This is a genomic window from Pseudoalteromonas rhizosphaerae (genome assembly GCF_028885455.1).
Taxonomy (GTDB): Bacteria; Pseudomonadota; Gammaproteobacteria; order Enterobacterales; family Alteromonadaceae; genus Pseudoalteromonas; species Pseudoalteromonas rhizosphaerae.
In genome coordinates this window covers 230,273-287,943 of the sequence record NZ_CP118496.1, presented here as the reverse complement: position 1 = coordinate 287,943, position 57,671 = coordinate 230,273, and the positions used below count along the sequence as shown (strand labels likewise).

At 41.7% G+C, this 57,671-nt stretch carries 54 protein-coding genes (2 of these 54 running past the window's edge); 31 read left to right on the top strand and 23 right to left on the bottom strand.

Features of this window, described 5'->3' with window-relative positions:
* The 7 genes from PVK79_RS01355 to dnaA form a co-directional block, all read right to left on the bottom strand.
* A protein-coding gene (locus PVK79_RS01355) for an early set domain-containing protein (RefSeq protein WP_182735381.1) crosses the window boundary here: on the bottom strand, positions 1-407 show its 5' portion. 43 nt of this gene lie to the left of the window's left edge; only the first 407 of its 450 coding nucleotides appear in the window; it begins with the start codon at positions 405-407; the stop codon falls past the left edge of the window.
* Between the two features lie 61 nt (positions 408-468).
* The gene (gene glyS / locus PVK79_RS01350; RefSeq protein ID WP_182731927.1) at positions 469-2,538 is read right to left on the bottom strand and encodes a glycine--tRNA ligase subunit beta; all 2,070 of its coding nucleotides are present in this window, start codon (positions 2,536-2,538) and stop codon (positions 469-471) included.
* Between the two features lie 2 nt (positions 2,539-2,540).
* The gene (gene glyQ / locus PVK79_RS01345; protein ID WP_145241722.1) at positions 2,541-3,443 is read right to left on the bottom strand and encodes a glycine--tRNA ligase subunit alpha; all 903 of its coding nucleotides are present in this window, start codon (positions 3,441-3,443) and stop codon (positions 2,541-2,543) included.
* Between the two features lie 143 nt (positions 3,444-3,586).
* Positions 3,587-6,013 carry a DNA topoisomerase (ATP-hydrolyzing) subunit B gene (gene gyrB / locus PVK79_RS01340; protein WP_145241719.1) on the bottom strand — a complete coding sequence of 809 codons (2,427 nt, stop codon included), beginning with the start codon at positions 6,011-6,013 and terminating at the stop codon, positions 3,587-3,589.
* A 12-nt stretch (positions 6,014-6,025) separates the two neighbouring features.
* Positions 6,026-7,120, bottom strand: coding sequence for a DNA replication/repair protein RecF (gene recF, locus PVK79_RS01335; protein ID WP_145241717.1), 1,095 nt, complete (start codon positions 7,118-7,120; stop codon positions 6,026-6,028).
* 6 nt (positions 7,121-7,126) lie between these two features.
* Complete coding sequence (gene dnaN, locus PVK79_RS01330) at positions 7,127-8,230, bottom strand: DNA polymerase III subunit beta (RefSeq protein WP_257325168.1); 1,104 nt, start codon at positions 8,228-8,230, stop codon at positions 7,127-7,129.
* A 13-nt stretch (positions 8,231-8,243) separates the two neighbouring features.
* The gene (gene dnaA / locus PVK79_RS01325; RefSeq protein WP_145241713.1) at positions 8,244-9,635 is read right to left on the bottom strand and encodes a chromosomal replication initiator protein DnaA; all 1,392 of its coding nucleotides are present in this window, start codon (positions 9,633-9,635) and stop codon (positions 8,244-8,246) included.
* A gap of 507 nt (positions 9,636-10,142) precedes the next feature.
* On the opposite strand from dnaA, the gene rpmH reads away from it, so the two are divergent.
* The 6 genes from rpmH (at position 10,143) to PVK79_RS01295 (ending at position 15,667) form a co-directional block, all read left to right on the top strand.
* Complete coding sequence (gene rpmH, locus PVK79_RS01320) at positions 10,143-10,277, top strand: 50S ribosomal protein L34 (protein WP_004335215.1); 135 nt, start codon at positions 10,143-10,145, stop codon at positions 10,275-10,277.
* Positions 10,278-10,284: 7 nt separating this feature from the next.
* Complete coding sequence (gene rnpA, locus PVK79_RS01315; RefSeq protein WP_257325167.1) at positions 10,285-10,710, top strand: ribonuclease P protein component; 426 nt, start codon at positions 10,285-10,287, stop codon at positions 10,708-10,710.
* Between the two features lie 126 nt (positions 10,711-10,836).
* Positions 10,837-11,112, top strand: a complete 276-nt coding sequence (gene yidD, locus PVK79_RS01310) for a membrane protein insertion efficiency factor YidD (protein WP_064668255.1) — start codon at positions 10,837-10,839, stop codon at positions 11,110-11,112.
* Between the two features lie 8 nt (positions 11,113-11,120).
* Positions 11,121-12,755: a membrane protein insertase YidC gene (gene yidC / locus PVK79_RS01305; protein WP_182718514.1), complete on the top strand. Its 1,635-nt coding sequence runs from the start codon at positions 11,121-11,123 to the stop codon at positions 12,753-12,755.
* Positions 12,756-12,881: 126 nt separating this feature from the next.
* A complete protein-coding gene (mnmE, locus tag PVK79_RS01300; RefSeq protein ID WP_145241707.1) occupies positions 12,882-14,246 on the top strand; it encodes a tRNA uridine-5-carboxymethylaminomethyl(34) synthesis GTPase MnmE in 1,365 nt (454 codons plus the stop codon).
* Between the two features lie 203 nt (positions 14,247-14,449).
* Positions 14,450-15,667, top strand: coding sequence for a site-specific integrase (locus PVK79_RS01295; RefSeq protein WP_257325166.1), 1,218 nt, complete (start codon positions 14,450-14,452; stop codon positions 15,665-15,667).
* Here the strand turns inward: PVK79_RS01295 and PVK79_RS01290 are convergent.
* The 9 genes from PVK79_RS01290 to PVK79_RS01250 all read right to left on the bottom strand — a co-directional run bounded on the left by PVK79_RS01290 (position 15,664) and on the right by PVK79_RS01250 (position 24,134).
* Entirely contained in the window at positions 15,664-16,032 is a 369-nt protein-coding gene (locus PVK79_RS01290; protein ID WP_046821265.1) for a helix-turn-helix domain-containing protein, read from the bottom strand. The genes PVK79_RS01295 and PVK79_RS01290 overlap by 4 nt on opposite strands.
* Before the next feature lie 357 nt (positions 16,033-16,389).
* Positions 16,390-17,343 (bottom strand): replication protein RepA, encoded by a 954-nt coding sequence (locus PVK79_RS01285; protein WP_046821264.1) that lies wholly within the window; start codon positions 17,341-17,343, stop codon positions 16,390-16,392.
* Positions 17,330-17,557, bottom strand: a complete 228-nt coding sequence (locus PVK79_RS01280; protein WP_237584756.1) for a helix-turn-helix transcriptional regulator — start codon at positions 17,555-17,557, stop codon at positions 17,330-17,332. Before PVK79_RS01280 ends, PVK79_RS01285 begins: the two co-directional genes overlap by 14 nt.
* A gap of 147 nt (positions 17,558-17,704) precedes the next feature.
* Positions 17,705-20,464: a conjugal transfer mating pair stabilization protein TraN gene (gene traN / locus PVK79_RS01275; RefSeq protein WP_257325165.1), complete on the bottom strand. Its 2,760-nt coding sequence runs from the start codon at positions 20,462-20,464 to the stop codon at positions 17,705-17,707.
* Positions 20,465-20,560: 96 nt separating this feature from the next.
* Complete coding sequence (locus tag PVK79_RS01270) at positions 20,561-21,094, bottom strand: FlhC family transcriptional regulator (RefSeq protein ID WP_001287663.1); 534 nt, start codon at positions 21,092-21,094, stop codon at positions 20,561-20,563.
* Between the two features lie 2 nt (positions 21,095-21,096).
* Positions 21,097-21,708 (bottom strand): hypothetical protein, encoded by a 612-nt coding sequence (locus PVK79_RS01265; RefSeq protein ID WP_257325164.1) that lies wholly within the window; start codon positions 21,706-21,708, stop codon positions 21,097-21,099.
* Positions 21,708-21,917: a hypothetical protein gene (locus tag PVK79_RS01260; protein WP_046821261.1), complete on the bottom strand. Its 210-nt coding sequence runs from the start codon at positions 21,915-21,917 to the stop codon at positions 21,708-21,710. Before PVK79_RS01260 ends, PVK79_RS01265 begins: the two co-directional genes overlap by 1 nt.
* A 496-nt stretch (positions 21,918-22,413) precedes the next feature.
* Positions 22,414-22,668 (bottom strand): hypothetical protein, encoded by a 255-nt coding sequence (locus tag PVK79_RS01255; protein ID WP_000091004.1) that lies wholly within the window; start codon positions 22,666-22,668, stop codon positions 22,414-22,416.
* On the bottom strand, positions 22,668-24,134 hold the full coding sequence (locus tag PVK79_RS01250) for a hypothetical protein (RefSeq protein ID WP_274804017.1): 1,467 nt from the start codon (positions 24,132-24,134) through the stop codon (positions 22,668-22,670). Before PVK79_RS01250 ends, PVK79_RS01255 begins: the two co-directional genes overlap by 1 nt.
* A gap of 65 nt (positions 24,135-24,199) precedes the next feature.
* On the opposite strand from PVK79_RS01250, the gene tnpA reads away from it, so the two are divergent.
* The 3 genes from tnpA to tnpC all read left to right on the top strand — a co-directional run bounded on the left by tnpA (position 24,200) and on the right by tnpC (position 26,480).
* Positions 24,200-24,496, top strand: coding sequence for an IS66 family insertion sequence element accessory protein TnpA (gene tnpA / locus PVK79_RS01245; RefSeq protein ID WP_257324133.1), 297 nt, complete (start codon positions 24,200-24,202; stop codon positions 24,494-24,496).
* Entirely contained in the window at positions 24,496-24,843 is a 348-nt protein-coding gene (gene tnpB, locus PVK79_RS01240) for an IS66 family insertion sequence element accessory protein TnpB (protein ID WP_257324134.1), read from the top strand. Before tnpA ends, tnpB begins: the two co-directional genes overlap by 1 nt.
* 95 nt (positions 24,844-24,938) lie before the next feature.
* A complete protein-coding gene (gene tnpC, locus PVK79_RS01235) occupies positions 24,939-26,480 on the top strand; it encodes an IS66 family transposase (RefSeq protein WP_257324135.1) in 1,542 nt (513 codons plus the stop codon).
* 8 nt (positions 26,481-26,488) lie between these two features.
* Here the strand turns inward: tnpC and PVK79_RS01230 are convergent, their stop codons facing one another.
* Entirely contained in the window at positions 26,489-28,453 is a 1,965-nt protein-coding gene (locus tag PVK79_RS01230) for a conjugal transfer protein TraG N-terminal domain-containing protein (RefSeq protein WP_274804015.1), read from the bottom strand.
* Between the two features lie 3 nt (positions 28,454-28,456).
* Positions 28,457-29,881 (bottom strand): conjugal transfer protein TraH, encoded by a 1,425-nt coding sequence (locus PVK79_RS01225; RefSeq protein ID WP_257325162.1) that lies wholly within the window; start codon positions 29,879-29,881, stop codon positions 28,457-28,459.
* A 243-nt stretch (positions 29,882-30,124) separates the two neighbouring features.
* On the opposite strand from PVK79_RS01225, the gene PVK79_RS01220 reads away from it, so the two are divergent.
* Together PVK79_RS01220 and PVK79_RS01215 are read left to right on the top strand one after the other, a co-directional pair.
* On the top strand, positions 30,125-30,982 hold the full coding sequence (locus tag PVK79_RS01220) for a hypothetical protein (RefSeq protein WP_010836075.1): 858 nt from the start codon (positions 30,125-30,127) through the stop codon (positions 30,980-30,982).
* Entirely contained in the window at positions 30,979-31,374 is a 396-nt protein-coding gene (locus tag PVK79_RS01215) for a hypothetical protein (protein ID WP_257325161.1), read from the top strand. Before PVK79_RS01220 ends, PVK79_RS01215 begins: the two co-directional genes overlap by 4 nt.
* 414 nt (positions 31,375-31,788) lie before the next feature.
* Here PVK79_RS01215 and PVK79_RS01210 read toward each other — a convergent pair whose 3' ends face one another.
* Entirely contained in the window at positions 31,789-32,058 is a 270-nt protein-coding gene (locus PVK79_RS01210; protein WP_011791300.1) for a hypothetical protein, read from the bottom strand.
* A 1,148-nt stretch (positions 32,059-33,206) separates the two neighbouring features.
* The gene (locus PVK79_RS01205) at positions 33,207-34,079 is read right to left on the bottom strand and encodes an integrase domain-containing protein (protein WP_274804014.1); all 873 of its coding nucleotides are present in this window, start codon (positions 34,077-34,079) and stop codon (positions 33,207-33,209) included.
* A 1,056-nt stretch (positions 34,080-35,135) separates the two neighbouring features.
* On the opposite strand from PVK79_RS01205, the gene PVK79_RS01200 reads away from it, so the two are divergent.
* Complete coding sequence (locus tag PVK79_RS01200) at positions 35,136-35,780, top strand: hypothetical protein (RefSeq protein WP_173248478.1); 645 nt, start codon at positions 35,136-35,138, stop codon at positions 35,778-35,780.
* A 63-nt stretch (positions 35,781-35,843) separates the two neighbouring features.
* Here the strand turns inward: PVK79_RS01200 and PVK79_RS01195 are convergent, their stop codons facing one another.
* The 3 genes from PVK79_RS01195 to PVK79_RS01185 are packed head-to-tail and all read right to left on the bottom strand — an operon-like array spanning position 35,844 to position 39,293.
* Complete coding sequence (locus PVK79_RS01195; RefSeq protein WP_002015199.1) at positions 35,844-36,920, bottom strand: BsuBI/PstI family type II restriction endonuclease; 1,077 nt, start codon at positions 36,918-36,920, stop codon at positions 35,844-35,846.
* Positions 36,880-38,709, bottom strand: coding sequence for an HsdM family class I SAM-dependent methyltransferase (locus PVK79_RS01190; protein WP_257325159.1), 1,830 nt, complete (start codon positions 38,707-38,709; stop codon positions 36,880-36,882). The genes PVK79_RS01195 and PVK79_RS01190 overlap by 41 nt, the downstream gene beginning before the upstream one ends.
* Positions 38,706-39,293 (bottom strand): recombinase family protein, encoded by a 588-nt coding sequence (locus PVK79_RS01185; RefSeq protein ID WP_011791296.1) that lies wholly within the window; start codon positions 39,291-39,293, stop codon positions 38,706-38,708. The genes PVK79_RS01190 and PVK79_RS01185 overlap by 4 nt, the downstream gene beginning before the upstream one ends.
* A gap of 206 nt (positions 39,294-39,499) precedes the next feature.
* Between PVK79_RS01185 and PVK79_RS01180 the strand changes: the two genes are divergently transcribed.
* The 19 genes from PVK79_RS01180 to atpD all read left to right on the top strand — a co-directional run.
* Complete coding sequence (locus tag PVK79_RS01180; protein WP_257325158.1) at positions 39,500-40,129, top strand: hypothetical protein; 630 nt, start codon at positions 39,500-39,502, stop codon at positions 40,127-40,129.
* 762 nt (positions 40,130-40,891) lie between these two features.
* The gene (locus tag PVK79_RS23510; protein WP_425607873.1) at positions 40,892-41,089 is read left to right on the top strand and encodes a helix-turn-helix domain-containing protein; all 198 of its coding nucleotides are present in this window, start codon (positions 40,892-40,894) and stop codon (positions 41,087-41,089) included.
* 334 nt (positions 41,090-41,423) lie between these two features.
* Positions 41,424-42,557: a DUF262 domain-containing protein gene (locus PVK79_RS01175; RefSeq protein ID WP_257325157.1), complete on the top strand. Its 1,134-nt coding sequence runs from the start codon at positions 41,424-41,426 to the stop codon at positions 42,555-42,557.
* On the top strand, positions 42,551-43,735 hold the full coding sequence (locus PVK79_RS01170) for an AAA family ATPase (RefSeq protein ID WP_257325156.1): 1,185 nt from the start codon (positions 42,551-42,553) through the stop codon (positions 43,733-43,735). Before PVK79_RS01175 ends, PVK79_RS01170 begins: the two co-directional genes overlap by 7 nt.
* A complete protein-coding gene (locus tag PVK79_RS01165) occupies positions 43,725-44,570 on the top strand; it encodes a hypothetical protein (RefSeq protein WP_257325155.1) in 846 nt (281 codons plus the stop codon). The genes PVK79_RS01170 and PVK79_RS01165 overlap by 11 nt, the downstream gene beginning before the upstream one ends.
* Before the next feature lie 1,003 nt (positions 44,571-45,573).
* Positions 45,574-46,362: an isocitrate lyase/PEP mutase family protein gene (locus PVK79_RS01160; RefSeq protein ID WP_182784639.1), complete on the top strand. Its 789-nt coding sequence runs from the start codon at positions 45,574-45,576 to the stop codon at positions 46,360-46,362.
* Positions 46,363-46,999: 637 nt separating this feature from the next.
* Complete coding sequence (locus tag PVK79_RS01155) at positions 47,000-47,449, top strand: flavodoxin domain-containing protein (protein WP_145241703.1); 450 nt, start codon at positions 47,000-47,002, stop codon at positions 47,447-47,449.
* 428 nt (positions 47,450-47,877) lie between these two features.
* Positions 47,878-49,767 (top strand): tRNA uridine-5-carboxymethylaminomethyl(34) synthesis enzyme MnmG, encoded by a 1,890-nt coding sequence (mnmG, locus tag PVK79_RS01150; protein ID WP_145241701.1) that lies wholly within the window; start codon positions 47,878-47,880, stop codon positions 49,765-49,767.
* 15 nt (positions 49,768-49,782) lie between these two features.
* Positions 49,783-50,403: a 16S rRNA (guanine(527)-N(7))-methyltransferase RsmG gene (rsmG, locus tag PVK79_RS01145; RefSeq protein WP_149983167.1), complete on the top strand. Its 621-nt coding sequence runs from the start codon at positions 49,783-49,785 to the stop codon at positions 50,401-50,403.
* A gap of 14 nt (positions 50,404-50,417) precedes the next feature.
* Positions 50,418-51,203, top strand: coding sequence for a ParA family protein (locus PVK79_RS01140; RefSeq protein WP_145241697.1), 786 nt, complete (start codon positions 50,418-50,420; stop codon positions 51,201-51,203).
* A gap of 17 nt (positions 51,204-51,220) precedes the next feature.
* The gene (locus PVK79_RS01135) at positions 51,221-52,138 is read left to right on the top strand and encodes a ParB/RepB/Spo0J family partition protein (protein ID WP_145241695.1); all 918 of its coding nucleotides are present in this window, start codon (positions 51,221-51,223) and stop codon (positions 52,136-52,138) included.
* A 142-nt stretch (positions 52,139-52,280) separates the two neighbouring features.
* Positions 52,281-52,661 carry an ATP synthase subunit I gene (locus PVK79_RS01130; RefSeq protein ID WP_145241693.1) on the top strand — a complete coding sequence of 127 codons (381 nt, stop codon included), beginning with the start codon at positions 52,281-52,283 and terminating at the stop codon, positions 52,659-52,661.
* Positions 52,662-52,676: 15 nt separating this feature from the next.
* Positions 52,677-53,519 (top strand): F0F1 ATP synthase subunit A, encoded by an 843-nt coding sequence (atpB, locus tag PVK79_RS01125; RefSeq protein ID WP_145241691.1) that lies wholly within the window; start codon positions 52,677-52,679, stop codon positions 53,517-53,519.
* Positions 53,520-53,587: 68 nt separating this feature from the next.
* Positions 53,588-53,821 carry a F0F1 ATP synthase subunit C gene (gene atpE, locus PVK79_RS01120; RefSeq protein ID WP_009838908.1) on the top strand — a complete coding sequence of 78 codons (234 nt, stop codon included), beginning with the start codon at positions 53,588-53,590 and terminating at the stop codon, positions 53,819-53,821.
* Positions 53,822-53,873: 52 nt separating this feature from the next.
* Positions 53,874-54,344 (top strand): F0F1 ATP synthase subunit B, encoded by a 471-nt coding sequence (atpF, locus tag PVK79_RS01115; protein ID WP_145241689.1) that lies wholly within the window; start codon positions 53,874-53,876, stop codon positions 54,342-54,344.
* Positions 54,345-54,359: 15 nt separating this feature from the next.
* The gene (gene atpH / locus PVK79_RS01110) at positions 54,360-54,893 is read left to right on the top strand and encodes a F0F1 ATP synthase subunit delta (RefSeq protein ID WP_145241687.1); all 534 of its coding nucleotides are present in this window, start codon (positions 54,360-54,362) and stop codon (positions 54,891-54,893) included.
* Positions 54,894-54,907: 14 nt separating this feature from the next.
* On the top strand, positions 54,908-56,449 hold the full coding sequence (atpA, locus tag PVK79_RS01105; protein ID WP_145241685.1) for a F0F1 ATP synthase subunit alpha: 1,542 nt from the start codon (positions 54,908-54,910) through the stop codon (positions 56,447-56,449).
* A 60-nt stretch (positions 56,450-56,509) separates the two neighbouring features.
* Positions 56,510-57,370, top strand: coding sequence for a F0F1 ATP synthase subunit gamma (gene atpG / locus PVK79_RS01100; protein ID WP_145241683.1), 861 nt, complete (start codon positions 56,510-56,512; stop codon positions 57,368-57,370).
* A gap of 33 nt (positions 57,371-57,403) precedes the next feature.
* Positions 57,404-57,671 carry the beginning of a F0F1 ATP synthase subunit beta gene (atpD, locus tag PVK79_RS01095; RefSeq protein WP_145241681.1) on the top strand. Its footprint extends 1,118 nt past the window's final position, so only the first 268 of its 1,386 coding nucleotides appear in the window; its start codon is at positions 57,404-57,406; its stop codon lies off the right edge, out of view.

Genomic DNA, 57,671 nt, shown 5'->3' with positions numbered 1-57,671 from the left:
TAATCGATGCTAACGATGTAGCTGCCTTTAATTGCAGGAGTGAAGCTAAAATAATTATAAGTAGTGTCACAATCGGCAACAACGCTTTGCCCTAACGTCAGAGATTGACCGGTTGGATCTTGTTCACTGAACCCACAGTTATAACCTGCGCTCCACTCCATATCAGCGATTTTAAACTCATACACTTTACCCGGTGTTGAAAACTTTACTTGTGCTTGATAAAGCGCAGGCGCGACTTGAGTAAATTCATATTGCGTTTCTGCATCCCATAAATTGAAGTCGCCGCGTAGGTACATTGTACGGTCAAGTTCTTGGCCTGGCAGTACATCGCTAAGATCTGGCATTTGTATTTGGCTCGAACAAGCACTCAGTAAAGCAACTAGAGCCACTGTTAATATACGTTTCATAGGTATTCCCTCTAATACTAAAAAGCCAGCATAGCTGCTGGCTTTTTAAGCGAAGCTGAATTTATTTCTGTAATACAGAAATATCAGCAATATCTAAAAATAGACCACTCAGTTGACTTAGTAATGCTAAACGGTTTTGCTTAACGGCTTCATCGTCTGCCATTACCATCACGTTGTCGAAGAAGTTATCAACACTTTCACGAATACCCGCAAGTTGGGCAAGCGCTTCTTGATAGTCGCCAGCCGCGTATAACGGCGCTAATTCAGTGGCAAACTTAGCAACTTGTGCCGCTAATGCCTTTTCGGCATCATCGCTTAATAAGCTCTCATCAACAGTGCCTTGCGTTGTAATGTCATTTTTAGCCAGAATATTACTTACCCGTTTATTAGCTGCTGCAAGCGCTTCTGCGGCGTCTAATGTACGGAAGTGACTTACCGCTTTAACACGACGGTCAAAATCAACAGGCTTAGTTGGGCGACGTACTAGTACAGCTTGAATAACGTCTACTTCAATACCTTCATCTTGATACCATGCACGAAAACGCCCTAGCATAAATTCAAACACATCGGCTGATACATTTAAGTTAGTTAGCTTGTCGCCAAACAGGGTTTGTGATTTTGCGACTAGATCTAAAATATCAAGTGGTAGTTCTTTTTCTACCATGATACGCAGCGCACCAATGGCTGCACGACGAAGCGCAAACGGATCTTTATCACCTTTTGGTGCTTGGCCAATACCAAAAATACCTACCAGTGTATCGAACTTATCGGCAATCGCTACCGCGCAGCTAATTAAGTTTGTAGGTAAATTATCACCGGCAAAACGCGGCATGTATTGCTCGTTTTGGGCAATGGCAACATCTTCGGCTTCACCGTCATGGCGTGCATAGTGCATCCCCATCACACCTTGTACGTCAGTAAACTCCATCACCATTTCGGTCATTAGATCGGTTTTACTTAATAAACCAGCACGCTTAGCAAGTGTTTTATCGGCACCTAATTGCTCAGCAATGTAACCAGCAAGTTCACTAATACGCTCTGACTTATCTTTAAGCGTACCCAATTGCTGTTGGAACAATACGCTATTAAGTGATTCTAAACGGCTTTCAAGAGTTTTCTTTTTATCTGTTTCAAAGAAGAACTGCGCATCAGCTAAACGCGGGCGCACTACTTTCTCGTTACCAGCAATAACTACGCTTGGGTTTTTACTTTCGATGTTTGAAACAAACAAAAACTTATTAAGTAGCTTGCCGTCTTGATCAAGTAATGGGAAGTATTTTTGATCGTCTTTCATGGTGTAGATCAGCGCTTCGGCTGGTACATCTAAAAACGCTTCTTCAAATGTTGCAGTAAGAGTTACTGGCCATTCAACCAATGAAGTTACTTCTTCAAGTAAATCTTCATCCATAGCTACTACTGCATTAACGGCTGTTGCTGCAGCTTCGATTTGGCTTCGAATTTGTGCTTTACGCTGCTGGTAATCAGCAACAACATGTGCAGACTTAAGCACCTCAAAAACATCATCAGCGTGTTTGATTGTGATTTTTTCTGGATGATGAAAACGATGGCCTTGCAGTTGGTTACCCACTGCTTTACCAAGGACTTCGCCTTCAATTAGCTGATCGCCAAACAAAATAGTTGCGGTATGAACAGGACGAATAAATTGTGTTTTATTCGCCCCCCAACGCATTGGTTTAGGAATAGGAAGTTTAGCTAACGCTTTATTTACCGCATCAGCCATCAAGGCTGTGGTTTCTTTGCCTGCTACTTTAGCAATGTGTAACAACCATGCACCTTTATCGGTCTCGAGTGTTTGCGCTTCACTTACTTCAATACCACAACCACGAGCCCAACCCATTGCAGCTTTGGTCGGCTTGCCATCGGCATCAAATGCAGCCTTCGTTGCTGGACCACGTTTTTCTACTTCTTTGTCTTGTTGCTGAGCTTCAAGTGCTGTTACTTGTAAACCTAAGCGACGAGGAGATGCATACCAGCTTACGCCTTGGTGATTAAGCTCTAGACTCTCAAGCTCTGCAGTCAGATTTGCAGCAAATGCTTCGGCAAGTTTACGCAATGATTTTGGTGGCAACTCTTCGGTGCCAATTTCTACTAATAAATTTTGTGCTGACATGCTTACTTATCCTTACACAACGGGAAACCAAGCGCTTCGCGTTTGTCATAATAACTTTGTGCACACGCTTTAGATAATGCACGAACGCGCAAGATATAACGCTGGCGCTCTGTCACCGAAATAGCGTGACGTGCATCCAATAAGTTAAATGCGTGTGATGCTTTCATTACTTGCTCATAAGCAGGTAATGGTAAGCTTGCTTCAATTAGCTTTTGGCTCTCAGCTTCGCATTTATCAAACTGGGCAAATAAATCGTCAACATTTGCATGCTCAAAGTTATAAGTTGATTGCTCAACTTCGTTCTGATGGAATACATCACCGTAAGTAACACGGCCCATTGGGCCATCAGCCCATACTAGATCGTAGATGCTATCTACGCCTTGAATGTACATAGCTAAACGCTCAAGACCATAAGTGATCTCACCAGTAACAGGAGAGCACTCTAAGCCCCCTACTTGTTGGAAGTAGGTAAACTGGGTTACTTCCATACCGTTTAACCAGATCTCCCAACCAAGACCCCATGCGCCTAGCGTAGGTGATTCCCAGTTGTCTTCAACGAAGCGTACTTCGTCAGTAAGGGTATCAATGCCAACAGCCGCTAATGAGCCTAAATATAGCTCCTGGATGTTATCTGGTGATGGTTTTAATACGACTTGGAACTGGTAGTAATGTTGCAGGCGATTTGGATTCTCACCATAACGGCCATCGGTAGGACGACGACATGGTTGCACATACGCGCTCGACATTGGTTCAGGACCAATAGACTTTAAAAATGTTTGCGGATGAAATGTGCCTGCACCAACTTCCATATCAAGTGGCTGAATAATGACACAGCCTTGCTGTGCCCAGTAATCCTGTAAAGCCAGGATCAAACCTTGAAAGGTTTTAACGTCATATTTTTGCATATTTGGCTTTTAGTATCTGCTGTGATGTAGCGTGAAAATTACCTTCAGTATACCTTGTGCGTAGTCATGTTTTAAGCAGTTTGTGCAATTGAGAAAATAAAAAAGGAGCCTAAGGCTCCTTTTTTGTAATTACTATAATTTAATTATACGTCTAAGTTAACTACACGTAGTGCATTCGTTTCTATGAACTCACGACGCGGCTCAACTTGGTCACCCATCAAGGTTGCGAATAATTGGTCTGCACCAACAGCATCTTCAATGGTTACTTGTAACATGCGACGCGCTGAAGGATCCATGGTAGTTTCCCACAGCTGACTTGGATTCATCTCACCTAGTCCTTTATAGCGCTGGATATATAGCCCACGCTTAGATTCTGCGATCAACCATTCCAATGCATCCACAAAGTTATCAACAGCTAGTGTTTTCTCTCCACGTTGAATATAAGCACCTTCACTTAAGATATTGGCAATGTTAGTACCAGTTACTGCGATGCGTTTATAATCACGTGAAGAGATAAAATCATGGCTCAGTACGTGTGCCTTATCAACACCGTGTTGGCGAATATTGATAACTGGGTAATATAAGTTACGCTCAGTATCATGCTCTGTTGCAGCAGCGAAGATAGTTGCATCTTCATCACGTGCGACTAAGTCATCGACTAACGTTTTGGTCCACTCGATTACTTTAGCTTCATCGGCTAAATCAGTTTCGTTTAGCTCTGTTTGATAGATCAAACGTTCCATAACCGTATTCGGGTATTTACGTTTTAAGCGCTCAATAACTTTAACGGTGTTTTGATAATCATGAACGATAGCCTCTAAAGCTTCACCTTCAAGTGCAGATGCATCAGCACCGGTATAAAGTGCGGCACCATTTAATGCTAATGAAGTTAGGTATTCGACAAGTGCTGGATCATCTTTAATATAGCGCTCTTGTTTACCTTTTTTCACTTTATAAAGTGGTGGTTGAGCAATATAGATATAACCACGTTCAACGATTTCTGGCATTTGACGGTAGAAAAAGGTCAACAGTAACGTACGAATGTGCGAACCATCGACGTCAGCATCGGTCATGATAATGATGCGGTGATAGCGTAATTTTTCAGGGTTATACTCATCGCGGCCAATACCACAACCAAGGGCTGTAATTAACGTGGCAACTTCTTGTGAAGATAACATCTTATCAAAACGCGCTTTCTCTACGTTTAGTATTTTACCTTTAAGCGGAAGAATCGCTTGATTCTTACGGTTACGACCCTGCTTGGCTGATCCGCCAGCAGAGTCCCCTTCCACTATATATAGTTCAGACAGGGCTGGATCTTTTTCTTGGCAATCCGCTAACTTACCAGGTAAACCTGCTAAGTCCATTGCGCCTTTACGACGAGTCATTTCACGGGCTTTACGCGCCGCTTCACGAGCACGAGAAGCATCAATGATTTTACCAACAACTATTTTTGCGTCTACTGGATTTTCTAATAAGAATTCAGTGAATTTCTCAGCCATTGCCTGTTCTACAGCTGATTTAACTTCGCTTGAAACTAGCTTATCTTTGGTTTGTGATGAGAACTTAGGATCAGGAACTTTAACACTAACAACTGCAGTTAAGCCTTCACGGGCATCATCGCCTGTTGCATTACTGGTTGTTTTAGCTTTTTTGTTAAAGCCTTCTTTTTCCATATAGTTGTTAAGTGTACGAGTTAGCGCAGATCTAAAACCGGCTAAGTGAGTACCACCATCACGTTGTGGAATGTTGTTTGTAAAACAGTAAATGTTTTCTTGGTAAGCATCATTCCACTGCATTGATACTTCAACGCTAATACCATCTTCTTCACGTTCATGAGTAAAGTGGAATACACCTTTATGAATAGGTGTCTTGTTACGGTTTAAATACTCAACGAAGGCACGAATACCCCCTTCATATTTAAAGTGGTCTGTTTTATTTTCTTCGCGTTCATCATTTAAAATAATACTCACACCTGAATTCAGGAATGATAACTCGCGTAAGCGCTTAGCTAAAATATCGTAATGGAAATCTAAATTTGTGAAAGTCTCACCACTTGGCCAAAAACGAAGTTCAGTACCTGTGGTTTCTGATTCGCCAATTACAGCTAGTGGCGCATCAGGAACACCCATAGTGTAAAATTGCTCATGTAACTTGCCTTCACGACGAACTGTTAGCTTTAATTTTTCTGAAAGCGCATTTACTACTGAAACACCAACACCGTGTAAGCCGCCTGATACTTTATATGAGTTATCATCAAACTTACCACCAGCATGTAGTACTGTCATAATTACTTCAGCAGCTGACACGCCTTCTTCTTCATGAATTGAAGTTGGAATACCACGGCCGTTATCTCGAACAGAGACTGAACCATCTAAATGAATTGAGACAAAGATGTCATCACAATGACCTGCTAAGGCTTCATCGATAGAGTTATCAACGACTTCAAACACCATGTGGTGTAAGCCTGTGCCATCATCGGTGTCCCCTATATACATTCCAGGACGCTTTCTTACTGCGTCTAATCCTTTTAGTACTTTAATACTCGACGAATCGTAATTCTCAGACATGGTTAATCCCACTTATCTTGTTATTAGGTTGCCATGTTTCACGTGGAACATTTGTAGTTCTCGTTGCATGGGTTCCACCACAGCAGAAATACTTTCAGATTGAATTGTAGAGATAAATATTTGAGAGCTACAGTGCGACAATAACTGTCCTACTTTCTCTTTCGTATCTTCCCCTAACTCTGAAGGTAGATCATCTATTAGCAATATTGATTGCTTTTCTGTCTCTGACTCAATCAAACTATTTTGCGTTACTTTTAACGCATAAAGCAATAGCTTCAATTGACCGCGTGAAAAGGTGTTTTCCACACTATTGCCAGCGACACTAAAACTGAAATCAGCTTTATGCGGCCCTTTATTTGTAAAACCTTGGCGACTATCACGCTCAAAGCTTTGTTCGAGAGCGTCGGCTAGAGATTCATTTTCTTTCCAACCAGCATAAAAACTTATTTCTAAATCGCGTATAAGCGTTAATTCTGCACACATTTTATCAAAAAATTGCTGCTTAAACCTACTTATATACGCAATTCGTAAATTATTTATTTGGTCTGCCAGTCTAACAAATTCTTTATCCCAAAACTTGATTTGATCAAAATAATTCTTAGGCTTACTTTTCAATAATGCATTACGTTGCTTTAATACTTTATTGAAAGATTGCCACAAATAAAAAAAGTCTTGTTCCACGTGGAACAATCCTAAATCTAAAAATTTTCGGCGTTCTTTTGGACCTCCAAAAAACAACGAATAGCTTTCTGGGGTGATCACTTGTACTGGCATTAACTGGGCAAGTTCAGACACTCGACGACTAGACTTACCCTGTATTTTTAATTCTGTCTCACCACTTAAAGTCTTACTAATACCGATTGGAATTGATAAGTTATAAAGTGATTTACGACCATGAATGGTGAATTTTTCTTTATGGTGCGTAATGATACTTTTGTGTTTTGGGGTGCGGAAAGACTTGCCATGAGAAAGGTAATAAATAGCCTCAAGAAGGCTGGTTTTGCCACTGCCATTTTCACCATAAATTATGTTAATACCATTCACTGGCTCTACAGTGAGCGCCTCAATATTCCGAAAATTATTGAGGCTCAAATGACTTAAACTCATAGTGCCTTATAAGCGCATTGGCATAACAACGTACATGGCTTCTTCATCGCCAGCACCTTCTATCAATGCACTACTATTTGAATCAGCAAGCGTAAATAAAACGTCTTCTGTTTTTAATGTATTTAATACATCTAAAACATACGATACGTTAAAGCCAATTTCTAAGTCATCACCTTGATAGCTTACTTCAACCACTTCCTCAGCTTGCTCTTGCTCTGGGTTGTTGGCGGTAATTTTTAATAGTCCGTTCGATAAGTTTAACCGTACACCTCTAAACTTCTCGTTCGATAAAATAGATACCCGTTGAAACGCACTGCGTAACCATTCACGATTTGCGGTAATAACTTTATCACCACCACGTGGCAATACTCGGCGGTAATCAGGAAAACGCCCATCAACTAATTTACTCGTAAAAGTAAACTCTGTATCTAAAATACGAATATGATTTGCACCAAATTGAATTGTCACCAACTCATCATCAGCAACCATTAGACGCATAATTTCTTGTACGCCTTTACGCGGAATTATTAGCTGACGTTGAGTGTTTAACGATTGCGTTAATTGTTTTTGCGCAATTGCTAAACGGTGACCATCAGTAGCCACTGTTTTTATATCAGTATTATCTACTTCAAACGACATACCATTTAAGTAATAGCGTACGTCTTGATTGGCCATCGAAAAGTGGGTGCTTTCAAGTAACTTTCGCAGTTCTAAGCGCGTTAGTTGAAATTCAACTTCACCATCCCACAGCTCAAGATTAGGAAAGTCTTCCGCAGCGAGTGTAGTTAATGAAAAGCGGCTTTTTCCACTGGTCAGTAATAGTTGGTGATCTTGACTGCTCAACGTTAAATCTGAACCGTCTGGCAGACTTTTACAAATATCGAGTAATTTTTTAGCTGGCAAAGTCAATTTTGCATCAGCGGTATCATCGCCAACAAAAACCTTTGCGACAAGTTCAATTTCAAGGTCTGTGCCTGTCATTGAAAGTTCGCCATTTTCAACCTCTAACAAAACGTTAGATAAGATAGGCAAGGTATGCTTGCGCTCAATTGCGCCAGATACTTGCACCAAAGGTTTTAAAAATTGTTCTCTTGATATAGTTATTTGCATAATAAAGTCAGCCCTAAGATGACAATGTTCTTATTAGGTTTTGATAATCTTCTTTCACTTCGTGGCTTTCATCACGTAGTGATTTAATCTTTCTGCACGCATGCAATACTGTAGTGTGGTCGCGGCCACCAAAGGCATCACCAATCTCAGGTAAGCTGTGATTGGTAAGTTCTTTAGACAATGCCATAGCAACTTGGCGAGGCCTTGCGATAGAGCGGCTACGGCGCTTAGATAGCAGGTCTGAGACGCGAATACGATAATATTCAGCAACCGTACGTTGAATATTGTCTATCGTGACCAGTTTGTCCTGCAAAGCGAGCAAGTCACGTAATGCTTCTTTTACAAAGTCGATCGAAATTGGTCGACCAGTAAAGTTTGCATTAGCAATCACACGATTAAGCGCGCCCTCTAACTCACGCACATTTGAACGTAATTTTTTAGCGATAAAAAAGGCCACTTCGTGAGGTAAATTTATTTTACTCTGCTGGGCTTTTTTCATCAAAATAGCCACTCGCGTTTCAAGCTCTGGCGGCTCAATCGCGATGGTTAAACCCCAACCAAAACGTGATTTAAGGCGATCTTCAACCCCTTCAATCTCTTTTGGATAACGATCTGAGGTTAAAATAATTTGTTGGTTACCTTCAAGTAATGCATTGAAAGTATGAAAGAATTCTTCTTGAGAGCGTTCTTTGTTAGCAAAAAACTGAATATCATCGATCATTAAAGCATCAACACTGCGGTAATAACGCTTAAATTCTTCAATAGCATTATTTTGCAGGGCTTTAACCATATCTTGCACAAAGCGTTCTGAGTGCATATAAACAATTTTTGCATCTGGCTTATTTGCCATAATACCATTGCCAACCGCATGTAATAAATGCGTTTTACCTAAACCCGTTCCACCATATATAAATACCGGGTTAAAGGCAGCACCAGGATTATCCGCAACTTGCGTCGCAGCAGCTTTTGCTAACTGGTTAGATTTACCTTCAACAAAACTATCAAAGGTGTAGTTTTCTTTTATGTTTGATTTATAACCAGACTTAGGTGCAGGCTCAACCACAGCTTTAGCTGCTTTTGGTTGCTGCTTTGCTGCTGGCTGATTCATCGGGGTCGCAGAGCCAGTTGTTGCAGGCGCGATCACTTGCGCATTGTGGATTGGCTTGCTACCTACATCAAAGCGTAACTCTGGCGCTTCATCCTTACAAATCTCAACAAGTAATTCATTAATTCGGTTTAAGTACTTTTCTCTTACCCAATCAAGCACAAAGCGATTAGGTGCATAAATCGTCAGGGTATCTTCGGTACTTTCTGCTTGTAGTGGTCTTACCCACATACTGAACTGCTGCGAAGGCAGTTCATCTTGCAATACATATAAACAACTTTGCCAAACCGACAGATACACAGTTAAACTCCCAAAGACTTAGTATTTATTCCCGGTCATCTTTAGTGGCCGGAAATCATACATTTATTACTATTATTTAGGCAATTTATTAACCCAAGACCGAGTATTATGAATGCACTTTATCCACAAGTACAAGATTGATTTTTTTGAAAAATATGATCTGGCTAAAAAAAACAAGCAAGACGTTGATTTTTAATAGCAATTATTTTTAACTTCAAAGTATGATCATAGCAAAAAAGGGCTTGGATCGCGATCAAATTATGTGATCTATTTTACTTACCCCAAGCTTTTATGCACTTTTTATACAGAGCCTGTGGAAAACTTCTTTAATATAAGGATCCTAGCAGATCCTGCCAACAGATCTATTATCGCCCCTCTATTATAAATGCGATTATGGTTGACTTTAAGGCACTTCATCGATAATATCTCGCGCTCGCAATGGCACCTGTGCCAGGATCGCGACCTGCATAGGATGTTTTAACCTTTAACCGATCGGATGGAATTGTTATGAAAAGAACTTTTCAACCTAGCGTTTTAAAACGCAAACGTGCACACGGTTTCCGTGCTCGCATGGCAACTGTAAATGGCCGTAAAGTATTAGCTCGTCGCCGCGCTAAAGGCCGCAAAGTTCTTTCTGCTTAATATATAAGTGGAAGACTTTAACTTTGGCAGGGAGTTACGTCTGTTAACTCCCTCGCATTACTCTCGCATCTTTAATGAACCCGCTCGGGCCGCAACTCCTTTCTTTACCTTATTAGCAAAACCCAATGACCAAGCAAAACCTCGCTTAGGACTCACTGTCGCTAAAAAACGGGTTAAAAAAGCTTGCCAACGAAACCGTATTAAACGTCTTGCTCGCGAAAGTTTTCGTTTAAACCAACACACTCTTGATAATGTCGATATTGTGCTGATGGTTAAAAGTGGTATTGATGAACAGTCAAATGAAGAGCTAACTAAACAACTCACTAAATTATGGCGCAAGATTAACGAACGCTGTAAACCTGGTGCACCAAAACCACCGCCGTTTAAAAAACGCCCCAACAAATCGGCTAAATCCAATAAACAGAGCCAATAGCAATAGAATTACATGGTTAATTAAGGTATCTTTAGTTCACCTTTTAATCATGCATTTAAAATTCCATTTTGGGCGTTTAAATTCATGGTATCCATTCACTAAATATTACGCAGAGGCTTGAACATCATGAGGTTACTAAAACCACTTGTTGCTTTTCCTAAGCGCTGTTTAGTGTTATTAATTCGTGGTTATCAAAAGTGGATTAGTCCGCTGTTAGGTCCGCATTGTCGCTTTAATCCAACCTGCTCTAGTTATGCTATTCAAGCAATTAATTTGCATGGATCTGTAAAAGGGAGTTGGTTAGCGGTTAAACGCATATTAAAATGTCATCCTTTACATTCAGGTGGGGATGATCCCGTACCTGAAAAATTAACCCATATTAACCACCAACACGAGAAATAAGAGCTGTTATGGAATCGCAACGCACGTTTTTATTCATCGGCCTGATGCTTGTATCGTTTTTATTGTTCCAAGAGTGGAATAAAGACTACAACGCACCAAAAGTCGATCCTAGTGCCAACACACAAACACTACAAACTAATTCCCCTGACTCTGATGATTATGTTCCATCATCAACCGATGGTGAATTACCAACTGCAGCAACAACCGCGAAACGTTCAGTTATTGAAATTACGACTGACGTATTCAAAGTTAAAATTGACACCCGTGGTGGTGATATTGTTGAAGCTGACTTACTGCAATACGAAGAAACAAAAGGCAGCGAAACGCCTTATATGTTACTTGGTGAGTTTGATGGTAAACAATATTTCTCTCAAAGTGGTTTAATAGGCTTAAATGGCCCAGATGCATCTGCAGAAGGTCGCCCGGTTTATCACTCTGAGCAAAAAACATTTGCTTTAACAGGTGACGAACTTCGCGTACCACTTACATTTACTGATAGCAAAGGTGTTAGTTTTACTAAAACGTATGTATTCAAAAAAGGTCAATACGATGTTGCTTTAGAATACTCAGTAAATAACACTACCGCAGAGCCAATTCAAGTACAGCTGTATACGCAAGTAAAACGCACAGTACAAGATAAAGGCAGCTTAGTTGACCAAAACTACTTAGGTGCTGCCTATGGTTCAGCTGAGGAAAAATACGAGAAATATAGCTTTTCTGATATGGCCGACAAAAACCTTAGCATTAATACGCAAGGTGGTTATATTGCTTTTATTCAGCACTACTTTGTAAGTGCGTGGGTTCCTTCGCAAGAACAGCAAAATACCCTTTACAGCTTAATTGCTAAAGGCAACGCAGCAATTATTGGTGCTAAAGGTGAGCCGATAAATGTACAAGCGAACCAACAAGCAACTCTTGGTGCAACTTACTATATGGGCCCTAAAGAGTCGGATATACTTGAAGCTATTCATCCGAACTTAGATTTAACTGTCGATTACGGTTGGTTATGGTTTATCTCGCAGCCGTTATTTATACTATTAAAATGGCTACATAGCATACTAGGTAACTGGGGTGTGGCAATTATCGCCATTACTGTGATTGTTAAGTCAGCAATGTACCCACTTACCAAAGCGCAATATACGTCAATGGCGAAGATGCGTGCCCTACAGCCTAAAATGGCTGCATTAAAAGAAAAGTTTGGTGATGACCGTCAAAAATTCGGCCAAGCAACCATGGAAATGTACCGCAAAGAGAAAGTAAACCCTATGGGTGGCTGTTTCCCTATTTTGCTGCAAATGCCAATTTTCTTAGCGCTATTTTATGTATTCTTAGAATCAACAGAACTGCGTCATGCTGAATTTATTTTTTGGTTAACTGACTTATCTGCGAAAGACCCATACTACGTACTACCAATCTTATTTGGTGCCAGTATGTTTATTACGCAAAAGCTACAACCAATGACGGTAACTGATCCGATGCAACAAAAGATGATGACCTTTATGCCGGTTATCTTCTCAGTGTTCTTCCTTTGGTTCCCATCTGGTCTAGTACTTTACTGGTTAGTATCAAACCTTATCTCTATCGCACAGATGCTGATCATCTATCGCGGTATGGAAAAGAAAGGAATAAAAGTCAGGGGCTAATTTGCTCAGTTACTTAAATTAAGGCGACCATTGGTCGCCTTTTTTATTGCCCGCTATTCGCCAGTCATAACTGCATAGGTTACAATACGCTCATACCATTACTCTTTAAGTTGGCAAATTATTAGCATGATCAATCAAGACACAATTGCAGCACAAGCAACCGCACCTGGTCGTGGTGGCGTTGGTATTATTCGCGTTTCTGGCAGTTTAGTAAAAACCGTCGCCGAACAGATTATTGGTCGTTGCCCTAAGGTGCGTTACGCCGATTACGTGCCATTTAACAGTCTTGCTGGCGAGCAACTTGATCAAGGTATTGCTATTTATTTTGCCGGGCCAAACTCTTTCACTGGCGAAGATGTACTTGAACTACAAGGCCATGGCGGTCCTGTAGTACTGGATATGCTACTTAAAGAAATTAGCCAAATTGAAGGTGTGCGATTAGCAAAGCCAGGCGAGTTTTCTGAGCGCGCCTTTATGAACGACAAAATGGATTTAACCCAAGCAGAAGCAATTGCTGACTTAATTAATGCCACTTCAGAACAAGCAGCCAAAAGCGCCTTACAATCACTCCAGGGCGAGTTCTCTAAGCACATTGATACCTTAGTTGAAAAAGTCATTCACTTGCGTATGTACGTTGAAGCGGCCATTGATTTTCCCGATGAGGAAATAGACTTTTTATCTGACGGTAAAGTCTCTGGTGATCTAAATGCCATTATCACCCAGCTAAGCAATGTGACCAATCAAGCAAAACAAGGCAGCATTATGCGTGAAGGTATGCGCGTGGTGATTGCTGGGCGCCCTAACGCAGGCAAATCTAGTTTACTAAATGCACTTGCAGGGCGTGAAGCCGCTATTGTTACTGAAATTGCCGGCACCACCCGTGACGTACTACGAGAACACATTCACATTGATGGCATGCCGCTACATATTATTGATACTGCAGGCCTGCGCGAAAGCCCAGACCGCGTTGAGCAAATAGGCATTGAACGCGCATGGGATGAAATAAAACAAGCCGATCGCGTGTTGTTTATGCTTGATGGCACTGATACCAAAGACACTGACCCGCATGCTATTTGGCCAGAGTTTATGGCCAAACTACCTGCCGGTATGGGCGTAACCGTGATCAGAAATAAAGCCGATTTATCGGGTGACGAAGTAGGTATGAGCGAAAACCAGCAATATCCAGTGATCAGCTTAAGTGCTAAAAATGCTGATGGTATAGAGTTAGTTCGTACTCACTTAAAAGCATGTATAGGTTTTCAGGGAGCTACCGAAGGCGGCTTTATGGCCCGTCGTCGTCACTTAGATGCACTCGATAGCGCAGCTCATCATTTACAAACTGGCAAAGACCAATTAGAGATGCATATTGCCGGTGAGATCCTAGCTGAAGAACTACGTTTAACACAAAACTACTTAAACGAGATCACCGGTGAATTTACCTCAGACGATCTACTTGGCAAAATTTTCAGCTCGTTTTGTATCGGGAAGTGAAGTTCGTAATTTAGATGAAAAACAAAGTAAAACCCTTCAAAACATATCAAATCAACTTACTGTTATTTAAGTAGTTTTACAGCAACACTGTTATGGTTAGGTTTTACTTCCCTTTCCACGGTTTTGCTCCGTTTTGCTAAATATTGATCCGCATTTGCTCCCGAGTTAAAATTTTGGAGTAACGGGAGCAAAGCGGAGCAATTATGAAGGTATCAGTAAACAAGCGTAACCCTAACTCGAAGGGGCTCCAGCAACTTAGACTGGTGTACTACTACGGTGTTGTTGAAGGTGAGGATGGTAAAAAACGTGCAAAGCGCGACTACGAACCTTTAGAGCTCTATCTCTACGAGAATCCAAAGACACAAGCAGAGCGTCAACACAATAAGGAAATGTTGCGTCAGGCTGAGGCTGCGCGGTCAGCAAGGCTCGTTGAATCTCACAGTAATAAGTTCCAACTGGAAGATCGAGTAAAGCTTGCTTCGAGCTTTTACGAATACTACGACAAGTTAACTGCCAGCAAAGAGTCTGGAAGTTCTTCAAACTATTCTATTTGGATCTCAGCAGGTAAACATCTTCGGAGCTATCACGGAAGAGCAGAGCTAACTTTTGAAGAACTTGATAAAAAATTCCTGGAAGGGTTTAGGAAATACCTTTTAGAGGAACCGCTAACGAAATCTAAGTCAAAGCTTGCCAAAAACACGGCCTCTAGTTACTTCAACAAAGTCAGAGCCGCCCTAAATGAAGCGTACAGAGAAGGCATCATAAGGGATAACCCAGTCCAGCGAGTAAAAAGTGTCAAAGCAGAAAATACCCAGCGAACCTACCTCACTCTGGATGAAGTTCGAGCCATGACAAAGGCGGAATGTCGCTATGACGTTCTTAAACGGGCATTTCTTTTTAGTTGCACAACTGGCTTGAGATGGAGCGATATTCAGAAGCTTACATGGAAAGAAATAGAAGAGTTTCAGAATGGACACTACAGAATTATTTTCAAGCAGACTAAATTACTGAATGCCGGAAACAGCTTAGTCTACCTGGATCTACCAGACTCAGCAGTTAAGCTTATGGGAGAGCGCCAAGATAAAGCTGAGCGAGTCTTTAAAGGGTTGAAATATAGCAGTTACACCAACGTCGCTTTACTACATTGGGCAATGCTAGCAGGCGTTCAAAAACATGTTACTTTCCACGTTGGCAGACATACATTTGCGGTGGCCCAGCTTAACCGTGGCGTTGATATCTATTCTCTCTCTCGCCTTCTTGGGCACTCCGAATTGAGAACAACGGAAATTTATGCTGATATCCTTGAAAGTCGCCGGGTAACAGCAATGAGAGGCTTTCCAGATATTTTTGAAGGTAAGGTAAAAGAGTCTGGAACTTGCTGTCCTCACTGCGGAAAATCCGTATCCCATACAGCACTTTAAGATGCCCTACGGCTACGAGGTGAGCACGCAATGTAATTTGCAACATCTTGGTGAAGTTCATCTTGGGACTTCACTCTGTTCTTTTCCAGCCATGCTTGAAGGTCTGATCGTTTAATTAGCACTCTATTACCTCCCGGCTTAGTAAATGATACGCGCTTTTCATGCGTCAAACGGTAGATGTACGAGCGTTTTGCTCCAACGTAGGCCGCAGCCTCATCAACTGTAAGATACTCTTTATCAGACGGCGGTAAGTTTGATTTGCTGCCGTCACTCACTGTATTTTCAACGAACTGAGCCAGCAATTGCTTCATTTCAGCAATTTCGCTTCTCAGGGCGTTCAAGGTTTCATTCACGTCTACAGTCATCAGCCTATCCGTTATAAACCAGTTATTGATAGACCTATTTTATGAGAAGCAACAGCAGATCCTTGGCTCTGGAACTGCCCTTTTAGGGCGCAAAGAGAGTTATTAACACCTTAACATGGTTCAACTATAGGGATATTTATAGGATATTTTTTAAAGGCAATACCTATAGGTTTAGGGGGGGGCCAATTATGCGCGGTAAGGGGGCCCGATTATGCGTAAAAATTTAACTTACTGGGGTCTAACTATGCGCAACAAGGGGGGTCTAACTATGCGTGGATAAAATTCAAACCAACAGGGTTTTCCACAACTTTGTTGAGCAATAAGATAAAAAAACCGGCACATTGGCCGGTTATTAATTCAATCACGATAGGGTATTGGTGGGGGGCTGGACATCATCAAAATCCCGCCTGTCACTTTCTTAACTTTTGCATCCGGATAAACAGCAAGAACTCGCTGTAGTGCAGGCAGGAATTTTTTCTTAAAATTCTTGTCTGCCTCTTCTCCAGTATATTCTTGACCAAACTGCTCCCGCAAATTATGCCAGTGTAATACAACAGGCCTACCACTAATTCGATGCAATCTATCCGCAAGCATGGCATAAATGTCCATAGCAAGAGCACTGGTGGTAAGCTCATTTATAGCTCTTAAATCAAGCGGTACAGCATGTTCGCTTAGCGTCGTAAAGTACTCTTGCGAAAATGTAATAACACCGGGCCATAATGCACCTTGATTATCATTGTTACCAATCCAAGCCTCAAACTTTTGGATTGGTTTACCATCGTAAGTAATCGCTTTTTCAGCGGTACTAAAACCCAGCGTAATACTACAAGCAGACAACGCCATGAGCTGTTTACGAAAGTTTGTATAGCTCCCGTTTTTGCCTCCTGATGACTCCTTACCCAGTTGTTTAAGGAAGCCCCTGGCGCTATTGCCTACATCAATTTCTGGTGATTTTGAACGCAACGCCTGAGTGTTCAGATACGCCATTACCAAACGGGGCATTGGCCCATAAGGAACGGGCTGCTGAACAAACTGTTTACCGTCCCAAATTTTGCCTGCACGAACATACAGACCAACAGCACCGCAGCGTCTCTCAAACTCTGTTCCGTTAACTCGTGAGCGAGGTAAACCAACTTGGCACATTATTGAGTGCATAAAAGTGAAATCATTGGACGAGGGCGGATCTGATTTGATCCTTACAGATGCATCTATTAATTCAGACTCAGCCCTACTCAAGCCTTGTGGTCTACTATTATTTTTTACTTCAATATCTGACTGATACTGTGAAAAAAGTTGGCTAAATGACTTCATTACTGATCCTGCGTGAATCAAGCCATGCTTCCAACTGATCTAATCTGTATCTGAGTGTTTTCTCACCACTAATCTTATATGGTTTAGGGAATGATGGGTCATTTGTGCGAATCCTTTGAAGCGTTGGCGCAGATATTTTAAGAAGGGCAGTCACCTCGTAAACAGAGACCATCTGCAGGTGACTGTAATCTTTTTCATTTAAAGTTTGCTGCATAATTTTCTCCAGCATCATTGATTTACTGGAGAAATTTTGAGGGTGAAACCCCGTAAACATGGCCTCTGGAAGTGCCCTATTTGGGCACCTAGGCGATTTATTCCGGCACAAAAACTTTCACATGTGAAAGTTTCTTATTGATAAACATCAACCACCATTGCCATCCAAGTCAGGAAAAATTTCACGCGCTTTGTCGTTTCTGATTTTGTCTACATTAATCCCTTCCAGCCGCTCCATGACTCGTTGCGATGCGTCTTGCCGAGTACCATCAATATTAAAATCACTTCCAGCTCCCGTTAAAGCGTCCAAGTTTAACGATGCGGGATCAGGAAGTTTTCCATTTTGCTGAAGTATCCCCAACCACTCGTCCAAGTTGACCTTACTCCAATCAATATCCGCTATTCGATCCAATGGAATTCCGCCGCATTGAGGTGCGCGCGCATCACCAAAGTTAAGGCCAAGTTGTGGCCGAACTTGCTCTTGGATGATTCGAGACAGTGGCGAGTTGAAACAGCAATAGGACTCGCGCTCCTCGACACACGCTCCCAATACTTTGGACTTGCAGTAAGAACCAACGTATGTGCAGCTATTCAGCGCCCTTTTAGCATTCATGGTGAACTCCTTTTCCTCACACTTCCATATCATCTGGATCATGACCATCGACACAACATACACTGTGTAAACAGTCATGACGGTGCTTAGCATGGCGGCACCTTGTTGGCCGAGGATTTGTTCAGTCATTGATTCAGGAGCCCCCGCAGGTACGCCAGCGGCTCCCGTCGCAGAAGCATTCCCTAGAGCTTCAGAAGTCAGCTTGGTAATTTGCTCCTTTAATGCGCCAATAGTCTCCTGAGCAAACTGTTGAACAGGCTGGAGAAAACTATCAACCGCTCCACTAATATTTTCTATATAACTTGCAAAAGGCTGTGTTATTTCGGTCCAGCCAGAGATTACGGGGTCTCTTAATACTTGGTATGCTCCTTTCACGGCACTGCCATCAGAGAGTCCCATAACGGCACCGTCTAGCTTAGGCACGGCCATAATCAAATTGAGATAATCAGCAAACGAAATATTCGTCGGCTTTTCACAACAATCTGAGACACCACCCACAGCAATCTTGCATTCCCCAGCCTCACCGGCAAAAGCTGAACACATCACATTTTCTTCACCAGTGGGGTTATCATCATCATTTTGACCAGTACAACTCATATCCTGAGTCATGAACTGAGCTGCATTCAACAATGCAGATGCACGAGCGAAATCAGTGCTTTGTGACTTTGTTATATCGAGACAATCATCCCCCATACACCTAATGGGTCCGCCACATTGATACGTCGTTTCTTTCTCTAAAGTAGGTATTGATACGTTCGTTCCGCAGTCGTAGGTATCTTTAAACACATAACACTTACCCGAGGAACCCTCTGCTCCATCAATACATTCCGAACTAATAAATCCACACTGAGGATTATCCTCGTACATCTGGCAACTGTTGAGATTTCCACCAGTATTTACAGGGCAGTGTGTTTCACCTTGAGGATCTGTCCAGCAGTCCATTTGCCCCTTATAAAAGTCATAGTCGGCTTTAACTCGAACCTTTTTGCACAGCTTTGGAATGCCAGGCAAAGGTGACGGTTTGAGTTGGGATTCGCAAACTTTGATCCCGTTGATGACTGTGCAGCCCGTAGCATCAGTAGGGTCATCTATACAAGTGATCTCACCTTCCGCAAAACCATCTACAACCCCTTTGGCTGAATCCATACAGCTCTGTGGAGCCCACTCATCCTTGGTAATTGCTTTTGATGAGTCATAGCGTAGCTTTATGCGGCCAAAACCCTCACCTTCGCCACTTACTGAAACGCGAATCTTAAACGTAACAACATCACCATCTTTCACATTCTTGAAATAGGGAGTGACATCGACATTAGGGTTACGCTCCCAACTTGTTGACAATTCGCATCGACCAGCAGTTTCTGGAGGGAAGTTGCCATCAGGGCCTGACCACACTTTAGTTTCCTGACCGGATTTACCAACCCAAACTTGCATGTAGTCATCCCACTTGGCGTACTCAAGCGTTGCAGACACTATGGCGTCTGGATTACTGACTTGTACCCGCGTGTACTCCTCATAGATCGTACAGTTGCCACTCCAGTAGTTGTCACCCACTCGGCCAATCCACAACTCAGTACAGCCTTCTCCACAAGATTTGAGGTTATATGGGCCATCATAGTGCTTCACAACAGAGGCGTCGTAGTCATGGACAACCTCACAGTCCGCGCTTTGATCTACAACACGCTGACACCGTTCATACTCTGGAATGTGGGCGTTGATAGTATTCTGATTAATGGTTGTTTCGGCAGAACAATCCCCAAAGCCACCTGCGATGAGGTCCATATCCTCATAGGTCTTTTTGCTTAGATTTAGTACTGGGTCATTACTGAAATCAGGGCGTGAGCGATTGGCCGCATCCATAAGAACTTGATATGCAGAACCTGATATTGAGGGATTGGAGCTGTTGGCGTCTTGGAATAAATTGGCTTTTGCCTCATTACCAAACTGATCCATAGCATCAGCATCACTGAATATCTGTTCTAGCTCCTCCTGAGATGCTGCATCAGGGAAATACTCTGCGGTATTTTGCCCAGGTTGAACTCCAGGAAACAGTTCATTTATGTTTATGGATGTTGATTGGCCATTGCCGACTGGTAGAGAAATTTTACCATCTTGAATCTGAGCAGAGTTTTGCTTAACTCCGTTCGCAATAGATAAACCAAATTGTTTGGCATCACGACCAACAGCTCCGATGTTAGGTTCCTGATTACCCGCATAAGAATGTATCGGAAGAACTGAGATGGTTAAACATAGGAGCGAGGCAACAAACCTCGTCAGAATGGGCGGCATAGTGGACATAGCATTTCTCCAGCTTTTTAGTTTGGATAATGCTATGTCGCTCTCTCATAAAAATTAGCATCGCTATTTGCCCTTTTGCGGCATACGCGGCTGTATTCAGGCAGCTTTTGAGACCCGACAGAATGGGCATTCAACACATGTTCGCTGATTAATTGACGTAAAAAAAGTGCATTGGCATTGCTCGCAATGCTCTATCATTGCTTCTCCATTGCGGAGTTCAGAGGCAAGACACCAGGCATCTGTAATGTCGAAGGGCTCCCATTTTCCTCCCTTCATACCTGGTACTTCTTTACGGATAGCGTGATACATCCTAAACGCTTTATTCAGAGCGCTAATATCTACAGAACGCTTAACCTTTTCCCCTCCAAGATTTGAATAGAGCTGCATTAAAAGCGATGCTTGAATTTTAGATGTCTGACTGTGGATCAGCGTCGCTCCACCACGGAAAGTCCTGGATTTCTTATCCTTCACATCATATCCGCAATATTCAAGCTCAGCGTACAGCCTGCGAACTTGCTTATAAGTCAAACCAGTCTCTAGGATAATTATCTTTGTGATATAACCCGCCAATGCCATGTGCCTTGCTTTTACCCAGCGAGATAACGAACCAGATGTAAAACATTCACTCATGATTATCTCCACACCAAAGATTGCTGAATCTTTTTTAATAAAATCGGCGTTGTATCGGCAAGAGCTGCTGATAAGAATTGATCGAGTACGCCAATATTAAATCTCAATGAAAATCTAATAACGACCCTATGCGATAACGACCTTAACTGGCTGTTTGAGGAGGCTGCGACTGAGGAGGCAAGACCAGAAGATACACCAAAAATTTGCATCGCCATGTCCAAGTTTCTACTAGCTAACTTGTTAAGCAATAGCCAGTACGCTGCGTCAAAGTCGTCCACAACATTTTTAAGGCATATGACAGAATCGTAGTTACCGGCAAGAGTATCGATCACTTCCGTTTGATCTGTTTCAAGTTTAAAGCTCAGAAGAACTCCACTCGCTAATTGTGAAAGATGCCTGTCAGGAGCTGACGCCAATTTATTAACAAGATCTTCTGGAATAGAAAAATGATTACTTACCTCGGATGGCGCATTGACTGATAAAAGCTTCAGTAGTGTCCACAGAGTCAAATCGAACTCAAAAATATCTTGGTCTGGCTTCTCTTCACTTAATTGAATGGCAAACTTGTCAAAGCTACCAATAACATCACGTTCTAGCGGCTCTAGCGCATACATCAGCAGCTCTCCTTACCTTTTTTGATGCGGCCCAGATTGATTGAAACTAACGCTACCCCGGCAATCAACGCCAGTAAGGTAAATCCATATTGGTCATCTCTCCACGACGAAATAACTAAATGAGCAAGAAAGCTTAGAATAAACAACGTTCCGATTGCCTTAACGACTATGTTTAATCGCTTTTCAGTTTCACGATCTAAATGCTTCATATCTTTCTCCATAACACACCTGATTTATTCAATGATTAACTTTGTCATCAATCATAAATACCATGACTTTTTGATAATGCAACGCCAAATACTGTGTTTTTTTACAGTATCATTTTATGGTGCTATGAAGATTTGCATTTCTGAACGATAATCTATAATCGGTTACATATTAATCAGGAGGCGTAAATGAAAAAGGCGCTATTCTCTTTGTTTTTAATCGTAAGTTTGTTCTATTCGTACAAACTTCTTGGCCTATGGTCGCTCATATTTTTTGTAGTCGGAGTTTCTCTGCTGGCATCTTTAAAGGTTGGTAAAAGAGCCTATTTAATCAGTAGTTCCGGGAGAAAAACGAACACATTATCTGGGCGAGATCTGTTTGCAGACGTCACATACAACCCTGCCACAGGATCTCCAATGGTAAGTGACGTAGATGTATCCGGAAGCTTCTATGGATTGAATAAAAACAAAGGCTCCTGAGAGCCTTTGTTTTTATTATTTATAGACTTAACGTTAATTGCCTATCTTTATATCTTAATAACGGATACCGTTGAGGCGACGAAAAAAAACCTATCAAAATGTGTTTGTTAAGTTCCGGATGCTCTCTGATTACATTGTTCAACACCGAACCATCGACGATAAATTTTTTATTTCCACAGGAGATTGGCTTTTCGTTTAGCCATCTCCCTTCCCCCAGTAATATCATCACTTTAAGCTCTTTAATTGCGCGTCTATATTCAGCTCGTCTGCTCATTAACGGCCTCCTTTGGCTACGGACAAATACCTTGATACAGGCGCTAAATATCCCCCCGCTTGGTCTTTACCGGCCCCCGCAGAACTTTCAATAATCGCAGCCATTTTATCTGCCAATGCGTTATCACCAACCTCTTCCCTGAGATTTTCTCTTAGTTCTCCAGAGCGCGATGAATCGCCGCCCATCAACGATGCTGCAAACAATTCTGCTCCTGCCTGACTATTCAAACCATAATCATATCTTGCAGTATCCATTGCTATCTGCCTGAATTCGTCACCATATTGCTGAACAAACTCAGCCGCCTTTCCAGCTCCAGCCTCGCTTGCACTTGCTAATGCAGAAGCAAAAAACATCCCTCTTTCTCTAACAGACATTCCCTGTGCTGCCTCTGAAAGATCTGACTTACCGGTTAACCATTCTTTACCGGCTTCAAATCCACTGATCCCCACACCAATGATATCCCTACCCAGATTTGCAGCACCTACAGCTAGGAAGCCTCCAAGACCATACTCTTGCTTGACGTAATCGTCCCCTTTCTTTGTGTCCTCAATAAACTGATCTCGTTGTTCTGGAGTCATCTGGGCTAACTTAGACATTGATTGCCCAAAATTCTCTGCGAACCCATCTTTGGCGGCTCCTGCGCCACCCACAACTTGCTGTACAAAACGACCAGCGCCTTCAGCACCTGCAAACAAAGTGCTGGATGTTGAAGGGGCTAAATCAGATGCCATGATCTGTGACTTTAAAGCAGGCAAGCGGTCATTAAGGTATTCATTTCTGCTGGACCCATAATTCTGCTCAAGTTGTTGGATACCCTTTTCATGAGCGTCACGAACAGAATTTTCAGATCCAATACTGCCTGATTCAGCCAAAAGCTTTTGTTCACTGCTCATTCTTTCCGGTGCCGAAAGTGAGCTCGTATTTTCGACCGGTGAAACATAGCGCGGAGCATCCTTTACCAACATTGCACTTTGACCTGGTTGATTAAAGTCGATGCCACTGTTGCCACCAGTCGCCTTTGCTATTGCACTGGCTGCAATTGCTTGTTCAGATGGAGAGTTGGAATTGAGCATAGCAAACAACTGCCCTCCAACTATTGCCCTCTGGGAATCAATGCCTAAATCTTGGTAATGCTGGGCTTTTCTTTGCGCAAAATCTCTTGTCTCTGGCGATGACTGTCTAACACCATCTGACAATGACTTACCAGCTGACCAGTTGTTCAGAACTTTGTCAGCTAACGCGCTAATATTATTGTTGCTAGTAGTCCCGATAGTTTGCTGAGCCTGAGATAACTCTTGGTAGGTTTGTTGCGAAGACAAAAGATCAGAACTGGATTGCATGAGCTGCTTTCTCTGCTCTTCACCTAAGCTCTGGGTAAAACGTTGACCTTTATCAGTGGAAACTTGACGAGCCAAATCACTCGTTAATGCTGAACTGTCATCTTTTGTAAAGTAAGCGTCTAGCAAAGTGCACCTGCCAATAGCTCATCAAACCGATTAAGCTATTTCCGAATTTCAATGAGGAGATAGTCATGAGAAAAACACGTAGCCTTGAGCAGTGGCGTAACATTATCGAAGAACAACAAGCCTGTGACTTAACTATTACTGAGTTTTGTCAGCAACATGCGTTATCTAAAACAAGCTTTTATGCCGCACGAAGTAAGCTTAATGAATCATCAGGCAGCTTTGTACGCGCTAAAGTAGCTAAACACGTTGACGCCACCGAACAGCAACTGTCGATTACCCTCGAAGTCGGTAAAGTAAATGTCAGTTTGCCTCCCACAACGCCTGCATCTTTTCTAGGCCAATTACTACGCGAGCTTGCCTGATGAAAATGTTTGTTGAACCCGCGCATATTTACTTGCATCGTGACGCCGTGGATTTTCGAAAGTCCATTGATGGTCTGGTCGCACTCGTTGAAAGCGAGCTTGAACGTGATGCTTACACTGGCGCATTATTTTTGTTCTGCAATAAAGCGAAAGATAAACTCAAGCTGGTTTACTGGGATAAAACGGGGTTTGCTTTGTGGTACAAGCGATTAGAAAAGCAAAAGTTCAAATGGCCAAGCAAAGTCAGTCTGCAAGAATTTGAACTCAGCGCTCAACAATTGGCGTGGTTATTGTCTGGGTATGATGTACTTGGCCATGAAGAATTGCAGTATCAATCGATGATCTAATCGATCATATTAACAGTAAATGATCGTTGCCACACCGTCTGTTTTATCTTTGCGTCAAGCAAGAAAACAGCGTCAAATTCTGTTAAATTGCGAACATGAAAATTGATGCACACTCACTTCCTGACGACCCAGAACAACTCAAGCGCATGCTGCTTGAGTTGCAACAAGTCGTTGTTAAAAAAGATAAAGAGTTAGCTGAAAAAGATGCGCAAATTCACGAATTGCTGCAAGCTTATAACGCTAAGCTTGCCAAAGAGTACGCAAAGAAATCTGAAAAGATGCCCGGTGCAGGCGAAGTATTCAATGAAGCAGAAGACATTCTTGATAAACATGATAAAGCGCTATTGGCCACATCGGCCTCAGTAAAGACAGAAAAAGCCAAACCGAAACGCCGCCCACTGCCGGCTCAGTTACCTCGAGTTGAGGTCGTTGTTGACCTTGATGAAGGTGATAAAAAGTGTGATTGCTGTCAAAGCCCCCTTCACAAAATGGGTGAAAGCAGCAGTGAAGCACTCGAGTTTGTGCCAGCGCATATCAAAGTAATCAAAACGATTCGTCCAAAATACGCATGCCGTCATTGTGAGCGAGAAGGGATTGAAAGTGTAGTAAAAACCGCCCTAATGCCCGCAACAGTCATTCCAAAAAGCATTGCAACGCCCAGCCTGCTGAGCCAAATAATCATGTGTAAATACCAGTTTGGTTTACCGCTTTATCGCCAAGAAACGCTATTTGCTGATATCGGTATTGAGTTGAGTCGGCAAACCATGTCGAGCTGGATGTTGCGCTGCGCAGACCTGTTGTCCCCTCTGTATCAACGCTTAAAAGACGTGTTGTTATCTCAACCGGTTATTCATGGCGATGAAACCCCGCTCAACGTTATTAACGCAGAGAAAGCGACCAGCTATATGTGGCTGTATTGTTGTGGCGATGATAAACCGGGTAAAGGCACTAATATTGTCCTGTTTGATTACCATAACAGTCGCGCAGGCCAATGTGCGGTTGATTTCCTTGATGGTTACGAAGGCTACATGCATGTTGACGGCTACAAGGCTTACGAGCAAACGAATGCAACACTGGTCGCGTGCTTAGCCCATATACGCCGTAAATTCATTGAGGCCAAAGGCAATAATAAAAAAACCGTCAAAGCAGATGTAGCACTTAACCTTATTCGCAAGCTCTACGGTATTGAGCAAGCCATCAAAGATAAAACGGCCGATGAAAAATTCAAGATTAGGCAGAGAAAAGCCAAACCAATTGTTGATGAATTGTATCAATGGTTACTCAAGCACAAAGATAAAATCCCTCCCCAAATGGCGCTAGGTAAAGCAATTACCTATGCGATAAATCAGTTTGAGAAATTTCGGCGTTACCTAGATGATGGCAGGCTCAGTATTGATAATAACCGAGCAGAGCGAGCCATAAAACCGTTCGTAATAGGGCGAAAAAACTGGCTGTTCTCAAATACCTGCAATGGCGCGCATGCCAGCGCCATACTCTATAGTCTTGTTGAAACCGCAAAGGCAAATGACCTTGTGGTGCATGACTATATCACTACTAGCTTACAACATATTGCGGAGCAGCCAGATAACCTTGAGCCACTGCTACCTTGGAACATTAAGCAAGCTAGGTGTCGTTAGCCATACGCTTACTTTGTAAAACCAAGTCCGCGAGATAAAGAGTCAATATCAGAACTAAGCTGCTGCCTACTATCCTGACTCTGTGATTGCGCAGATACATCTAAACTACCGTTCATAGATACCGGGTTAGCGGCATTTACAGCGGCACCAACCGGTCCTGTAAAAGCAGCAGCAAGTTTTCCGGCATCCACACCAGCGCTGGCCCGCATAGCAATAGCTCCAGCCACAGCATCCGTGTGAGAGGAATTTAATCCATGATCACGAGAGTAGTTCTGGGCGGCGGACAAAATACTTTTAGCCTGAGTTGAATCGGACGCTCTCAGCGTTTGTCCTAATGATTGTAGTTGTGAATAAGTCTGTTCTGAACCATGTCCAGAAAACACACTATTACTTAATTGGCTAGCGAAGCCTTTCTGGGCCTGTGCAGTAGCAGCAGAACTACTGCTAAGGGCATTACTTACAGTACTTCCTAAGTTAATACTATCAACTAACGACTCACCTCCAGAGGTCATTGTTCCAGCAATTCGGGATTGATTAAATTGTGGTTGTTGGCTCAAAACAGAACCACGGTCCACTAAGTCTGGAGACATTAGTTTTTCATTGACTGTATCACTCGCACCCACTCGTTGAGCAAGACTATTGAAGGCATATACTGAGCCAGTTACTAACATCAACGATAGGACTGGCGTTGCTGCGGCCATCATTCCACCTATCCCTATCCAACGCTCAATTTCGGCCCCAGCATAGGCAACACCTTCAAATGAGGATAAGCTCCCTGTGGTATATTTTGCGAGCGCCTGCTGCCCCATTATGTAAATGAATAGATTGATTACCGACATAATTGGCAACCAAAGTTGTACCCATATAAGCATCTGAAGATACTTACCGACCAAGAGCAAACCTTTAGACCCTAGCACCATAACAAATGCGGCTATGGGCGTAATCGCATAGGCAAACCCCTCTACCAAGGTCATAAGAGGTTGAATCGATTTTACAAATAAAGACTGTTCTGCTGCATATTGTGTATTTCGCTGGGACTCAGCTTGAGTGAGCATGATTTGTGCGTACGGATCATTCATATCACTGTAGTACTGAGCAAAGCCACGCTGTACGATAGGTTGCAGAAAATTAGCTTTTATAAAATCACCTGCGGCCACATTCGTAACCTGCAGGCGATATAAAGCGTCAGATGTAGCATTCAAAGCATCAGTGGTAGACAACAAATAGCCAAGAGCTTGTTGCGAAAGGCCTGAATTGAACGCAGTTTCAAAGGATTGGCTCAACTGAATCCAACCATCTGTACAACTGGGATCTATCGGGCCAGATGGAGACAGGAACAATCGGGTCCCATATATTTGTGAATCAAATCTGAGAGCTGTACGCCAATTCTCTGTGTTGATTTGATCCTCATTTGACTCACCTAATGAAAATTTAATTGCTGTGCATTCTGATATGTAGTTAGTCAGGCTTTTCTTCATATCAACAGCACCGCCTCCTAGGGAATCATTCCAGACAGTCCATAGCGCTGACTCCATTTCGTGATTTCTGAGCTTTGATAATAACTCTAGAGAATCCATGAACTTTGATTCGGTCACACTCGCGACGGGGCTATATGCAACCTCAAAGAGTTTTGTGAGACCAAATCCAACGCTTGAGATTATAGAACCAGCGGCGGCTGGGCCGACAGGTACGTTATCCACTACCCGCACTTGTCCGTTGTACGCGTCCTCAATAGTTACCGTAACGCCGGCTCCAAAGGAAATGGCATACACGAGCCAACAAGCAAAAACTTGATGTAAATCCCAGGATTTAGCTCCCTGGAATAACGACTGAAATGAGATGATAAGAGCGCCAATTAAAAGGCCAATACTTACCATGCGTTCAAAATCACCGGTGCCTGTAGCCATCGCCACAGCAATCATTATTTGCTCTAGAAATGCGGCATCACCGACGGAATAAATACTAAAATCCATTAGTTACTCCTTTTTCCCTGATGCTTGGACCGCAAGTAAAAGCCGCTGCTTCTTTGTGACATCAAGTAAGCTGTTGTAATACCCCATCAGATCACTTAGCTTCCCGTGCCTCACAATTAATTGGTCATACTCTTGTCTGACAACAGCCCGAGAAGCATCAAGTACATCAACAGCTTTTTGTTGATAGGCATTATCACTGTTAGCTAACGCAATAGTTGTTGCCCGGTATATCTCCTCAATAAACCTGTAGGTTATATCTAGCGCTATGATGGTCTGTGCTTGCTGAGCAAACTTCTCTGCTGTATCACTGGAAACAGCTGAAAGATTTCGGAAAAGTGAGCCAAAGCTACTGGGGAGATTTGATACAAAAGCTATCTCGGCAGAACTTAAAGCCCCAACATTGTTTGCATATTTATAAATCAATCCAGGTGAAGAATCAGAACCAAGAAGTAAATCTGACATTTGATTGCCAATACCCCTGAGCTGAACACTCTTCAGCTCAGAACCAGCAGAAATACAGTTAACCGTATCACTGTCACATGAATAAACTTTAACAGAGCCACCTGAAATGAGATCTCCAAGGGTAATTCGATTCCCCGGTAAGGTGACGATGGGATTAGTACTGTTGTTTGCTCCAGCAAGATTTGGATCATTAATTAAATCACCAATGACAACGGCACCAGTTATAGACATCATGGCTTCAAGCAGGCTGTTATCCCCGTACTGGAACCATGAACTCACACTATTCTTTTTGAGTTGCTTCCAGACAATATTACCTATCATCTCTTGGTAGGCCTGTGGCGAGTTGTCTTTCAGCGTCTTGATTGCCGTTTGTCCATCCGTTTCCTGCGTTGCAGAAAACATGTCTTCAAATAAGCCTTTGGTCGATGCTTTTGTACGAGTATCGTTCTTTAGTTTTGTGTCAAAAGCACTTAGTGAATCGTTAACAATACCCTGAGCTAACTGACAAGAATTGCCTAAATGTTGGTTCAAAGCCTGAACTTTTTTCTGAAAGTTTTCTATCCATTTGGCGCCATCAGGAAAAACATTATCCAGAGCTAGTTGAAAAGCATAGCCCTTTGCATTTGCTGCCACAGCTCGCATCAGTTGAACAATCTGATCTGCATTCACAAACGATAAAGAACCACCGAATAGATCAACGCCACCACACCCAGCTTTCCAAGATGGAGGGACAAAGCTAACTAGGTTTTCATCAAAAATACGCGCTTTGGTGGTCACACGCCCACCCGCAATAACTCCACGGCGTTGTGTCTCATGAATACCCGGTCTGGTTGTATTACTCATTTCGTTGAATAGTCTATCCATCTCGGACTGAAGCCCTTCAGCCGAGGCATGAGTGGCGACGACAGAGAAGATGATTAAACAAGAGGCAGATAGTGTTCTAATGTAAGGGGGAGAGACTCTCATACTGTTGCTCCAATAGGTTTCGTGTCACCCGAAAGCCTACCGAGCAAATGAGTACAAACCGAACTCCCAAACTGTCCAATTTGGGCAGTCCAAATAAAACTTTCACATGTGAAAGTTAATCATTGAATAATGTCGGTAACTTTGTCACGTCAGTACAAACTTATGATTTTTAAAAAGTTTTACTTAACCCTTGTTGCATTTTCACAAACCAATGGCACTCTATTTCTAAAAGAGGAGCTTTAAATGAAAATGAATATGTCAACTTCCGTAAGTTCAGCTACAGCCTTGTTCGCCGCCATTATGCTCGCAGGCTGTGCTACAACCCCAAAATCCTATAATCCAGAGATGTCCAGAGCGCTAAACTTGGCAAGAGCTGGGGGTATTTATGACCAAGATCTGAGAGACTCAGAAGATGGGTGGAACTCATATAAACAGTCTCTATTGATGAAAGCGCTAAATGTCACAAGCCTGGCCTCATCGCTTGATGCACCATTAAGAGGATTGAACGGTCAGCAAACTCTCATGTTTAACACTGCAAGCATTCTTACATCACCGGATAACCCATCCGCTAGGCCAAGTTTGATGGCATGGATGCCTGCATCAATGGCTAAATCCTCAGAAGATGCTTATAGCAACTATATAAACCTAATTGATAATGCCGTTGCGGTAGCCGCGAAATCTATGAACCTGGATTTAACTAAAATAGTGGAAAGTACAGCGCCTAAGATTGATGGAAACCCCTTAATTATGTGGGCAGTAATGGCTCCGCAATTTGGCTGTGATGGCTCAAACTGCGTAATTGCATACAACGTTACAATGCCGAATCCTTGGAAAACACCAGCCTTTGTGGGCAGTGGTAATATTGATAGCTTTAATCTGGCCGCTAATAACACAACCAAATATTCTCGATTGATTTTCACCCAGGTCAGCGACGTGAAATCATTTCCAATGGACGATTTTTACAAAAGTACGAGCCGAGCGCTGCCGGAATGGGCAGTCATGTATTTCCCGCCCAATAGTGTGTTCCAGGATGGCAAAGCTTTACCATATCCAGTTATCTATGAAAAAGGCCAGCAATTGCTATTTAGGAAGGCACAATGAGTCTGTGGCATGAAGAACTGGAACTGGCTTTGCTAAATCTGGAGGATTCAAAAGCCAGTTGTGATGTGATGACTTACGTGATCAGCAACATTCTAGCCAAATCAGACATTCCACATCAGTGCAGAGTAGGGTTTGTTGAAACAGTACATAGCAAGACACAAATCAATCCGCATTGCTGGATAGAGCTAAAGGATGGATGGGGTATAGATCTGACTTTACGCCGGTGGTTGGGTGACGAGGACCGATGGCCGCATGGAGTATTTAGGCTTTCAGACTATCCACAGGTTCAATTCCGGGGAACGCCCCTGTTTGCCCCGAAGCTAGACGATGAGGAAATTAACGCTATGTCCGATCATCTAATTGAGACAGTAAAAATACCAGTTTGTTGCTGAATTATTCAGCATTGATAACAGGGCCGTTTAATACACATATATTTATTGATCAGAGCGGTTTTGATTGTGTTTGTTGTATAAATACAAACTTCCGAACGTCACAATGGTAAAAAATGCGAGCAAACTTAACATTGCAATAGTAAAGGCATCCACGGAACTGAACCTCTCTTGTAAAACCTTATATACTTAGAGTCTAACTAAACTAGCGAGATTTACCAGTGGCAAAAACACTAGACCAGATCTTGGAGCAGGAGAAGCCAGAAATTGTAGCCGAGGCCAGACGCAAGGCATCAGAGATGCTCCGCCTCTTGGATGAGCAAACGGCCAAGCAGGATCATGAAACCGATTCAGTAGATTCCTATCACCAGATGTAGCAAAGGGCCAGACAAGCTGGCCCTTTGCTTTTCTTAGTAATTACATCACTAAGTACGGTTCATCGTTGTCGCTTTCAGCTATCGTCAAGTCAATAGTGAAAGTGATATCGATGCGCTCAACAGTCCGATTACACTCACGAGCATACTCATCCTGCAGGCTTTTAAACATCGCTTCAGCTTCATCATGAGAAGTAGCTTCTACCGTTTCAACAGCCAACTCACCTTCTTTTTCAGTGTAGTTAACCCCACGATAATACACGCGGCCACACACATCGAATTGATGGATCTCTGTTTGATTTTGTCCCAACATATTAATTCTCCAAAAGTTTAATAGCCGGGACTTAGCCCAACCGGGCAAAGTACCCGGTTGGGTTATTTAATTAGGGATTAGGCTTCAGGCATGTTGCGTATAGTGAAGGACTCACAAACACCATGCCCGTAAAGCACCGCATTTCCCTGGGGATTTTTTTCCAAAAACTTGCGCGTGGCTTTGAGAGCTGCCCTATAACCAGCATCAGAAGGCTGATACTCTCGCGTACGCTTTTTTTGGTTTGTTAGAATCAGTCGATACATTAAATCTCCCTCATCTTTGAGCTGACAATAATTTCCGGGTGGAACCTATTACAGCGCGTTCTGCAACCAGCTCACCCTCAAGCGGAGCGCATTCGACAGCATCGGAGACTCCAGGTTGATTGCTACCGGAGGTAGCTTTCAACCATTCACCACACAATGAACTGCTATTAGTTACCAATGGACTGACGACCCGTACGGGCCGCGTTTTTCTCAATGATCGATATGCAAGAATCGAAGCCTTATTTAGTAATTTGGCGACAATGTTAGCCCCGAAAGCAATGACGCCCACGGTAACAATCATGATCAAAACGAACGTAGAAAAGTACATAAACACCTCCAATTAGATGGAATTGAAGGGGTTACACCGCAGAACCGGTGAACCCCGGTTGCGGGATAAATTGATAAAATGCTGTTTGTTTTTGGCGACCAGCTATCGCTCATATTCAGCACGGGGCTGAAGTTGATTCAAATTTAACAGCTCATTTCTAAATCGACACGCGCTGTATTGGCCCTTTTTGGGCACAATTAAACAATACAGCGAACAGAAGGTCTGATTAAGGAATATGACATAGGCATAGATGGCTTTTAATCAGCAGAGCCGGTGTTTTTTGGACGTGGAGGCTCTCCGGGACGGTTAAGCAATTCCCACAAGAGTCGGAACGCATAAAAATGATCCCGTAATGTCGTTGTACTCAATCCTTGGTGCCTAGTGTAATACCGGTGGATATGAGCTCTTCCAATTTGCGATGGTGCGTTGACTCCTTTTTCATTGGCGGCAATATCGTTTAGAGCCGCAATTAGCCTTTTTACCATAGCTCGCCGAGCCGTCTTCCCTCCATGTCGCACATAAACATGGCTTCTTTCTCTTACCCATTTTTCCATCAATTACCCCAAATAACTATTTGTCACATCGATGCGACCGTGACCCAATTCCAAAGCCACTTCAGATCTGATTTCTTTGTCCAGCATTTTGGCGTGAGCTATTGATACTCCAAGTTCTTTGGCTAAATATTCATAGTGCTCTCGCCCATGTTTAACACCTGCTTTTACCGGGCAATCAGCACGCATCAAAGTTTTGTAGCGCGTTTGAGCGTAGTGGTGCCGTTCGCCGTGGAAGTTCACCGGATGGCGGCCGATCTCCCGGTAGGCTTCTTGCCGAAACTCACGATAACTCTTCTCGGCGGAGATCATGCTGCGGCCATCCTGTATGGCGGCGGCTCGCTGGAGTGCCGTAATTTGAGCATCACTGGTGATCGGAACAGTGCGCGCCCGGCCACCCTTGGTGCCATCTTTTATGCTCACGGAGCCAGTTTTCTCGGCCTCTCTTAGTGCTCTGGCTGCATCCAGCTTGGCCGATTCCTCGAACCGCAGACCGAAATTACGCTGTAGTTCCAGCAAAGCCCCAAGGCGCTCGGAGGCTGCCCCCATTGCGGCATTATGGGAAGCTTCCGAAACACTTCGGTCGCCAGTGGCGATACCTGAGCGCTTTGGAAGTCCCCCCTCGGAGACAGGATCTACACGTACCTGTCGGTCGCCACGCGCAATCTCCATCACCCGATTCACTGCGCTCAGGTAGTTCTGCGCCGTGGATGGCGCAATTTCTCCCCGCTCGTAGCGATCATTAAGGTGCGCCGCATAAGCGACCAAATGAGCCTTTTCTATATCCCGCATGTCCTTTATGCCCTGTTCGGACTTAATCCAAGCGCTAAAAACGCTCCATCGGTCATGAATAGTGGCTATGGACTGAAAACTCTTCATCCCCTCCTTGAGAGCGTTCAGGGCTGCCTTGTTTATATCTCGACTACGAAGGCCAAAATTCCGTGAATCCGGATTAGTCCGCTCTGAACGCATTGTTCCCCCTAACTCTGTTAATCAAAATTGTTACTTTGTTGGCCCGTCCGTATCCGGTGGTAAGTGAAACGCAGTTTTTTAATTAGCTCTGCATGCTAAGGCCAACGCTGGGATCTTGCCCAAACACAGGACAGTTAAACCCGATGTCCACGGTCATTAATTACGAACTGTACTGCTATGGAGCGAACTGCTCATTCCATTGGCTGGTCTGTTCCGACGGAACAAACTGCCAGCAGATCCAGCTGGTACTGTCGTGTCATTCTTTGGAAAGGAAAGCGCGAAGCGCGCCAACCGCCGAAGGCGGTATAATTCGCGCACATTCGTGCGCGGTGCGAAAGCCTAGAGCCCTTGAGGCTCAAGGCTTCCGTCGGGGGCTCTACCCCCGTCTCTGTTCACGCCTACGGCGACAGAGACGGGGTGGAGCATCGAGCAAGTTGGGTATTCCAACACTCGTCCTGATGTTGAGGGTGGTCCTCTTTGGTTTGGCTGCTCGGAATCGAGTACCAAGGACACGACATTGCTTTGAGCAAAATCGCGGTATGGAAGCCTGTTAACTTGTGCAATACACAAGCACAGGCAGCAGCATAACGCTGCAAGCATAATGATGATAAACATCTGATTTTCCTCCGGGGAGATTGTTATAGACGGAGGAATGCCCATAGGGGGCAGTCCCCCTGAGGGTTAAGAAATGAAGGCAATCGCCTTAGTTTTGCAGAATGCTGTTTGAAGGCCAGCTACCAAAAACACTTTATATATTAATCAAACAGATAGAGGCGTCAAGTACATCGTAAAGTTGCTTTTGGGTTGCTTTTCAGTGCTTGTCTTTGGGGTGCGGTTTGTTCGTTGGGCTCGAATTTAACTCAACGGTCGCTTTTAGGTGGCTTTTCGGTAATGCTTAGAGCGATGACCAAATATTTAGCATCAATAGATTGCTTTTCGATGGGGTTTTAGTAGGTATATCAGATGTCAGTAAACTTTGAATTAGATGAATTGGAAAGTAGAGCAAAAATAATTGTTGAAGATTTCAGCGGTATTTTTTCTCCATACGACGCTTTTTATATACATTCGATAATTTATTCAGCTAGCCGATGTTTGGAAGCTTTTGAACACTACGAATTTGCAAAGGAAAAACAGGCTGATTCAGACTACTTAATTAGCTTGGTACAAGAGGCAATAGGGCATGCGGCGGCTTTATCTCGATACTTCTGGCCGGTTTGGTATCCGGGCAAGCTAAACAAAACCCATCCCTATCAAGCAGCTCTGAGAAAAAAACGAGGCGAAAAGTTAATATCTGCTTTTGGTATGGAAGAAGACTCACCTATTCATAACAGGGATCTGCGGAACGCCTGGGAACATTTTGATGAAAACTTAGACGACTACCTTCTGAAAAATGATGCTGGACATTTTTTTCCTGACTCAGCAATTGGCAATCATACTCTTGCTGACGAACCGGCCTATCACTTGTTTAAACTTCTGGACCCAGAAGCAGAATGCCTTGTCCTAATGGGGAAAAAGTACTTTTTTGGTCCAATAAAATCTGAGGTCGCAAGAATTTATGATAGGGCCAATTACCTACAGCAAAATGGATATAACTTGAAACCGTTATAGACCCCTGAGCTATAGAGCAATCATAAAGCTGGCTTACCAAACCAGCTTTATGATTATTATGTCCTATAAAAGCTCTGACAAGATTATAGAACTGCCATCTCTTAGCTCAATTAAATTATCTGGTTCAGAACAAAACCACGCATAAGTTCCCCACGCGAGTTCTGACATTGCTTTTTTGAATGGAGCGGCTGAACGATCTTGAAATGCAGTTACAAAAGCAAGATTCTGGGCAGAGAAGCCAGCTTCAATAGCTATCTCAGTTAGCTTCTGTTTACGCATAGAGTTAATTGGACCATCTGAAGCAACAATTTCAATAAAAACAAATAACATGTCACTACCGTCAGTCTTGGTCCCAAGATCAACTAAAATAACGTCAGGTAACGTTTTTGAAGGGTCAATTTTGAGCTTTAACCTACTCGCAAGATCAATACCAACCTTTTCCCCTGACTGAGACAACCATAATACGGCTGGCGTCTTTAAAAACTTCCGAGCGAATTGTTCGATCACCGCCTTACCTATTACGCCTGACGGACCAGACTCAAGCATTACTAACCCAGAATTAGGTAATGTCGCGGTTATCTGATCTGATGCTGCGGCAGTGGCATGCGCACCAAGTAATCGAATTCGACTTAAAGCGGCAGCATTAAGGTGAGAGTTCTGCCAGCTACGAATTAAAGCCTCTAAATCATCCCCAATTAAATCTACATTGAACAGAGCTGCAAATGCTTTTGACATTGCGTATTTAGGAAGAGGAGTTGTCACAGGCAAACCAGTGCGTTCAATAACGGCACCAAGGGCTATAAACCCATATCGAATAGTTTCATCTCTGACAGGTTCTCGAGAATTTGGAGCATACCAGGTCGTAACAGGCCTATCTTTCTTACTAGATAGCGCCTGCTTAACCCAAGACTGACGCTCCTCGTCCGTCAAGAGAGCAGCCTGGACATCAGACATGTCGGTTACTTGGCTTGGCCGAATCCAACGATCAGCACCCTCGACAGCTCCTGCGTAGAACATAACATAGAGAGTTCTTGCAGCCATTTCTCGGATGACATAATTACGATTTTCTGTCCCTTCAGGGAATATTAGAGGTAAGCGTTCAGCAATCACCTCCAGACTTGGTACATGTGGCCAGCTCAAGTTTGCTCTCTCCATACAATCCTGCGATACACTTCTCGATGGAGAGTCTATCAGAACCTGCTGCAATGATCTTCTCCAGCTTTTTCATATCATCCAAGCTCGGTAAAGGCACGGCCATAAGCTCATAAGCAGAAACAGCTACACTACCGCTTATGCAACGGTATATACGGTCAAAGACCTGAGAATTAAGTAATCCGTTGATAGTTTCTACGCTCAATTCCCGTATAAGTGTATCTGCGTAAACGATATTTAAATGATTTTCTACAACGACACCACCATATCGATCAATAAAGTCTTGTGGTATGACAGCACCGAGAACTCTTCGATTTTGTTCTTTAGATGTGGTTCGCTGCACCAAAACACATGAATCAGTAGTTACAAGATGTCGCTGGTTTTTTTCAATTTGAATATAAGGCACATGGTTTCTCTTCACCGAAGAGAATTTAAAGCCATTTGAAGTTACCGATTCAGCCCAAACAAGAGGTAGTGTCCCTTTTGTTTTTTCAGTACGTAACTGGCTTTTATGTCTATTCCAAACAAGTTTCCCAGTCGAAACAACGTAGCCCAGATCAGGGAGACGGGTCTTCATCTTCTTGAGTCGATTTAACAATGCAGCGTCTTCAGCTACTCTAGGGATTAGCCACGGACCATCACCTTTAATAATTGATACCTTTCCAATAGGCTCTACTCTTGCTTCGTTAAGCCCCTCCGGTACTAACAATGAAACCTTTGCTGGTGTTTTTCTTGCTGACTTTTTGAATGTTGCAAGAAGAGTTTCTTGTAAAACATCGTCAAAAACACCCTCTCTATTTGATATAAAATCAAAAGCTCGTGGCGCAGATTCATCAATTAACAGCTCACGTAATGCCTTGAAATATTGCCCACCCAAAAATGATGTAGGTGTTAAGTAAGCTATTACCCCTTCAGGCTTGGCGAGTCTTAAAGCGAGGTCGGTGAAAAGACCATATAAATTGGCATGACCAAACAGTGAGCGACTAAACTTCTCTCTAACTTCTGTATCAAGAGAAACTTTACCGTATGGAGGATTGCCTATTACAAGATCAAAATCTACAGGTGACTGGTACGTTAGAGCGTTACAAATACTGATAACGCTTTTTGCAAGCCGCCTTCTGGCAATAATGCAATGTTCTATTAATACACACTCTAATAAGACATGCGTCATCCAGGCAGCAAATGGATCTATCTCAACCCCCTTGAGCCTCTTGCCTATTTGCGCAAGCTTCCATTCACTTGAAGCATGTTTGGAACGTTGGAGCATTCGCATAGCGACTGGCGCAAGGAAAGCACCTCCGCCGCATGCAGGATCAATTACCGACGCGGTACTGAAATCAACGCCTGCTTCTTCAGCCAAATCAAGAAGCCTAGATACCAAAGGTGGCGGAGTGTAATAAGCTCCTAAATCAGATCGATAAGCAGTAGGCAACATGGCTGTATATATTGATCCGATAAGATAGCCCGCATCAATATCAGGGAATTGTGCGATCACTTTACCGGTATTTTTAGCAACATCCTCTGCATCGAGAGTAATTTCGGCCAATTCAGAATCAGTTGGGATTGAAAAAATTTTAAGCTTGCTATTGTGCCTAGCGTTAATTTCGTCCCAATAAGATTTTATTAAAGCTGCGCAATAAGACCTGGCGATTTTAAGTCGATACTGGTCATCTATGACAGAGTTAGCATAACCACGAGCCATACCTTTACAGGCCTCATAACGAACAAGAGGCTCTGCTGACTCACTTAAAAGATCCTGAAAGTGGAAAGCGTTCATATACTTGCCCCCTCACGGTCAGGTTTTATGACCCCGACACTGTTATAAATTGTTGTTCTAGATACACCAAATCGTTTAGCTACATCGGAAACGGGTATGCTTGGATCTTTTAGTAATACCTTAATCTCTCGAATATCCTTTGGTGCGAGCTTCGGCTTTCTGCCACCTTTACGTCCCCGAGCCCTAGCAGCATCGAGTCCAGCTTTAGTCCGTTCACTAATTAAATTACGCTCAAACTCAGCTAAAGCTGCAAATACATGAAAAATCAACTTTCCAGAAGCACTATTGGTTTCAATCTGCTCTTGTAAGCTCAGGAATCCAACTCCCCGTTCATCAATCAAATTAGTCACGACTTTAACCAAATCACCCAGGCTGCGACCGAGTCTATCGAGCCTCCAAACAACTAACGTATCACCTGGCCTGAGAGCCTTTAGACAGTTATCTAGTTCTGGCCGGGCAGTACTTTTACCGCTGGCTTTGTCCTCATAAATGATTTCACAACCGGCAGCAACCAACGCATCCCGCTGGAGATGCAGGTTCTGGTCATCAGTTGATACTCTGGCATAGCCGATTCTTTGATTCATGCACGTTTTATTTACATAGTTTTTTATACGAGTATTTTAACAGATTATTGATTAAAAAACCAATCCATAGGTAAGTGTTCTAACTGTTCAATAAACGGTGGTTTGTTGAACAAAAATAAAAGATCTGCTCATTTTCTAAGAAAACTTGATCTATGAAATAAATCATATATAGTTCTATATATGGTTAGGCCTATGGAGGTATTAAGATGCCAGTCACAATAAGTATTTCAGATGACGTGTTCCGCAGATTGGAGGGGTTGGCTGTCGGGTTCGACACGCCAGAGAGAGTTATCGAGCGATTGCTCGATTTGGTTGAGGAGAGCGGATCTAAGTCCAGCGAAAGCAAACCGTCCCTAACTTTTGTTCCTGATGAAGCAGCTTTCAAAAATGAGCTGATAGCTCGCAAGAAAGCACAGGTCGTTCTTCATTTGAAAAACGGTGAACGAGATGTCATTCATTGGAATGCGTCTAGATTTCAACCCAGTTCAAATCTTCGAGCTAATTTGTGGTCTGGGATTCTGAGAAACTGGAAGGATAAAGGGATCACCTCTGCGGAACTTTCGGTTCTACCTCGGGGCCACAACCATCCTGACGACAACACAGATCTATTGATAGCTATTGCCGGAGAAGTTCACTGGACGCTCGAAGAGGTAGAGCAGTACTTCGTTGATTACGACCTGGTTAGCAGTGATGACGGCCATCCTTACTACTACCTTGCGACGTTCAGTGATGAGACACCTGACGAGCTGAAGCAAATTGCCGGGCTGAACAGCTCAAATCAACTTCACTTGGGTCTGAACATAGTTCCGGATGAAGATCAGGGAGAGTTCGAGTAAAGTAATAGCTTCAGATAATCAATACGTTATGTGTGTAGATGCTGGCAAATCTTGATCCGCATTTGCTCCAAAAGCCATATAATTGATTGATTTATAAAAATTAATTACTTTCTGTATCGGTAAATAACAAGGTAAACCAAAGGAAAAAACATCCAACGAAAGTTAAAATACCAATATATTAATAAATTTAATAACTTATCAATCTTTCAATAGTTTCCTTTAGTTACATAATATGGGTCTTGAACGGCCCACCTACTTCTTTGATCTGGGCCACTATTGGTCCGCTAAAGAAGAAGTTATTATAGATCGAAAGCGAAAAGAGGCGATGACCACCCTACCAAGTCTATTTCAATAAAGGATATTAGATTGGAAAACGGGAAAAATATAATAAAAACAGATAAATATAAATTTATTTACCTTCCCTCTTTCCCGCCTTTATTTGAAAAGCCAGTTGTATCCAGGAGGTATGAAAGCGTCGAGTGCTTGCCACTCAGAGCGCCGCATACCTCTTGGATAACCTTCACTACCCAGAGAAAAGCCAGTCAAGGTAGAAATCGCCCGAAGGGTTGCGTAGCAAGGGGGCCCCGCTTGCGGGGTTCCGATTTATGGCTTTACAGGGTTTGAAAGGAGTGGTTTCGGGTTAAATGTTTAATATTCTAATTTCAATTTTAAGAATTGCTTCTTAGAGGTTGAGTGATATCCTAACGATAGTAAATATATTTGTTTTAGTAAACAGTTGACAAGTGCCACCTCGCGAAGCTTATGGGCGAGATAAACAAGTCAATTGCTGGTGTTACCAAAGAAACAGTGTTGAAATTCTATTACTCTGCTTTACGTAGTAATGCGCAACAATTAGATCTTAAGACAATAGATAAACTCTGCAATTTGTTCAATTGTGAGATACGTGAACTAATTAGCAAACATCACATGATGCCCAAAAAGGACAGTGGCGGTAAATGACCCAGTTACAACTAGAGTGCCTCATTGATTTTCATTTTTTTCAAACATATATGTGATTTGTATATCGAAAAGTTTCAGGTAAAAATAGAACAAGTGAGTGATGAAGAACTGCTAAATATGAAATGTTTCATCGAATTTTGATACATGGAAGCAATTATTTCCGTCATGGTTTAATCGAATCAAAGATGAAGCAAGTTACTCAAAGAAGTCTTCTGTGATATAGAGGAAGAAAAAACGTAACAACACTAAATATTAGTGGCTCTGACTAAATTTGGTATATGTAAGACAATGAGCTGTTCGCCAAGGCGTAAGGCTATGTTGAGGAACGTTATTGATGAATGACATAAGTAAAAATGAAATTATTGAATCAGATGAAGACACCTTTGAAGACTATACAAGTGCCGACGGTGGTATTTACCCATACTCAGAGAATGTAGACTTATCAAAAATAGAGATTAATTTACGAGAAGATAAAATATCTGTATTTGAAATTATCCGATGGACAAATAAGGGGAAGTTTGTTTTAGACCCTGAGTTTCAAAGAAGCCCTAATGCGTGGGATGAAATAAAGAAATCTATGTTTATTGAGTCTTTGATTTTGAACCTGCCATTACCACATTTTTACTTTAATAAAGATTCTTCAGGTCGGTTAGTTGTAATTGATGGTCTTCAAAGATTAACAGCGGTGCTCGACTTTCATAATGATGATTTTTGTTTGGTGGGGTTAAAAGCCCTTCCATGGCTTAACGGACTTAGTAAGTCAAAATTAGAAAAAAAGTATAATGAAGTATGGTCGAAGATTGAAGATAAAAACATACCCTATTATTCAATAATGCCATCAGTTCCTATGGCTGTAACGTACGATATATTTAGGCGAATAAATACCGGTGGAACCAAACTAGAGCGTCAAGAAATAAGGAACTGTATATATTTAGGAAGATCAACAAAGTTATTGAAGAAAATGTCAGAACTTGAAGAGTTTTCTTATATTACAGATTCAGGGATTTCTCCAAAAAGAATGAAGGATCGTGAAGCTGTTTTAAGGTGTATAGCTTTTTCCGATGACAAATATCTCAGAGACTATAAAGGTGATTTAGATGATTTTCTTGGAGAGGTTATGAAGAAAATAAACCTTATGGACGATAATGAAATTTGTCAGTTAGAAGAGAGCTTTATAGCTAACCTTAAAAAAGTTAAGAATGTTTTTGGGAAGAATGCATTTAGAATCATGAACGAGGAAACAAGAGGAAGAATTAATTTAGCAGTTATGGAAAGTATATACAGTGCATTTACCAGCATCAGCGCACAACATGTTCATGAAAGTAAAGAAAGACTGCTCAATAAATATCAAGAGCTTATTTTAAATAATGAGTATCTAAACTCAGTTAAAACCTCAACGAACCAAGTAAAAAAAGTAACTACAAGACTGAACCTTGCCTCTGAATATCTTGGAAGTGATTTATGTTAACTGAAATTAAAGTCGAAAATTTTAAGTGTTTCAAAGATGAGACTATATTCCCTATTGAAAAGCTGACATTACTAACTGGTGTAAATGGCAAAGGTAAGTCAACCACTATCCAAAGTTTACTCCTACCTTCGCAAAGTGTCCTAGAAAATAAAAACTCTAACATTCTGGTACTTAATAGCGATTGGGTAAAACTTGGTTCTTTCGATGATGTAAAATCTACAGGTAGTGCTGCTCGTTCGGAGATAGGGCTATCTTATTGTTTTGAGAACACAGAAAGAAACAAGTACTTAACACTAAATATGAAATTTTCTAGAAAGTATATTGATGATGATGAAGATGTTGAGGACGAAGGTAATCTACTATTGAAGAGCGTAGAGATTGAGTCAAATGAGGAAGGGGAGTTTCAATCTGATAGCCTTGACATAATCAGGGGGCTGGATGAATCCATTTTGAACAGTGTGAAAAGCTATTTAGTTGACTTTTCAAGAGTCAGTTTTATCTCTGCTGAGCGAATCGGCCCAAGATCATTTCATGAATCTGCATCAAATAGAACATTTGGTGTGGGTAAGTTTGGTGAACACACAGCTTCAGAGATATACCGAAACAGAGAAAAGGATGTGCGACAAGAGTTGATTCATTCTTCAGGTGAAACACCTAAATTACCGGATCAGATTTCAGCTTGGGTATCTTATATTTTCAATTCGGGAACTGTAAGTGTTACTTCAATTAGCGAATCTCTAAAAAGAATGTTGATTAGCCCTGATGGAAGCGCTAATAATTATAAACCAGAAAATGTTGGATATGGATTTAGTTACTGCCTTCCAATTATTGTTGCCGGTTTAGTTGCCAAGGAAGGAGATGTAATTATTATTGAGAACCCAGAAGCACATCTTCATCCGAGTGCACAAAACAGAATTACTAATTTCCTATGTAAAGTTGCAGCATCTAATGTAACGACAATCATCGAAACACACAGCCCAAGCATTTTAAACGGAGTTAGGTTAGCAGTTAAAGAAAGTGTGTTACATAACGAAGACACTTCTATTTTATTTTTTGGGGAAAGCTCTAAAGAACCTTTATCAAGAGTCGTCATAGAGAAAGATGGATTAATAAGCCATTGGCCGAAAGGTTTTTTCGACCAAGAGGAAATCGATTTGGATAGATTGCATGATTTATGACGTAAATATCTATATTGATGAAAACTCCATCGGCAAAACAGCCACGAAACATGATTTTTTGGAAGTAATTATTAACCTTTTAAAACTATCCTCAGCTTTTAAGGCAGATATAAATGGAATTTCAGTACAGTTTGTTTTATGGAAGTGCGTTGATTTAGAAGTCAAGATGCTTTGCATTGATGAAACCGACATTTCTTTTTTATCTGCCGTAAATCAGATACTTGGAACGGACATTAAACGTCATTTTAAGAATGTCTTTTACGATAAATTAAGTAAAGTTTGGAATAACGAGCAAGTCCATTGTGGAGATACTTTGTACGAGCTGACTAGTGGAGAATGTGTCACAGGAGGGACATTCGCAGAGTGTGCCGAATTAACTATTTCTAGCAACAAGCACCCCATTGCTTTTGTCAACAATAACGTGATCCATGGAGCTTCAGCAACAGTAATTAAAGGTTGGGAAGAGGAAATAAGGCAGAGTATTGATGTTGAGTTAGCTGATATTGAAGTAGAACCTAGAGTTTGGTTAGCTCAAAAGTATAATGTGGATGATTATCACTATGATCCAACGTCCGATTCCCCTCCAACTGATGCTCAAAGCTATCTTCGCGATAGTAGCAAATATATCAAAACAAAATTCATCAACCAAGGAAGAATTGTTTACTCTTATCCCTTGAAAAGAACCTTTCACGTCATCGATAATCTTCATCACGGACAAAGAGCACATATCGAGGTATGGGATCGTTTTGGTAAGCATTTAGGTGAAGATGATTTAGATGGAAACCGAGTCGCAGATGCGGATAGTTCTAAAAATAACCCGGCATGGTTAAGGTAAGATTTCAATTGAAGAACGATATTTCGGCTTTATTTTACCAGTGCTAGTTAAGAATCAATCTGTCAGTTACCCATTTTTAGCGGTGTTTGTTATTTTAGATTTGAATTAAGTTATTCTAAGTCCATATCAATTTCTCAATATTAATATTTCAATATGGAGTTGTGTTACACACGCTTTTACCTAATTATTCTACACAACCCACTCATTCTTCCAGTTATCTTTCCCTGAGGAGTTTAAGATCCAACTGTCTATAGCATGAGTGAGAATATAGCTCTTTTGTAAAGCTTAAGTTAGCTATAAAACTTCTTACGGAAGGTAACCTGATAAATCACCTTCGCCCACTGTTAATCATAGTTAAAAGCAGCGATTAAGTTGCCTTTAATTATTTACGCTATTAGCGTTTATCTGACTGATTATTATTCTAAAATAAAAACTACTAAGTGATATATTTGAGCTTTTATATACGCATTTAAATATTTTCAGACCTACCTGTACTTGATAGTTCTGTAGTGTCGATTGACCTTCCTAAATTTTATGCCAGAAGCCCCCTTCGAAGATTTGCTTCTTTCTTTTTTATGGCTTATTGCCAGCGAGTCGTCCCTACTCAAAAAAGGTAGGGACGACTCGCAGAGTCGCCCGTTGAGGCCACTGCTCATGATGCCTCGACACCCAATCCGCCTTGAAAAATTACAGGGCCAGAAGAGGATGGAGATTTAAACGTGTCAAAAAGGTGTTGCAATCTATGATCACTGTGATAATTTTAATTATGAACTAGCTCGAAATGAGCATAAAGAAAAAGGGCGTATTAAATGCCCGTAACACGTTCCTGAGGAGCTGCATTCGCAGCATTATGGGTCACACGACCACCCCCCCTATAAATAACAGTAGTTCGCGCTGTATTTCAACATAACTCACACTAAAATTTACGTTCAGTGCCGAATTTGGCCAGCGTAGTCACCGTAATCTTTTTATAGTCATAATGAAATTCACTTTTGAGATCATTATGAATAAATACCAAACCTTTCATCAATTACATAAACAAGAGCAATTATTTTTATTACCAAATGCGTGGGATCCATTAAGCGCTCGTATATTAGCTGATGCTGGTTTTGCTGCTATCGCCACAACAAGTTGGGGGATGGCCCAATCTCGAGGTCAAGAAGATGGCGAACAATGCTCATTTGAGGAGTTTATAAGTCAGCTAAAACCAATAATCGATGCTGTTAATATTGCTGTTTCCGTGGATATTGAATCAGGTTACAGTAATGACGTAAGCACTATTTGTCAGCATGTTTTGGCCGTAGCCAAATTAGGTGCTGTCGGTATTAATATTGAGGATTCAGATAAAAAAACAGCTCAGTTACGCTCCCTAGAACACCAAGTAGAGATCCTTAAAGCGATTAAAAACACACTTAAAAAGTATGGTTTTTCACAGCTATTTATCAATGCTAGAACTGATTGCTACAGCCAAAATATGGCTTCTCTTGAACATGTAATAACTCGATCTTTGGCTTATCAAGATGCTGGCGTTGATGGTATTTTTATCCCTGGATTATCCGATTTAACAGCAATAAAGCAAATAACAACGACACTTAAGGTGCCACTTAACGTGATGGCACAGCCATTAAAAAGTGATTTTCTTTGCGATAATAGTAGTAATAGCAGTTCATTATTTGCACATGGCGTGCAAAGATATACGCTTGGTAATGCACTATTTGATGCCACAAAAGCCTATATTTTTACCGCTAGCAGTACTTTTAATAGCACAAAAAGTAGCGATCATTTATTCTAATCGGAGTTTTAAAAGCTATTTATACAAAATTAAAATCATAATTAGTGATAAAAATAGTAACTAATTTAGAAATTGATCAGCACAAGCTCAAATTGTTATCCACAATTTGGGCTTTTTTGATCATTTTTAACTGAGAGGCATATAAAAAGTACTCAATTTATTAGCTAAAACAGTATAAATCGAGCAATAAACCCACTAAATCAACTTTAATTGCCATTAATTACTTATTTAGCACCCTACTTGAAATATTTTTTGGCATTTCATAAATTAATTTATAGCCAAAACGATCGTTATCAACAGGCGATCTATCCACATTCTGATCACTCGTTTTAAAACTCTTAATGAAACGAAAATTCACCACTCATAAAACGTAAAATCAATATCTTAGTAAAATAAAAATAAGATCTTATGTTGTTACTACCCAGCTTTCCCACTTTTTATCAACAGCTTGATCAGAAGATTACATATTGGAATACTTTATTTTATTTATATATATCAAATAATTACGAATTAAAAATAAGAAACATCAAAAATCGTACTTTAAATACTTATACAAACTTCCATTCAAGGCTTTACTGCTGAGTAAACTCAGTTATCATAAGCCTATAAGTAAGCAGTTGTGTGATCAAATAGAATTATGAACTCCGTTAATATCATTATAGGCAGCCAAATGGGATCTGCTGAGTATGTAGGTGAGCAACTAGCAGAGCAGTTAGTTACTCAAGGGATCACTACAGAAGTTCATGATCAACCTAACTTTTCACAGATAAACCAAGAAAATACTATCTGGTTATTGTGTACTTCTACTTATGGTGCTGGTGATTACCCTGAGAACCTTTTATCCTTTGTTGAAGATATTAATCAAGTCAATGATTTAAAAGGATTAAAGTTTAGTGTTATTGGCTTAGGTGACACCAGTTATGATACCTATAACCTCGCTGGCCGTAATCTAGAACAACTTTTAGTAAGTAAAGGCGCGCACTGTATAGCAGAGCGCTTAGAGTTGAATATTCTTGATGAAGAACTACCAGAAGACACCGCATTAGCTTGGTTACCAAGCTGGATCGAGCAAATAAACCGTATTTAATTAAGATCACAGTTTAGATCCAAATTTAAAGTTACCCACAATTTACTGAGTATTTAGATCAGATTGTGGATAAGCTATGATATAACTGCGTTTTAAGACTATGTTATCCATTGGATAAGATCTGATCCAATACCCCCTGTGCATAAAGAGCCTTTTTGATCAGAGCTTATAATCAGTTAGATCCGATCATATTAACACCTTTAGATCCGATCTAACTTTATGTTTTAATAAGTAAACTAAACCTTATCAACAGAAATCATGCTCAGTAGTAGTAACAGTAATAAAAGATCTCTTTAAAAGATCCTTTATATTATTAGAGATCATTTACTTAGATCTTGGCCACAGTTTAATCATTTATCTTCTGTAAATTTATAGGTAGAATACGCTCCCCCTTGAAAGTTTGCTGGTTGATTAAGTAGGATCCCGAAATGATTTTTCACGAAAATTTTGATGTTATTGTTGTTGGTGGTGGACATGCAGGTACAGAAGCTGCGTTAGCTGCTGCACGTATGGGAATGAATACCCTGCTGCTGACTCACAATATGGATACCCTTGGTCAGATGTCATGTAATCCAGCAATTGGTGGTATTGGCAAAGGTCATTTGGTTAAAGAAATTGATGCACTAGGTGGTGCAATGGCCCAAGCAATTGATAAAGGCGGTATTCAATTCCGTACTTTAAATTCTTCAAAGGGACCTGCAGTAAGAGCTACTCGTGCACAAGCAGATCGCGCTTTATATAAAGCTGCTATTCAAGATATTTTACAACACCAAGATAACCTGAAGATCTTTCAGCAATCATGTGATGATCTGATTGTTGAAAATAATAAAGTAACCGGTGTTGTTACTCAAATGGGACTGCGTTTTAGCGCACCTTCTGTGGTATTAACCGTAGGCACTTTCCTTGGTGGCCAAATTCACATTGGCTTAGAAAACTTCAAAGGTGGTCGCGCTGGTGATCCACCTTCAATCGCATTAGCAAATCGTTTACGTGAATTACCATTTCGTGTTGATCGCTTAAAAACTGGAACGCCACCACGTATTGATGCCCGTACAGTTGATTTTAGTAAAATGGAACAACAACCTGGTGATGCTATAACACCGGTGTTTTCATTTATGGGTAAGCAGTTAGATCATCCACAACAAATTTCTTGCTTCATCACATACACCAATGAAAAAACTCATGATGTGATCCGCAATAATTTACATCGTTCACCTATGTACTCAGGTGTTATTGAAGGGATTGGTCCACGTTACTGTCCTTCTATTGAAGATAAAATTGTTCGCTTTGCAGATAAAGACAAACATCAAATTTTTGTTGAGCCTGAAGGCCTAACATCTTATGAGCTTTATCCAAATGGTATTTCAACTAGTTTGCCATTTGATGTGCAATTAGAGATTGTGCAATCAATCACTGGCTTTGAAAATGCACATATTTGCCGTCCAGGCTATGCTATCGAGTACGACTTTTTTGATCCACGCGATTTAAAGAAATCATTAGAGACCAAATTTATTGATGGTTTGTTCTTTGCTGGACAGATCAATGGCACTACAGGCTATGAAGAAGCCGGTGCACAAGGCTTAATTGCCGGTATGAATGCAGCATTGCAAGTGCAAGGTAAAGAGCCTTGGACACCACGCCGTGATGAAGCTTATGTCGGTGTATTAATCGACGATTTAACTACACTAGGTACCAAAGAACCGTACCGTATGTTTACTAGTCGTGCTGAATACCGTTTGTTACTACGTGAAGACAACGCTGATATTCGTTTAACAGCAAAAGGTCGTGAACTTGGTTTAGTTAACGATGAACGCTGGCAAGCATTTAATGAAAAAATGGATATCATTGCAAAAGAATCTCAACGGATCAAAGAAACTTGGATCCATAAAGATCACGCTGTAATTGATCAAGTTAATGGCTTACTTAAAACACCATTAACCCGAGAAGCAAGTTTAGAAGAATTATTACGTCGCCCTGAGATCCGTTATAACGATCTAATGGCGATCGAAGGATTAGGATCTGAGTTTGATCATGCAACAGCGTTAGAGCAAGTTGAGATCCACACTAAGTACGCAGGTTATATTGCTCGTCAGCAAGAAGAGATCAATAAGCAACTTCGTCATGAGTTAACTATTTTGCCTAAAGATTATGATTACTCGATCGTATCGGGTCTATCAAATGAAGTGGTTGCTAAATTAACTGAGGCGCGTCCTGATACAATCGGTCAAGCATCACGTATTTCAGGTATCACGCCTGCTGCTATTTCGCTATTATTAGTTTATCTGAAGAAGCAAGGCTTACTACGTAAAATTGCGTAGTCATTAAGGAATACTGTGTTACAGCAACAATTAACTACTTTGTTAGCGCAAACTGATATTGCGCTAACTGAAAAACAACAGCAACAATTGGTTCAGTATGTTGAGTTACTCAATAAATGGAACAAAGCTTATAATTTAACCTCAGTGCGTTTACCTGAGGATATGATGATTAAGCATATTATGGATAGCTTAGTTGTTGCACCTCACCTACCCGGTCATCATTATATTGATGTTGGTACGGGTCCTGGCCTTCCGGGTATCGTATTAGCTATTGCATTACCTGAGACACAATTTATTTTATTAGATAGTTTAGGTAAACGCGTGCGTTTTTTAATGCAGGTAAAACATGAGCTAGGTCTGAAAAATGTAACCCCAGTGCAGTCTAGAGTTGAAGATTATCAACCAAGTGTTAAATTAGATGGTGTATTGAGTCGTGCTTTTGCATCTTTACAAGATATGGTTGACTGGTGTTCGCACTTGATTGATCATTCAGGTAAGTTTATTGCCTTAAAAGGCGTATTTCCAAGTGAAGAGCTAGAATCTTTACCAGCAGGTGTTAAGTTCGAGCAAAAAATCACCTTGGAAGTACCAAAATTAGATGCGCAAAGACATTTAATTATTCTTTCTAAAGACTAGGGATCAGAGATACTGTGGCAAAAGTCATCGCAATAGCAAACCAAAAAGGTGGTGTGGGTAAAACCACCACAGCAGTTAATCTCGCGGCATCAATGGCTGCAACTAAACGTAAAGTGTTGCTTATTGATCTCGATCCGCAAGGCAATGCAACCATGGGTAGCGGCGTAGACAAATACGGCGATGTGGCAACAATTTATGATTTATTAATCGAAGATAAACCAATTGAAGAAGTTGTTACTAAAGAAACCTCTGGTGAATATCATTTAATTGCTGCTAATGGTGATGTTACCGCCGCCGAAGTTAAACTGATGGAGCTTTATGCTCGAGAAGTACGACTACGCAATGCCCTTGAAAAAATATCTGATCAATATGAATTTATTTTTATCGACTGCCCACCATCACTGAATATGCTTACGGTGAATGCAATGGCGGCCGCGGATTCAATTTTAGTGCCTATGCAATGTGAATATTATGCGCTTGAAGGCTTAACCGCATTAATGGACACAATTACGCAATTAGCCAAGTTAGTTAATCCAAAACTACAGATTGAAGGGATTTTACGTACTATGTACGATCCGCGTAATCGTTTGGCCAATGATGTATCTGAGCAGCTTAAACAACATTTTGGCGATAAAGTATACCGCACCGTGATCCCACGTAATGTACGTTTAGCTGAAGCGCCGAGTTTTGGTGCACCCGCAATGTATTATGACCGGGCATCAAGTGGTGCTAAAGCGTATTTAGCACTTGCCGGTGAAATGTTACGCAGAAAAGAAAAAATATCCCCAATCGTCGCCTAACTTGAGGTAAAAAGAACATGTCTGCTAAAAAACGCGGTTTAGGCCGAGGACTCGATGCTTTATTAAGCTCGTCAAAACCAGCACCGAGTGCCCGCACTGAACAACCCAACGTGAGTGAGCAGGATGTAATTGTTCAGCCAACCAGTAGTGAACTGCAAAAGCTACCGATTGAGTTTTTACACTCAGGTAAATATCAGCCACGCAAAGACATGTCCGAAGAAGCGCTTGAAGAGCTAGCAAGCTCAATTCGATCGCAAGGGATTATTCAGCCAATTGTAGTTCGTCCAGTAGCAGAAAACAGTTATGAGATTATTGCTGGTGAACGTCGCTGGCGTGCTGCACAAATAGCTAAGCTAGACGTAGTACCATGTATCATTAAAGATGTGCCTGATGAAGCTGCGGTGGCCATCGCATTGATTGAAAATATTCAACGCGAAGATCTAAATGCCATGGAAGAAGCGGTTGCATTGCACCGTTTGTTAACTGAGTTTGAATTAACTCACCAACAAGTGGCAGATGCCGTAGGCAAATCACGCACGACGGTAACTAATTTATTACGACTAAATAACCTTAATGATGATGTTAAAATATTGTTGGAACATGGCGATATTGAAATGGGTCATGCGCGTTGTTTATTAGCCCTTGAAGGTGAAGCACAATCTGATGCTGCTCGACTGGCTGTAGCAAAGGCTTTAACTGTACGCGAAACAGAAAAATTAGTTCGTTCAATTATTGAACCTGCCCCTAAAAAAGAAACTTTCGAAAAAGATCCAGATGTCAAACAGTTAGAACAACAATTAGCCGAAAACTTGGGTGCTAAAGTTGAAATTAACTACAACAAAAAAGGCAAAGGAAACTTAGTTATTTCGTATACTAACTTAGAAGAGTTAGATGGAATTTTAAGCCGTATAAATGCAGAGAATTCCGAGCATTAATAAATATCATGTCCAAAAAGAGACATTCGTCGCAAATTTGCACCACAATACACCGACTCAAGTTGCAAAACTGGTAGGAATCAGTATAATTTCGCCAGTTTTCATGCCCTGACAATTAGATTGCCACTAAGGTTAACTAAACGTGACAAATAAGTTAGCGAGGCCATATCGGCTTGCCGCATTAAAATTAATATGTCTTCAGGGCGTTGTAGCATTAGTTGCTGCTGTAATCATTTTTGTTGGTTGGGGAGTAGATGCCGGCCTTTCAGCTATCGCTGGAGGCACTGTAGCGGTGCTCCCTAATTTTGTATTTGTTATCTATGCATTCCGTTATATGGGTGCTAGTAAAGCAAAACAAGTGTTTGCCTCGTTTAAACGCGGCAACGGATTAAAATTTTTGCTAACAATCTTTTTGTTTGCGCTGATATTTAAACTGTATCCGGTAATCTTTTTGCCATTTTTTTGTAGTTTTATATTAGTGATGTTCGTTGGATTGTTCGCGCCAGTTTTTTTTAATCATTAACTTTTGGGATATAACATGGCTGCAGGTGAAGAGCTAACTCTAACGGGTTACATCAAGCACCACCTAACCAACGGTCAGGTGCGTCTATCCGACGACCCTAACAATTGGTGGATGGTACTTAATGTCGATACCCTAGCATGGTCTATCGGTTTAGGATTGATCTTTCTATGGATCTTCAAGCGCGCTGCGAATAAAGCAACGCTTGGTGTTCCTGGTAAATTTCAGTGCTTTATCGAGATGGTCGTAGAATTCGTTGACTCTAACGTGAAAGATACCTTTCACGGTAAAAGTAAACTAATTGCCCCTCTTGCTCTGACAATTTTTGTCTGGGTATTCTTGATGAACTTAATGGATTTAATACCTGTTGACTTCCTACCAACTGCTGCGGCATTGATTAGTGGTGAGTCTTGGGATGTTATTTCAAGCGGTCAATCGCATACTTATATGAAAGTGGTACCTACAACCGACCTTAACTTAACGTTAGCAATGGGTTTAGGTGTATTCGCACTTATCATCTTTTATTCGATTCGCGTTAAAGGCGTTATGGGTTTTGTTAAAGAACTTACATTACAACCGTTTAACGTTAAGAACCCAGTGGTTCAAGCACTATTTATTCCAGTAAACTTGTTACTAGAGCTAGTAACCTTGTTTGCTAAGCCAATCTCATTGGCACTACGTTTATTTGGTAACTTATACGCAGGTGAATTGATCTTCATTCTGATTGCAGCGATTGGCTTATTCCAATTACCACTGCACTTCGTATGGGCTGTGTTCCACATTCTCGTAATCGTATTGCAAGCATTCATCTTCATGATGCTAACAATTGTATACCTGAGCATGGCGTCAACTGATCATTAATCAGACGTCAGTTCAATAAAGATTTTTTTACTTAAACTTTAAACTTTGAAAATTAATCGGAGAAAACAATGGAAATCGTACTAGGTCTTAAATATATCGCTGTAGCGTTACTTATCGGTTTTGGTGCTTTAGGTACTGCTATCGGTTTTGGTAACTTAGGTGGTAAATTCCTTGAGTCTGCTGCTCGTCAACCTGAGCTTGCACCACAACTACAAGTTAAAATGTTCATCGTAGCGGGTCTTATCGATGCTATCGCGATGATCGGTGTAGGTATTGGTCTATACATGTTGTTCGCACTTTAATATTGAAAAAATACTTTATCCGCGATCAACTATTGACTAAGGAGGAGTGGTTGTGAGTTTAAACCTTACTCTACTCGGCGAATTAATAGCATTTATCGTTTTTGTTTGGTTCTGCATGAAGTTTGTGTGGCCACCACTTAACGGTGCTATTGAAGCTCGCCAGAAAAAAATTGAAGATGGTTTAGCGGCCTCTGATAAAGCTGAAAAAGATCTTGAACTTGCTCGTAAAAAAGCAACTGCAGAACTTAAAGAAGCTAAATCACAAGCTGCTGAAATCATCGAGCAAGCTAAGAAGCGTGCAACGCAAATCGTAGACGAAGAGACATCTCGTGGTCACGACGAGCGCGAAAACATCATTGCTCAAGGTCATTCTGAAATTGAAGCCGAGCGTAACCGTGTTAAAGAAGAACTGCGTAAGCAAGTTGCTACTTTAGCGGTTATCGGCGCACAGAAGATTCTAGAGCGCGAAATCAATGAAGCCGCGCACAGCGACATTGTTGAAAAACTTGTAGCTGAGCTTTAATAGGAGGGTCTGAGCATGTCTGAATTGACTACAATCGCTCGCCCATACGCTAAAGCGGCCTTTGAATTTGCCGTTGAAAAAGGCGTAGTTGAGAGTTGGAATGATATGTTGTTTTTTGCTTCAGAAGTGGCGAAAAATGAACAAGTCGCTCAATTCCTAACTGGAAGCGCCTCTGCTGATAAGCAATCAGAAATTGTTATTTCTGTTTGTGCAGAGCAACTCAACGAATACGGTCAAAACCTTGTAAAGGTTATGGCTGAAAATGGACGTTTGACCGCCCTACCAGCTGTTGCACAATTGTTCTCTGCTTTTAAAGCAGATTACGATAAAGAGATTGATGTTGACATCACCTCTGCAACAACCCTTGCTGCAACGCAGCAAGAAACACTGGTAGCGGCACTTGAAAAACGTTTCGCACGCAAAGTTAAGCTGAATTGTAGTGTTGACGAATCACTTGTTGGTGGCCTTATGATTAAGGCTGGAGACACAGTAATCGACGGCACTGTTCGCGGTAAATTAAACCGTTTAGCCACTACACTACAATCGTAATTGGGAAGAAGAGCATGCAACTTAATTCCACTGAAATTTCTGATCTGATCAAACAACGTATTGAGAAGTTCGAAGTTGTAAGTGAAGCTCGTAACGAAGGTACAATTGTATCTGTTACTGACGGTATCATTCGCATCCACGGTCTTGCTGACTGTATGCAAGGTGAAATGATTGAGCTTCCAGGCAACCGTTATGCTATCGCACTAAACCTTGAGCGTGACTCAATTGGTGCAGTAGTAATGGGTCCATACGCTGACCTTACAGAAGGCGTAAAAGTATACACAACTGGTCGTATCTTAGAAGTTCCTGTTGGTGCTGGTTTACTTGGTCGTGTTGTAAACACACTAGGTGCACCTATCGACGGTAAAGGCGCTTTAGATAACGACGGTTTTGAACCTGTAGAAAAAATTGCACCGGGTGTAATCGAACGTAAATCAGTAGATGAGCCAGTACAAACTGGTTATAAATCTATCGATGCGATGATCCCAGTGGGTCGTGGTCAACGTGAACTTGTGATCGGTGACCGCCAAACAGGTAAAACTGCACTAGCAATCGATGCAATCATCAATCAAAAAGACACAGGCGTTAAGTGTGTGTACGTAGCGATTGGTCAAAAAGCATCTACTATTGCTAACGTAGTACGTAAATTAGAAGAGCACGGTGCATTAGCAAATACTATCGTAGTTGTTGCATCTGCTTCTGAGTCTGCGGCACTTCAGTACTTAGCACCGTTCGCGGGCTGTACTATGGGTGAATACTTCCGTGACCGTGGTGAAAACGCATTAATCGTATATGATGATTTATCTAAGCAAGCAGTTGCTTACCGTCAAATCTCATTGCTACTTAAGCGTCCACCAGGTCGTGAAGCATACCCAGGTGACGTATTCTATCTTCACTCTCGTCTTCTTGAGCGTGCATCGCGTGTAAACGCTGAGTACGTTGAAAAGTTCACCAATGGTGAAGTGAAAGGTAAAACAGGTTCATTGACGGCATTGCCAATCATTGAAACTCAAGGCGGCGACGTTTCTGCGTTCGTACCGACTAACGTTATCTCTATCACCGATGGTCAGATCTTCTTAGAAACTGACTTATTCAACTCAGGTATCCGTCCGGCAGTAAATGCTGGTATCTCGGTATCGCGTGTTGGTGGTGCTGCACAAACTAAAATCGTTAAGAAACTAGGTGGCGGTATTCGTCTAGCCCTAGCTCAGTATCGTGAATTAGCTGCGTTCTCGCAGTTCGCGTCTGACCTTGATGATGCAACTCGTGCTCAACTTGAGCATGGTGAGCGTGTAACAGAGCTAATGAAGCAGAAACAGTACGCGCCAATGTCTGTTGCTGAAATGTCTTTGTCGTTATTTGCAGCAGAGAAAGGTTACCTTCAAGATATCGAAATCGTTAAAATCATGGATTTCGAAGCTGGGTTACTTTCTTATGCAAACAGCACATACGCAGAGCTTATGGCTCAAATCAATGAAACTGGTAACTACAATGCCGAGATCGAAGCGCAGCTTAAAGAACTTCTAGAGAAGTTTAAATCTACGCAAACTTGGTAATTTAGTTATAAATGGTGCGCTTTAGTTCGCTAAAGCACACCTTGATTCGGAGAAAGAGTCATGGCCAGCGGAAAAGAGATTAAAAGCAAGATCGGTAGTATTAAAAATACTCAAAAGATCACTAGCGCTATGGAAATGGTTGCTGCGTCTAAAATGAAAAAGGCACAGGAACGAGTGGCTTCAAGCCGTCCGTACGCTGAAAATTTACGCAAAGTGATCGGTCATGTTGCTAATGCTAACCTTGAATATCGCCATCCATATATGGAAGAGCGTGAGGTCAAGCGCGTTGGTTATATCGTCATTTCTACCGACCGTGGTTTATGTGGTGGCTTAAACTCTAATGAGTTTAAGAAAGTATCTTTAGATATCAAAGCGTGGAAAGAAAAAGGTGTTTCTGCAGATTTCGCAGTTATGGGCTCAAAAGCCGGCACTTTCTTTAACCGTTTTGGTGGAACAGTACTTGCCAAAAAATCAGGGTTAGGCGATGCGCCTTCTATTACCGACGTAATTGGTCCGGTAAAAGTAATGCTAGAAGCATTCAATGAAGGCAAATTAGACCGCTTGTATGTGGTTTACAACAAGTTTGTAAATACCATGAAGCAAGAGCCAACAATCGATCAGTTGTTGCCTTTGCCAAAAGACGAAAGCAAAGAACTTGCACACCGTTGGGATTACATTTACGAACCAGATCCAAAAGCAATTTTGGATACATTAATGGTTCGTTTTGTGGAATCTCAAGTATACCAAGGTGTAGTTGAAAATGCTGCCTCTGAACAGGCCGCCCGTATGGTTGCAATGAAAGCTGCAACTGATAACGCAGGCGACCTTATGGATGAGTTACAGCTTGTTTATAACAAGGCTCGCCAAGCGGCAATCACACAAGAAATTAGTGAGATTTGTTCTGGTTCAGCAGCAGTTTAATGCTTCGGGCAAAGATTAACGAGAGGAATAGACATGAGTTTAGGTAAGGTCGTCCAAATTATCGGCGCCGTTGTGGATATTGAATTTTCACAAGACAGCGTGCCAGCCGTATATGACGCGTTAAAAATAACAGATGGCGATTTAGCTGGTTTGACTCTAGAAGTTCAACAACAGCTAGGTGGCGGTGTGGTACGTACTATCGCACTAGGTACTACTGACGGTTTACGCCGTGGTGCATTAGTATCAAACACAGGTGAAGCGATTCAAGTTCCAGTTGGTAAAGCAACGCTTGGTCGTATCA

Excerpts from the sequence above, each read along its gene's own strand:
- PVK79_RS01215 (WP_257325161.1), top strand. The coding sequence starts at position 30,979 with ATGAGTCTGTGGCATGAAGAACTGGAACTGGCTTTGCTAAATCTGGAG.
- yidC (WP_182718514.1), top strand. The coding sequence starts at position 11,121 with ATGGAATCGCAACGCACGTTTTTATTCATCGGCCTGATGCTTGTATCG.
- PVK79_RS01225 (WP_257325162.1), bottom strand. The coding sequence starts at position 29,881 with ATGAGAGTCTCTCCCCCTTACATTAGAACACTATCTGCCTCTTGTTTA.
- mnmG (WP_145241701.1), top strand. The coding sequence starts at position 47,878 with ATGATTTTTCACGAAAATTTTGATGTTATTGTTGTTGGTGGTGGACAT.
- PVK79_RS01210 (WP_011791300.1), bottom strand. The coding sequence starts at position 32,058 with ATGTTGGGACAAAATCAAACAGAGATCCATCAATTCGATGTGTGTGGC.
- PVK79_RS01185 (WP_011791296.1), bottom strand. The coding sequence starts at position 39,293 with ATGAATCAAAGAATCGGCTATGCCAGAGTATCAACTGATGACCAGAAC.
- PVK79_RS01295 (WP_257325166.1), top strand. The coding sequence starts at position 14,450 with ATGAAGGTATCAGTAAACAAGCGTAACCCTAACTCGAAGGGGCTCCAG.
- PVK79_RS01265 (WP_257325164.1), bottom strand. The coding sequence starts at position 21,708 with ATGTATGCGCTAGAGCCGCTAGAACGTGATGTTATTGGTAGCTTTGAC.
- PVK79_RS01260 (WP_046821261.1), bottom strand. The coding sequence starts at position 21,917 with ATGAAGCATTTAGATCGTGAAACTGAAAAGCGATTAAACATAGTCGTT.
- rpmH (WP_004335215.1), top strand. The coding sequence starts at position 10,143 with ATGAAAAGAACTTTTCAACCTAGCGTTTTAAAACGCAAACGTGCACAC.
- tnpA (WP_257324133.1), top strand. The coding sequence starts at position 24,200 with ATGAGAAAAACACGTAGCCTTGAGCAGTGGCGTAACATTATCGAAGAA.
- PVK79_RS01160 (WP_182784639.1), top strand. The coding sequence starts at position 45,574 with ATGAATAAATACCAAACCTTTCATCAATTACATAAACAAGAGCAATTA.
- PVK79_RS01180 (WP_257325158.1), top strand. The coding sequence starts at position 39,500 with ATGCCAGTCACAATAAGTATTTCAGATGACGTGTTCCGCAGATTGGAG.
- PVK79_RS01175 (WP_257325157.1), top strand. The coding sequence starts at position 41,424 with ATGAATGACATAAGTAAAAATGAAATTATTGAATCAGATGAAGACACC.
- PVK79_RS01220 (WP_010836075.1), top strand. The coding sequence starts at position 30,125 with ATGAAAATGAATATGTCAACTTCCGTAAGTTCAGCTACAGCCTTGTTC.
- PVK79_RS01290 (WP_046821265.1), bottom strand. The coding sequence starts at position 16,032 with ATGACTGTAGACGTGAATGAAACCTTGAACGCCCTGAGAAGCGAAATT.
- PVK79_RS23510 (WP_425607873.1), top strand. The coding sequence starts at position 40,892 with ATGGGCGAGATAAACAAGTCAATTGCTGGTGTTACCAAAGAAACAGTG.
- atpB (WP_145241691.1), top strand. The coding sequence starts at position 52,677 with ATGGCTGCAGGTGAAGAGCTAACTCTAACGGGTTACATCAAGCACCAC.
- PVK79_RS01285 (WP_046821264.1), bottom strand. The coding sequence starts at position 17,343 with ATGAAGTCATTTAGCCAACTTTTTTCACAGTATCAGTCAGATATTGAA.
- PVK79_RS01255 (WP_000091004.1), bottom strand. The coding sequence starts at position 22,668 with ATGAGCAGACGAGCTGAATATAGACGCGCAATTAAAGAGCTTAAAGTG.
- PVK79_RS01280 (WP_237584756.1), bottom strand. The coding sequence starts at position 17,557 with ATGCAGCAAACTTTAAATGAAAAAGATTACAGTCACCTGCAGATGGTC.
- PVK79_RS01155 (WP_145241703.1), top strand. The coding sequence starts at position 47,000 with ATGAACTCCGTTAATATCATTATAGGCAGCCAAATGGGATCTGCTGAG.
- PVK79_RS01230 (WP_274804015.1), bottom strand. The coding sequence starts at position 28,453 with ATGGATTTTAGTATTTATTCCGTCGGTGATGCCGCATTTCTAGAGCAA.
- dnaN (WP_257325168.1), bottom strand. The coding sequence starts at position 8,230 with ATGCAAATAACTATATCAAGAGAACAATTTTTAAAACCTTTGGTGCAA.
- yidD (WP_064668255.1), top strand. The coding sequence starts at position 10,837 with ATGAGGTTACTAAAACCACTTGTTGCTTTTCCTAAGCGCTGTTTAGTG.
- recF (WP_145241717.1), bottom strand. The coding sequence starts at position 7,120 with ATGAGTTTAAGTCATTTGAGCCTCAATAATTTTCGGAATATTGAGGCG.
- PVK79_RS01270 (WP_001287663.1), bottom strand. The coding sequence starts at position 21,094 with ATGAGTGAATGTTTTACATCTGGTTCGTTATCTCGCTGGGTAAAAGCA.
- PVK79_RS01135 (WP_145241695.1), top strand. The coding sequence starts at position 51,221 with ATGTCTGCTAAAAAACGCGGTTTAGGCCGAGGACTCGATGCTTTATTA.
- tnpC (WP_257324135.1), top strand. The coding sequence starts at position 24,939 with ATGAAAATTGATGCACACTCACTTCCTGACGACCCAGAACAACTCAAG.
- PVK79_RS01190 (WP_257325159.1), bottom strand. The coding sequence starts at position 38,709 with ATGAACGCTTTCCACTTTCAGGATCTTTTAAGTGAGTCAGCAGAGCCT.
- atpA (WP_145241685.1), top strand. The coding sequence starts at position 54,908 with ATGCAACTTAATTCCACTGAAATTTCTGATCTGATCAAACAACGTATT.
- tnpB (WP_257324134.1), top strand. The coding sequence starts at position 24,496 with ATGAAAATGTTTGTTGAACCCGCGCATATTTACTTGCATCGTGACGCC.
- atpE (WP_009838908.1), top strand. The coding sequence starts at position 53,588 with ATGGAAATCGTACTAGGTCTTAAATATATCGCTGTAGCGTTACTTATC.
- glyS (WP_182731927.1), bottom strand. The coding sequence starts at position 2,538 with ATGTCAGCACAAAATTTATTAGTAGAAATTGGCACCGAAGAGTTGCCA.
- PVK79_RS01200 (WP_173248478.1), top strand. The coding sequence starts at position 35,136 with ATGTCAGTAAACTTTGAATTAGATGAATTGGAAAGTAGAGCAAAAATA.
- gyrB (WP_145241719.1), bottom strand. The coding sequence starts at position 6,013 with ATGTCTGAGAATTACGATTCGTCGAGTATTAAAGTACTAAAAGGATTA.
- traN (WP_257325165.1), bottom strand. The coding sequence starts at position 20,464 with ATGTCCACTATGCCGCCCATTCTGACGAGGTTTGTTGCCTCGCTCCTA.
- PVK79_RS01170 (WP_257325156.1), top strand. The coding sequence starts at position 42,551 with ATGTTAACTGAAATTAAAGTCGAAAATTTTAAGTGTTTCAAAGATGAG.
- PVK79_RS01205 (WP_274804014.1), bottom strand. The coding sequence starts at position 34,079 with ATGAAGAGTTTTCAGTCCATAGCCACTATTCATGACCGATGGAGCGTT.
- atpG (WP_145241683.1), top strand. The coding sequence starts at position 56,510 with ATGGCCAGCGGAAAAGAGATTAAAAGCAAGATCGGTAGTATTAAAAAT.
- PVK79_RS01165 (WP_257325155.1), top strand. The coding sequence starts at position 43,725 with ATGATTTATGACGTAAATATCTATATTGATGAAAACTCCATCGGCAAA.
- atpH (WP_145241687.1), top strand. The coding sequence starts at position 54,360 with ATGTCTGAATTGACTACAATCGCTCGCCCATACGCTAAAGCGGCCTTT.
- glyQ (WP_145241722.1), bottom strand. The coding sequence starts at position 3,443 with ATGCAAAAATATGACGTTAAAACCTTTCAAGGTTTGATCCTGGCTTTA.
- mnmE (WP_145241707.1), top strand. The coding sequence starts at position 12,882 with ATGATCAATCAAGACACAATTGCAGCACAAGCAACCGCACCTGGTCGT.